The 47,680-nt window shown below is 38.6% G+C and carries 40 protein-coding genes and 3 pseudogenes; 18 read left to right on the top strand and 25 right to left on the bottom strand.

The window, feature by feature from the left end:
* The first annotated feature begins 216 nt into the window (after positions 1 to 216).
* The 7 genes from V757_RS22955 to V757_RS22930 all read left to right on the top strand — a co-directional run bounded on the left by V757_RS22955 (position 217) and on the right by V757_RS22930 (position 5,042).
* The gene (locus V757_RS22955; protein ID WP_023951567.1) at positions 217 to 864 is read left to right on the top strand and encodes a siderophore ferric iron reductase; all 648 of its coding nucleotides are present in this window, start codon (positions 217 to 219) and stop codon (positions 862 to 864) included.
* Complete coding sequence (locus V757_RS22950; RefSeq protein WP_023951565.1) at positions 851 to 1,639, top strand: ABC transporter ATP-binding protein; 789 nt, start codon at positions 851 to 853, stop codon at positions 1,637 to 1,639. The genes V757_RS22955 and V757_RS22950 overlap by 14 nt, the downstream gene beginning before the upstream one ends.
* 45 nt (positions 1,640 to 1,684) lie before the next feature.
* A complete protein-coding gene (locus tag V757_RS22945) occupies positions 1,685 to 1,957 on the top strand; it encodes a hypothetical protein (RefSeq protein WP_023951563.1) in 273 nt (90 codons plus the stop codon).
* A gap of 31 nt (positions 1,958 to 1,988) precedes the next feature.
* Positions 1,989 to 2,615 (top strand): helix-turn-helix domain-containing protein, encoded by a 627-nt coding sequence (locus V757_RS22940; protein WP_023951561.1) that lies wholly within the window; start codon positions 1,989 to 1,991, stop codon positions 2,613 to 2,615.
* Positions 2,616 to 2,678: 63 nt separating this feature from the next.
* On the top strand, positions 2,679 to 3,740 hold the full coding sequence (gene pdxA / locus V757_RS22935; RefSeq protein ID WP_031274681.1) for a 4-hydroxythreonine-4-phosphate dehydrogenase PdxA: 1,062 nt from the start codon (positions 2,679 to 2,681) through the stop codon (positions 3,738 to 3,740).
* 171 nt (positions 3,741 to 3,911) lie between these two features.
* Positions 3,912 to 4,040 (top strand): hypothetical protein, encoded by a 129-nt coding sequence (locus V757_RS29615; RefSeq protein WP_261796544.1) that lies wholly within the window; start codon positions 3,912 to 3,914, stop codon positions 4,038 to 4,040.
* Positions 4,041 to 4,190: 150 nt separating this feature from the next.
* Positions 4,191 to 5,042 carry a glycosyltransferase family 2 protein gene (locus tag V757_RS22930; RefSeq protein ID WP_023951555.1) on the top strand — a complete coding sequence of 284 codons (852 nt, stop codon included), beginning with the start codon at positions 4,191 to 4,193 and terminating at the stop codon, positions 5,040 to 5,042.
* A gap of 322 nt (positions 5,043 to 5,364) precedes the next feature.
* On the opposite strand, the gene V757_RS22925 is transcribed toward V757_RS22930, so the two are convergent.
* Positions 5,365 to 5,880, bottom strand: a complete 516-nt coding sequence (locus V757_RS22925; protein WP_023951553.1) for a hypothetical protein — start codon at positions 5,878 to 5,880, stop codon at positions 5,365 to 5,367.
* Between the two features lie 142 nt (positions 5,881 to 6,022).
* Here V757_RS22925 and ettA point away from each other — a divergent pair, with 142 nt between their 5' ends.
* Complete coding sequence (ettA, locus tag V757_RS22920) at positions 6,023 to 7,696, top strand: energy-dependent translational throttle protein EttA (RefSeq protein ID WP_023951552.1); 1,674 nt, start codon at positions 6,023 to 6,025, stop codon at positions 7,694 to 7,696.
* Between the two features lie 162 nt (positions 7,697 to 7,858).
* On the opposite strand, the gene V757_RS22915 is transcribed toward ettA, so the two are convergent.
* From V757_RS22915 to V757_RS22895, 5 genes are all read right to left on the bottom strand, one after another.
* Positions 7,859 to 8,065 carry a glycine zipper 2TM domain-containing protein gene (locus tag V757_RS22915; RefSeq protein WP_023951550.1) on the bottom strand — a complete coding sequence of 69 codons (207 nt, stop codon included), beginning with the start codon at positions 8,063 to 8,065 and terminating at the stop codon, positions 7,859 to 7,861.
* A gap of 146 nt (positions 8,066 to 8,211) precedes the next feature.
* The gene (locus V757_RS22910; protein ID WP_023951548.1) at positions 8,212 to 9,606 is read right to left on the bottom strand and encodes an efflux transporter outer membrane subunit; all 1,395 of its coding nucleotides are present in this window, start codon (positions 9,604 to 9,606) and stop codon (positions 8,212 to 8,214) included.
* A gap of 5 nt (positions 9,607 to 9,611) precedes the next feature.
* Positions 9,612 to 10,739: an ABC transporter permease gene (locus V757_RS22905; RefSeq protein WP_023951546.1), complete on the bottom strand. Its 1,128-nt coding sequence runs from the start codon at positions 10,737 to 10,739 to the stop codon at positions 9,612 to 9,614.
* On the bottom strand, positions 10,740 to 13,499 hold the full coding sequence (gene rbbA / locus V757_RS22900; protein WP_023951544.1) for a ribosome-associated ATPase/putative transporter RbbA: 2,760 nt from the start codon (positions 13,497 to 13,499) through the stop codon (positions 10,740 to 10,742).
* Positions 13,499 to 14,470, bottom strand: a complete 972-nt coding sequence (locus tag V757_RS22895) for an HlyD family secretion protein (protein WP_023951542.1) — start codon at positions 14,468 to 14,470, stop codon at positions 13,499 to 13,501. The genes rbbA and V757_RS22895 overlap by 1 nt, the downstream gene beginning before the upstream one ends.
* Positions 14,471 to 14,608: 138 nt before the next feature.
* Here V757_RS22895 and V757_RS0114385 point away from each other — a divergent pair, with 138 nt between their 5' ends.
* A complete protein-coding gene (locus tag V757_RS0114385) occupies positions 14,609 to 15,163 on the top strand; it encodes a TetR/AcrR family transcriptional regulator (protein WP_052019353.1) in 555 nt (184 codons plus the stop codon).
* A gap of 175 nt (positions 15,164 to 15,338) precedes the next feature.
* Here the strand turns inward: V757_RS0114385 and minE are convergent, their stop codons facing one another.
* From minE to V757_RS22850, 10 genes and pseudogenes are all read right to left on the bottom strand, one after another.
* Positions 15,339 to 15,617: a cell division topological specificity factor MinE gene (gene minE / locus V757_RS22890; protein ID WP_023951538.1), complete on the bottom strand. Its 279-nt coding sequence runs from the start codon at positions 15,615 to 15,617 to the stop codon at positions 15,339 to 15,341.
* Between the two features lie 6 nt (positions 15,618 to 15,623).
* Positions 15,624 to 16,437 (bottom strand): annotated as a pseudogene (minD, locus tag V757_RS22885) (septum site-determining protein MinD).
* 94 nt (positions 16,438 to 16,531) lie between these two features.
* Positions 16,532 to 17,296, bottom strand: coding sequence for a septum site-determining protein MinC (gene minC, locus V757_RS22880; RefSeq protein ID WP_023951535.1), 765 nt, complete (start codon positions 17,294 to 17,296; stop codon positions 16,532 to 16,534).
* A 1-nt stretch (position 17,297) separates the two neighbouring features.
* Positions 17,298 to 19,058 carry a glutamine--tRNA ligase/YqeY domain fusion protein gene (locus V757_RS22875; RefSeq protein WP_023951533.1) on the bottom strand — a complete coding sequence of 587 codons (1,761 nt, stop codon included), beginning with the start codon at positions 19,056 to 19,058 and terminating at the stop codon, positions 17,298 to 17,300.
* Between the two features lie 82 nt (positions 19,059 to 19,140).
* Complete coding sequence (locus tag V757_RS29330) at positions 19,141 to 20,058, bottom strand: ATP-binding protein (protein ID WP_245587013.1); 918 nt, start codon at positions 20,056 to 20,058, stop codon at positions 19,141 to 19,143.
* 22 nt (positions 20,059 to 20,080) lie between these two features.
* Complete coding sequence (locus V757_RS29325) at positions 20,081 to 20,551, bottom strand: hypothetical protein (RefSeq protein WP_245587012.1); 471 nt, start codon at positions 20,549 to 20,551, stop codon at positions 20,081 to 20,083.
* 126 nt (positions 20,552 to 20,677) lie between these two features.
* Complete coding sequence (locus tag V757_RS22865) at positions 20,678 to 21,388, bottom strand: response regulator (protein WP_023951531.1); 711 nt, start codon at positions 21,386 to 21,388, stop codon at positions 20,678 to 20,680.
* Positions 21,389 to 21,446: 58 nt separating this feature from the next.
* Positions 21,447 to 22,256, bottom strand: a complete 810-nt coding sequence (locus V757_RS22860) for a hypothetical protein (protein WP_023951529.1) — start codon at positions 22,254 to 22,256, stop codon at positions 21,447 to 21,449.
* Between the two features lie 51 nt (positions 22,257 to 22,307).
* Positions 22,308 to 23,000 (bottom strand): N-acetylmuramate alpha-1-phosphate uridylyltransferase MurU, encoded by a 693-nt coding sequence (gene murU, locus V757_RS22855; protein WP_031274675.1) that lies wholly within the window; start codon positions 22,998 to 23,000, stop codon positions 22,308 to 22,310.
* Entirely contained in the window at positions 23,000 to 24,040 is a 1,041-nt protein-coding gene (locus V757_RS22850) for an aminoglycoside phosphotransferase family protein (RefSeq protein WP_023951525.1), read from the bottom strand. The genes murU and V757_RS22850 overlap by 1 nt, the downstream gene beginning before the upstream one ends.
* Positions 24,041 to 24,180: 140 nt before the next feature.
* Between V757_RS22850 and V757_RS22845 the strand changes: the two genes are divergently transcribed.
* Genes V757_RS22845 through rsmA form a run of 3 tightly spaced genes read left to right on the top strand, consistent with a single transcriptional unit; the run spans position 24,181 to position 28,914 of the window.
* Complete coding sequence (locus V757_RS22845) at positions 24,181 to 26,640, top strand: LPS-assembly protein LptD (RefSeq protein ID WP_023951523.1); 2,460 nt, start codon at positions 24,181 to 24,183, stop codon at positions 26,638 to 26,640.
* 2 nt (positions 26,641 to 26,642) lie between these two features.
* A complete protein-coding gene (locus V757_RS22840) occupies positions 26,643 to 28,136 on the top strand; it encodes a peptidylprolyl isomerase (RefSeq protein ID WP_023951521.1) in 1,494 nt (497 codons plus the stop codon).
* Position 28,137: 1 nt separating this feature from the next.
* On the top strand, positions 28,138 to 28,914 hold the full coding sequence (rsmA, locus tag V757_RS22835) for a 16S rRNA (adenine(1518)-N(6)/adenine(1519)-N(6))-dimethyltransferase RsmA (protein WP_023951518.1): 777 nt from the start codon (positions 28,138 to 28,140) through the stop codon (positions 28,912 to 28,914).
* 139 nt (positions 28,915 to 29,053) lie between these two features.
* On the opposite strand, the gene V757_RS22830 is transcribed toward rsmA, so the two are convergent.
* The 9 genes from V757_RS22830 to fumC all read right to left on the bottom strand — a co-directional run bounded on the left by V757_RS22830 (position 29,054) and on the right by fumC (position 38,777).
* Positions 29,054 to 30,409 (bottom strand): GntP family permease, encoded by a 1,356-nt coding sequence (locus tag V757_RS22830; protein ID WP_023951515.1) that lies wholly within the window; start codon positions 30,407 to 30,409, stop codon positions 29,054 to 29,056.
* A gap of 116 nt (positions 30,410 to 30,525) precedes the next feature.
* Positions 30,526 to 31,665 (bottom strand): glycerate kinase, encoded by a 1,140-nt coding sequence (locus tag V757_RS22825; RefSeq protein ID WP_023951513.1) that lies wholly within the window; start codon positions 31,663 to 31,665, stop codon positions 30,526 to 30,528.
* A 65-nt stretch (positions 31,666 to 31,730) separates the two neighbouring features.
* Complete coding sequence (gene gloA, locus V757_RS22820) at positions 31,731 to 32,147, bottom strand: lactoylglutathione lyase (RefSeq protein ID WP_023951511.1); 417 nt, start codon at positions 32,145 to 32,147, stop codon at positions 31,731 to 31,733.
* A 70-nt stretch (positions 32,148 to 32,217) separates the two neighbouring features.
* A complete protein-coding gene (locus V757_RS27595) occupies positions 32,218 to 32,943 on the bottom strand; it encodes a M48 family metallopeptidase (RefSeq protein ID WP_023951509.1) in 726 nt (241 codons plus the stop codon).
* A gap of 34 nt (positions 32,944 to 32,977) precedes the next feature.
* Positions 32,978 to 33,712, bottom strand: coding sequence for a lysophospholipid acyltransferase family protein (locus V757_RS22810; RefSeq protein ID WP_023951506.1), 735 nt, complete (start codon positions 33,710 to 33,712; stop codon positions 32,978 to 32,980).
* Positions 33,709 to 34,251, bottom strand: a complete 543-nt coding sequence (gmhB, locus tag V757_RS22805; RefSeq protein ID WP_023951504.1) for a D-glycero-beta-D-manno-heptose 1,7-bisphosphate 7-phosphatase — start codon at positions 34,249 to 34,251, stop codon at positions 33,709 to 33,711. The genes V757_RS22810 and gmhB overlap by 4 nt, the downstream gene beginning before the upstream one ends.
* Positions 34,248 to 36,386 carry a glycine--tRNA ligase subunit beta gene (gene glyS / locus V757_RS22800; protein ID WP_023951502.1) on the bottom strand — a complete coding sequence of 713 codons (2,139 nt, stop codon included), beginning with the start codon at positions 36,384 to 36,386 and terminating at the stop codon, positions 34,248 to 34,250. Before glyS ends, gmhB begins: the two co-directional genes overlap by 4 nt.
* A gap of 2 nt (positions 36,387 to 36,388) precedes the next feature.
* Positions 36,389 to 37,288, bottom strand: coding sequence for a glycine--tRNA ligase subunit alpha (glyQ, locus tag V757_RS22795; RefSeq protein WP_023951500.1), 900 nt, complete (start codon positions 37,286 to 37,288; stop codon positions 36,389 to 36,391).
* A 100-nt stretch (positions 37,289 to 37,388) separates the two neighbouring features.
* Entirely contained in the window at positions 37,389 to 38,777 is a 1,389-nt protein-coding gene (gene fumC / locus V757_RS22790; protein ID WP_023951497.1) for a class II fumarate hydratase, read from the bottom strand.
* 162 nt (positions 38,778 to 38,939) lie between these two features.
* Between fumC and V757_RS22785 the strand changes: the two are divergent.
* The 6 genes and pseudogenes from V757_RS22785 to V757_RS22760 all read left to right on the top strand — a co-directional run.
* Positions 38,940 to 39,714 (top strand): annotated as a pseudogene (locus V757_RS22785) (crotonase/enoyl-CoA hydratase family protein).
* Positions 39,715 to 39,832: 118 nt separating this feature from the next.
* Positions 39,833 to 41,353, top strand: coding sequence for a fumarate hydratase (locus tag V757_RS22780; RefSeq protein WP_023951495.1), 1,521 nt, complete (start codon positions 39,833 to 39,835; stop codon positions 41,351 to 41,353).
* Positions 41,354 to 41,693: 340 nt separating this feature from the next.
* The gene (locus V757_RS22775) at positions 41,694 to 43,292 is read left to right on the top strand and encodes an ABC transporter substrate-binding protein (RefSeq protein WP_023951493.1); all 1,599 of its coding nucleotides are present in this window, start codon (positions 41,694 to 41,696) and stop codon (positions 43,290 to 43,292) included.
* A gap of 211 nt (positions 43,293 to 43,503) precedes the next feature.
* Entirely contained in the window at positions 43,504 to 45,102 is a 1,599-nt protein-coding gene (locus tag V757_RS22770; RefSeq protein WP_023951491.1) for an ABC transporter substrate-binding protein, read from the top strand.
* Positions 45,103 to 45,447: 345 nt separating this feature from the next.
* Positions 45,448 to 47,046: an ABC transporter substrate-binding protein gene (locus V757_RS22765; RefSeq protein ID WP_023951489.1), complete on the top strand. Its 1,599-nt coding sequence runs from the start codon at positions 45,448 to 45,450 to the stop codon at positions 47,044 to 47,046.
* Between the two features lie 231 nt (positions 47,047 to 47,277).
* Positions 47,278 to 47,680 (top strand): annotated as a pseudogene (locus V757_RS22760) (ABC transporter substrate-binding protein); the annotation flags it as partial.

Below are 47,680 nucleotides of genomic sequence, written 5' to 3'. Positions count from 1 at the left end.
GGGGTATTTATCTCTGTGTTTGTCTTATTAGTTGATGAAAATCATTAATGCAATAATTATTATTAGATAATAACATACCATGATTAGTCACGGATAGCTTCATGTACTTGACATATAGTAGAGGAGATATATCAATTAGCACCATTTTTACATGGTGAAGTTCAGGTGGACAAGCTTATATTACGCGAGTTTCTAAACAAGAAATGAATAAGCTAGTTGAAAAAAATTAATGAACTCTATCAAGCAATATCTAAACAACATCCTGAATCAGGTTCGATTCATTGGACCTGTCGAACGTGGAATTTATTAATTTGGCAAGCGATTTATGTTGTTGTTGGGGTTGCACAATCTGCAAGCATTGTTCCTAGCTTAGAAAACTTTGGTTTGCATATTAAAGAGTATGAAGTGAAAGGGTATAGCTTTTCTAATCAGCCTCTGTTTACAGCTGATCAGGATGAGGTAATTGCGTTTGCTGGAAAACAAATTCAACAATTTATTCATGTACTCTATGAAGCGTTTAATCAACAGTATGTGTTCAAAAGAAAGCTAGCAGATAAGTTATGTGCTGATTGTTTAAATGCAGCATTACATTATCATAATTCTTTAGTAACTAGATATCATCAAGAAGAGATAGAAACGTTAGCATATAAATGGTTAAGCGCATGTCAGTTGCCTATTCAAGCTAGCACAATAACATTGCCAGCATTGAATAAATTGACTCAATTGAGTTTTGGATTTAATAGGCAAACTTGCTGTCAGGAATTTAGAATTGAAAAAGGTATTTTATGTGATAATTGCCCAAAAAGAACAGTTACTCAAAGAATACAATGCATGATAGAGGGGGTAGAGTATGTTAAAAGCTAAGAAAATTACCCTGGCATACCAACAAAAAGAAATTTTTTCAAATTTAACTTTAGACATACCTAGTGAGAAAATAACAGTTTTGATTGGATCAAATGGTTGCGGTAAATCAACATTATTAAAAGCATTTGCGCGTCAATTATTACCTACTCACGGCGAAATCTTATTAGGGCAAAAAAATATTTATAAATCGTCACCAAAAGATATGGCTAAGGTTTTAGCGTTGTTATCCCAAAATCAAGCCATACTAGAAGGGCTGACAGTCAAACAATTAGTTAGATATGGTCGTTATCCATACCATCATTTATTTTCAAAATGGAGTCATCTTGATGAAGAGTGTGTCCAAAAAGCATTGCACTTGACAGGAAGTGATGTTTTTGTTGATCAACCCCTAGATTCATTATCTGGAGGACAACGACAAAGAGCATGGATTGCCATGACATTAGCACAAGATACACCTTATATATTTTTAGATGAACCTACTACCTATTTAGATTTACCTTATCAACTAGATATTTTGGAGTTATTACGTAAATTAAATAAAGAGGAAAAGAAAACAATTGTCATGGTATTGCATGATGTAAATTTAGCAGCACGGTTTGCCGATTATATGATAGCGATTAAAAATCATGCTATTGCGTATACAGGTACTCCTCAAGAAATAATGACAGAAGAGAAAATTTATGACCTATTTCAGTTGAAAAATAAGGTTATTCAAGACCCATACCATGGGATACCTATGTGTATTCCTTTGTCATTCCATGAGAATGCAGCGTAGAGGACGAATGTTAAGAGCAATATACTTGCTAAAAGGATAGGTAAAATGATGAAATCTACTTATTTTGATATACATCAAAAAGCAATGGCAAACGATACGTTCTTCGTAGAGACCCACTATTTTAATAACTATCAAGTCTATCATTTGAAAGAACAATATGGGAAAGGCTTCGTTGATAACTCTAATTTTAAGGATATTAATATTGTTCGTAGCGAATTAAGGCTAAATGAGAGTACTGATATTGAACGTAATTTGCCGCTTCATTATTTTGGTATTAATGTTTTTTTAAAGTGGTTCTCAAGAGGTTACATTTTCTGATTTTAATAAGACGTATGGAGTCACGTCTCCTATGGTTATGCTTCGACAAGGGAATTTAGGTAATGTAGGTATTAAGTTGCCAGCAAATGAAAATTTAATAATGTTATCTATAGATTTTGATAAAAGTTTGATTGATGACTTAGTTGGAAAAGAGTACGAAAGTCCCATTTTAGATTTTTTTCGACAAACCAATAACCGTGTAAAAATTCTTTCAGAATTGGAGAAGGATTTTTTACATCATGCGAATTACTTGTTTCATTTGCCTATTGCTCAGAATCGATTAGGTCTTATTCAGTTAGAGGGGGCTGTATTAAGCTTATTGGCTATTTTATTGCAACATAAACAAGATGCTAATGTGTGTCATAAAGAAAGAGCTATTAATGATGCTATTCATATTTTGACTCAGGAATATAGGCAAACGATTACGATAAGAAAACTATCACAGCGTGTAGGTTTGAATGAGTGTGATTTAAAGCGGTTATTTAAAATAAAAACAGGTGATAGCATTGCCAAATATGCACTTAAATGTCGTATGTTAAAAGCTTCAGAATTATTAGCATTAGATTGGACACCAAGCCAAGTTGCTGAGTATTTAGGATTTAAGAATACCTATTATTTCAAACAAACTTATACAAAACACTTTGCCTATAATCTATGATAGGCATAATAAGAGTAAGATAGCATATTGATTGTATTAGTGATTCCAGTTACAGCTTATCTTATGTCTACAACCTCTTTTCCTCTTTTCTTCCAATCAGCACCTATTGGTATTACGATGGGTGATGCTGCAGGTATTGGTCCTGAATTGATTGTTAAATTGTTTTATCAAGGGATAGATAGACCTTGTGTTGTGTATGGAGATGTGTTTAGTTTACAGCGTGCGGCTACATTTTGTGGCTTACCAACCCCAGAGATTATTGCCTGTGAAACACCTGAACAAGCTTTTCAACTATGGCAAGAAACACAAGCCACAGTCACTGCAGATAAGCAAAAGAAAGCTGATGCTTTGGTTCGTATCCCAGTGATTGATAGTGGGATACGGTTTGATGAGCGTTTGATATTGGGACAAACGAGTGCTGAAGCAGGGCATGGCAGCTATGTTTTTTTAACGACAGCGATAGAGCATGCCATGCAAGGTAAAATTAGCGCTATTGTCACAGCACCGTTGCATAAAGTCTCTTTAAAAATGGCAGGGTACGATTTTCCCGGTCATACGGAAATTCTTGCCCAACAAGCAGGGGTAGAGCATGTAGGCATGATGCTACTCAATGATGAGCTAAGAGTCATTTTAGTAACCATTCATATAGGCTTGGCTGAGGTGTCACGTCAAGTGACCGCAGAGCGTGAAGAAATTACGATTCGCTTAGCACAAAAAGCTTGTCAACAATTAGGACTATCGAATGGACGTATTGCCGTGGCTGGTCTTAATCCTCATGCAGGTGAAGAGGGACGCTTTGGTCACGAGGAAATCAACGTGATTACGCCTGTTATCCAAAAGCTACAGCAAGAGGGTATCAATGTCAGAGGTCCTTATCCCGGAGATACGATTTTTATGCGGGCTCGTCAGGGGGAGTTTGACATTGTCGTAGCGCAGTACCATGACCAAGGACTGATTCCAGTAAAGTATTTAGGCGTGGATACAGGTGTGAATGTGACGGTAGGCTTACCGTTTATTCGTACAAGTGTGGATCATGGCACAGCCTTTGATATTGCAGGGCAAGGCATTGCTGATGAAAGCTCGTTAAGAGAGGCTATAGCACTAGCAATAAAAATGGCGAACTAACTGGTCAATTACTTAATTGAACAGTTGATAAACTGTGCTACGATAGCGAATGGTTGAGATGAATATACTAAAAACAACAGATTTAGCATGAAAAATTAAAAAAACAACCCGATAACGTGAAAATTAGGCTAAACTAGTAAATTCACTCAAAATTGTTCTTCGGAGATCATGATGGCAGAAATCAAACGCAATCGTCGTAATACTCTAGAACGCCGTTGCTTAGGTAAAGCATTCAAACGTTTGTTTGTAGGCGCTCCAAAGGGTACTTTTAAAATGCTAGAAAAAGTTAAACGCGTATAATCAGTTTAACCTAGCCGATAACAGATAATTTATTATGCTGTTAGCAAAAATTTAAAGCCAAGATTCGTCATGATTCTTGGCTTTTATTTATGAGTCTAGCCATACACTAGACGCTATAAATTAAGAAATTTAGTTTTTTATGGATTGATGATGGCTGAGATAGTACAAACATCTGAATTGCCGATAACGGTGATGACACCGACCTATAATCGTGCATCAACATTACCGCGAGTCTATGAAAGTTTATTACAACAAACATTTACATCATTTGAATGGTTGATTGTGGACGATGGTTCTACAGATAATACGCGAGAACTTGTTCAGCAATGGATAGATGAGCAAAAGCTTACTATTCGCTATGTATGGCAGCCTAATCAACATAAAAAAACAGCCTTTAATCACGGTGTGCGAGAAGCTCATGGCGAGTTATTAGTTGCCTTAGATAGTGATGATACGATTGAGCCAGATGCCTTAGCGCATATGTGGAGTACGTGGCAGCAACTTGAAAATCGTGAGCAGTTTATTGGGATTACAGGCTTATGTGCTAAGCCTAATGGGGAGATTGTGGGTGATCCGTATCCTCGTGATGTGATGGCGATTCCAGCGATTGATATGTATTTTAAATATAAAGTCAGAGGTGAGAAATTCGGCTGTCTTAATACAGCGGTATTGAGAAAATATCCATTCCCTGAAGATATTGCTGGGTTTGTACCAGAGAGTTTGGTGTGGCGACGTATTGCCAGAGATGGGTATAAAACCTTATTTATTAATCAAGTGTATCGTACCTATTTTGATAGTCAGGATTCTTTGTCAAGAGAAGGGCATAGTGTAGGGGATAAGCATGCTTTGGGGTTGTTATGGCTTGCCAAAGATATGGTCAATGATTGCCTACCATGGTTTAAATATCAGCCCAAAGAGTTTATCAAAGCAGCGATTCGCTATAATCGTTTTAAACGTGTGTTAGCTAAACAAGGTCAGGCAGTACCGAGTGGGGACAATTAACAGACTGGAAAGCCAAACTCTTGGTGGCAATCACTGCACCGATAGCAAGGGTAATGTATAAATAATAATGTCATGGCACATTAATTTATAGTTAAACTAATGTTTTTTTATCCACTCATACCTTATATCCCGTCCTTTAGAACGGAGAGGATGCCAATGTAGTATATGCTAAAACGCCAATAATGCACAAAGGTACGGCGTTTTGAGCAAATTTGCATAGCATAGTTCAGATGTGGTTTAAGTAGCAGGTAAACTATGAAGGATGACAATCAACGGATTAAAAGAAGATTGTCAAAACTCAGCCCTTGATAAGAGCACAGGCTTAATGCCAGACTTTTCTGCCTAAATAAGTCCCTTTTTCAGGTGATGGAGTCTCTTCATCGATATCATCATCGTCAAAGTCACCATAGTCATCATTCATATCTTGAGCTTCCATCTCGGCAATGATGTCCGTATCATCTAAACCAAAGGGAAGTAACATGGACAAATCTTCGGACCAATCAACTTCATCCCCTTGATAATCAATGCGCGTAAAGCGTAACGGTGGTTCACCAATCTGAATGCCCCAGAGGAATTCGCACTGATATACACTACGATTAAAATCTTCTAAGAGTGCACTAGCACCAACCAAACGAGCAGCAGGACCACCCATTTGCATTAAAACGGCATCACTATCTACCTCTTTTCCTTGTTCTAGTGGTGTACCAAAGGCAATCCACTCATAGCCCTCTTCGGTCTGATCAATTTCGCCTAGCACAGGTTTCCCCATATAGGCACTAAGCGCATCAACAGTTTTGGCAAGTAATTCAAGTTCTTCAGGTGTAAAGGTTTGTTGCATAACAGTAGCGTTAGGTAAAGTCTATCACGTGACCATTATAGTCTTATCACTTGTTCAACAGCAAATAGGGGGGAACAAAGACAAAATAAAGAGCAATCTTTTACAATATTAAGATAGTTAATTAATTTTTTTATGGTGAGTTATGGCTCAATATGTTTTTACAATGAACCGCGTGGGAAAAATTGTTCCACCTAAGCGTCAGATTCTTCGTGATATTTCTTTATCATTTTTTCCCGGCGCTAAGATTGGTGTGCTCGGTTTAAATGGCTCAGGAAAATCAACACTACTAAAAATCATGGCAGGTGTGGATAAGGAAATTGAGGGTGAAGCAATCCCTATGCCTAATTTACATATCGGCTATTTACCTCAAGAACCACAGCTTAATCCAGAGCATACAGTACGTCAAGCGGTAGAGCAAGGATTAGGTGCTGTTTTTGCGGCTCGTCAACGCTTAGAGCAGGTGTATAACGAATATGCAGAGCCTGATGCGGATTTTGATAAATTAGCTGCAGAGCAAGCAGAATTAGAATCGATTATTGCCGCTGCTGCGTCTAGTGGCTCAGATGATATTGAACACCAAATGGAAATTGCCGCAGACGCCTTGCGTTTACCTCCTTGGGAGGCGGTGATTGGTAATCTATCAGGTGGTGAAAAACGTCGTGTGGCACTTTGTGCATTATTATTATCTAAGCCAGATATGTTGTTATTGGACGAGCCAACCAATCACTTAGACGCAGAGAGTGTGGATTGGCTAGAGCAGTTTTTACAAAAATTCCCAGGGACTGTGGTTGCTGTTACCCACGATCGTTATTTCTTGGATAATGCAGCAGAGTGGATTTTAGAGTTAGATCGTGGTCATGGCATTCCTTGGAAAGGCAATTATAGCTCTTGGTTAGAGCAAAAAGAGAAACGCTTGGAACAAGAGGAAAGTCAAGAATCAGCTCGCCAAAAAACAATTAAGAAAGAATTGGAATGGGTGCGTCAGAATCCTAAGGGTCGTCAGGCTAAATCTAAAGCACGTTTAGCACGCTTTGAAGAACTTTCTTCTTATGATTATCAAAAACGTAATGAAACGCAAGAAATCTTTATTCCTGTTGCCGATCGCTTAGGTAATGAGGTGATTGAGTTTAAAAATGTGAGCAAAGCATTTGGGGATCGTTTATTAATCGACGATTTAAGTTTTAAAGTGCCACCAGGGGCTATTGTAGGGATTATTGGTCCTAATGGTGCGGGTAAATCGACATTATTCCGAATGATTACTGGTAAAGAGCAGCCAGATTCAGGAGAGGTGATTATTGGTAAAACAGCCAATATTTCATTTGTGGATCAGTCACGTGATGGCATGGAAAATGAAAAAACAGTATTTGAATATATTGCTAATGGTGCAGACTTATTAACAGTAGGTAAATTTGAAATGCCTGCGCGAGCCTATCTAGGACGCTTTAACTTCAAAGGGTCTGATCAAAATAAACAAGTCGGTATGTTATCGGGTGGTGAACGCGGTCGTTTACATATGGCTAAAACGCTGATTAAAGGCGGTAATGTGCTGTTACTGGATGAACCGTCAAATGACCTAGATGTAGAAACCCTCCGTGCCTTAGAGGATGCCTTATTAGAGTTTGCAGGTAGTATTATGGTAATCAGCCATGATCGTTGGTTCCTTGATCGTATTGCTACGCATATTTTAGCGTTTGAGGGTGACTCACAAGTGGTATTCTTTGACGGTAACTATCAAGAATATGAAGTGGATAAAAAACGTCGTTTAGGTGAAGAGGGTGCTCAACCAAAACGTATTCGTTATAAAGCATTGAAATAACGTCTCAATGTTTGGAGAGTGTGCTGTTTTGAGAACTTTCTTGATGAATAACGTCTAGAGTCAGAAGAGAACACCTTTTTCCAATACAAAAAATAAATAGCCTAGTTAAGATGAACTAACTAGGCTATTTTTTATAGGGGAAAAATTTGAAAAGGTAGAAAATTATTTACCAACTTGGTTACCAATGACACCGCCCACTGCAGCGCCCCCAACAGTACCTAATGCACTTCCGCCAGAAAGTAGAGAGCCTGCAACAGCACCAATACCAGCACCACCGATGGTACTTTTATCGCGAGTGCTTAAATGACCACAAGCAGTCATACTAAGAGCTAATAGTGAAATTATTGTTAATTTGTTTAGAGCTTTCATTATATTCTCCTCATAGAAGCTAACTATGGACTCAGATTATCAGAGATTGACAGTAGTCGTCTACTCTTCGGTATTTCTATTTATTTCGGTTAATGACAGTTTTTCTATAACCCTATGGAATTAATAAGAGAAATTAGCTTATCTCGTTACCAACCTCCGCCTAACGCTTGATAGAGTCGAATCATATTTTCATGGCGTTGTAATTGCGCTTGATCTAATTGGTTCTGTACGTCTAATGTACCTAATTGGGCTGTTAGGACATTATCAAGTGTTTTGTGTCCATGTTGAAAGAGAGTGAAAGCGTCTTTTGCCTGTTTTTGTTGTAATGATGCTGATTTTTTCAAGAGTTGAATACGTGTTGAAAGTGCATCGTGCAAATGGTAACTACTTTCAACTTCTGCTAGTGCTTTTAACAATGTTTTATCATATTCAATAACACTGCTTTTTAGACGAGCATCAGCCGCATCAATATTGGCTTGTATGCGACCATTGGTAAAGATGGGTAGTTGTACGCCGGCACTGATAACACCGGCAAGTATATTTACCCCAGATAAATCACTATCAAATCCAATGCGTCCTCCTTGTCCAAGAAATTTAATATCAAAGCGAGGTAATAAGTCAGCCTTAGCACTTGCTACTTGTGCGGCTCTGGCTTTGATACCTAAGGCATGCGCGCGAACATCGGGACGACGTTCCATAACACTGCTTGGTAATTGTCCAGATGGTGCGGCAGGGGCATAGGTTAATACATTAGTATTGGGGTGTAGGGTGATGGCTTGGGGTGGTTTACCCAATAATACGGCAATTTGTCTCTGATAGTTTTCTGCTTGAGCTAGTAGGGCAGCTTGCTGAGAATGTAACACCGATATTTTAGTTTCCACTTCATCCACTTCATAACGAGTGACTTGTCCTGCTTGGAAACGTCCTTTCATGTATCGAAGTAGCTGCTCAAGAACATCGATATTTTTCTTTAATAAATCATGTTGTCGCCACAACGCATTGTAGTTGAAATAGGATTGTGCTATTTGGCTGACGACGGCAACTTGAGTAGCATAAATTTCCTCTTCTTTGCTAAGTGCCGCATAATTGGCGGCATCAGCATCACTTTGTTTTTTACCAAAGAAATCAGGTTCCCATGAGGCAGATAAACCACCCATAGCGTTATAACCTGTTGTATCTTGCTTTCCTATATAGGGTAAATCGACATTTGAGCCAAAGCCTCCTACGGAGCCACTAAGTCCTATAGAGGGTCCTTTATCTGCAGAGGCTAGTTGAGCAGTCGCACGTGCTTCGGCAAGGTGTGTACGTGCTAATTCGATATCAAGGTTATTTGCAATACCTTGCTGAACGAGGGAATTTAGTTGTGGGTCTTTCCATAAAGTCCACCATTGGCTTACATCAATAACGCCTTTTGCTTTTTGTCCATGTTCAAAGCTGTCTGGTAAAGTCACTTTTGAGGGAGGTATATTCACTGTTGTGGTACTACACGCTGTCAATATACTTAGTAGTAGGAGTGAAGTCGTTAAACGAAAGTGTTTCATTATGATTAACCTTGACGAGAAAGCATTGATTTAAACTGGACTAAAGCAATGCATAAAAAAAGAGAACCCATACCAAACATTTTGGCAAGAAATTCCCATGCTTGGCTAAACGTTGCATGCTTGAATAGAACTTCTTGTGCAAATGAACTAAGAATAGTTTGTGGAGAAAACTGGGTAATAGTTTGGAAAAATATAGGCATATTTTCAATAGGAGAGGTGGCACCCGATAACATATACATCACAATATAAATGGGTAGGCATAGCAAGCCAAACTGTGGCATGGTAGGTGCAATAATGGCTAATAGGATACCTAAAGAAGCCGTAGAGAATAAAAAGGTAAATACTCCTAATGCAAAGAGAGGAACAGAGGTGACGTCAATCGGTACTTGTAAATAACCACGGACAACCAGAAATAATGACATGATGGCAACCGTGATAATAATCACACTATTAGCCAAAATTTTTGAAATGGCAATTTCACTGGACACAACAGGCATTACTAGTAAGTGTTCAATAGTTCCACGCTCACGCTCACGAATAACAGCAGCTCCTGAAAGCAAGAGGGTGATTAATGATAAATTACCTACAACTTGCATTACTCCCATAAACCATTTGCTGGAGAAGTTTGGGTTGTAGAGGACTTGCATTGAGGTTGTAAATGGACTAGCTAAGGCACTATTGGTGTTTAGGTAATTATTGATTTCTCGGCTGAAAATCTCTTGAATATAAGATGATCCAATGGCGGCTTGTGTCATTGCTGTGGCATCAACTAATAATTGAATCTTAGGGTTAAATCCAGCTAATAAATCTGCTTGGAAATTCTCAGGGATATCTAATACAAAAGTATATTTGCCCACATCCATTCCTCTATCGACTTCGTTGGTTTGGATATCAACAGGAGGTTTAAAGTTAGGCTCTAATAAGCTGTCTTTTAATTGATGTGAAAGAGTTGATTGGTCATTATCTACAACAGCAATAGAAGCATTTTTTAATTCTGTTGATGCTGCATTGACAGCCATAATGATGCCTATCGTAAACATATAGACAATTAAACCTAGTAATACAGGATCTGTAAATAAGCTTTTGAATTCCTTAATCGTGAGAAAATAAACGTTTTTAATCCATCGCCACATTTATTTCTCCTGTTTCTTGAGTGATAACGTTGCTAAGCTGAGGTAAATAGAATAGAACAAGGCTAGCATAGCAAAGTTTTGTAGAAAATCAGTGAAACCTAATCCTTTGGTAAAAGCACCTAAGGTGATGCCTTGAAACCAGGTTGCGGGGAAAGAATGCCCAACCATGTAAAGCGCTTTGTCTAGGGCTGCTGTTGGGTAAATAAGACCTGCGAAGTTAAGGGTAGGAATAATCGTGACAATCGCTGTGCCAAAGATAGCAGCGATTTGGGTTTGTAGGAAGCTAGACATAAGCAAACCAAAACCTGTTGAGGCGCAGATGAGTAATAATGCTCCTAGACTTAAGCCAAGCATAGTTCCTTTTAGAGGAACATCAAATACAAGGATAACAATCGCCACCATACATAAAAAACTGATAAATGATAATCCAATATACGGTAATTGTTTACCAAGTAGAAATTGCAGTTTATTGGCAGGCGATCCATACAAATTCATAATAGAGCCGATTTCTTTCTCTCGCACAATACCTAATGCCGTCATCATTGCAGGAATAAGCGTCAGGGTGAGCATAATCAGCCCCGGTGCAATGGCAAATACACTACGAAAATTTTGGTTATAAATAAAACGCGTTTCAAGAGGTAGGTTTATGGTTAGCGGAATACCTAGTTTTCTTATAAATTCCATTGTATATTCACCAATGACTCCTTTAATAGAACCACTGAGGTTTTCAGCTAATAAAGGATAAGCACCATCTACATAGAAAGCGACTTCAGGCGATTCTTGTTTAAAGATTTTTTCACCAAACTTATCAGGTATTTCAATAATTAGTTTAACCGTACCATTTTGTAGGAGTTTTTGCCCTTCCTCAGGAGAATAGACTTGTCCCTGATCAATAAAATAAGCAGACCCTTGAAAGTGTTCAATGAGTTCACGGCTCTCACTGCTATTATCCCAATCCAAAACAGCAAATTTGGAAGGATTAAGATCGAATGAAATACTGGATGACATTGCCAATAACATAATAATGGGACCGCAGATGGCAAAAAATAACCGAATATTATCTCGTAACAATTCTTTGCCTTCACGTATAGCAAAAGCCCATACTAAACCAAACCATGCGCCGAAAGAATTGTTGGCGTGCGTATTTTCTACTGGGTTTTCTGTGGTGAATGCATTGTTATTTTCATTGTTATCACTTTCGGTACTGATTTCTGAGCGATTATCTTCGGCGTGTTCTAGATAGCGAATAAAGGCTTCTTCTAGGGTATGCGCTTGTTGATTTTGACGGAGTTCTTCAGGGGTGCCAATAGCCAATACACGTCCTGCATGCATAAAAGAAATACGGTCACATCGCTGTGCTTCATTCATAAAGTGAGTCGACACGAAAATAGTAATTCTATCTTCACGCGAAAGTTTGATTAGATATTCCCAGAAATTATCCCTTGCGGCTGGATCAACACCTGAGGTGGGTTCATCTAAAATCAAGACTTCAGGTTTGTGTAAACAGGCGGCGGCCAGCTGTAGACGTTGTTTAATCCCTAAAGGAAGAGATGAAGGTGTTTTATGTGCAAGTTCGGTTAAATCAAACTGTGCCATAATCGCTTGAATCGCCTGTTTTTTTTGAGGAACTTCGTAGAGTTTGGCGTGTAAATCTAGGTTTTGATAAACCGTTAGTTCTTCATATAAAGAAAAGGCTTGCGACATATAACCAACGCGTTTACGTGTCGAAATATCATTGGCATTTATTGGCTGCCCTAATAGGGTAGCGGTACCTTCAGTGGCATCTAACAGACCCGTTAGCATTTTCATGGTGGTTGATTTGCCGCAACCATTAGAGCCTAAAAAACCAAAAATTTCCCCTTTAGGAATTGTAAAACTAACGTTATCAACTGCTTTAAAATCACCAAATATTTTGCTCAGCCCTTTTGCCTCCATTGCTGGAGGTTCATTAGCTAACGGCTCAAAAGGAGGAATAGTTAAGCCATCCAGTGCCCCTCGTTTTTCTTCAGGTAATAGTTTGATATAGGCTTCTTCTAAGGATTTGCTTTGTGTATCACGAATAACCGATTGAGTGGACTGATTGGCAATGATATGACCATCATCCATAGCGATTAAATGTTCAAAATGTTCTGCTTCATCAATATAGGCTGTTGCTACAATGACGGTCATTGCGGGATTATCTTGACGCAAACTATCAACCAATTCCCAAAACTGACGACGCGATAAAGGGTCTACCCCTGTAGTGGGCTCATCTAGGATTAATAAATCAGGGTTATGCACTAACGCACAGCACAAGCTGAGTTTTTGTTTCATCCCGCCAGAGAGCTTGCCAGCAGGTCTAGCATTGAATTGCCATAAGCCTGTTGCTCTGAGTAAACGCTCAATATGCTGTTTACGATAGGCTTTATTTAAACCATATAATTTGGCATGAAAATCAATATTCTCATAAATAGACAGCGTGGGATATAAGTTTTTCCCCAAACCTTGAGGCATAAAAGCAACTTGATGTGCTAATGAATCACGTGATTTCTTTAAAGTAACATCTTGATTCAGAACTGTGATTGATCCAGCCTGAAGGATTTTGACTCCAGCAATAAGAGAGAGCAAGGTAGATTTACCCACACCATCAGGTCCAATTAAAGCGACGCTAGCTCCCTTAGGGATTGTTAGTGAAACAGCATTGAGAGCAGTAACTTTACCGTATTGATGGCTAACATTATCAATAGCAACGGCAAGAGAAGAATCAGTGATGGTCATCATTACTTATTAGGCAGTTTAATTGCTAAGCTTTCTGGCCATTGAGCATTGGCTTCGTACTTAACATATCCTATAGCAGTCATACCGCCTTTAAATAAACCAGGATATTGTGCAATGATATCTTCAGGAATCTTTAGTTTAACTTTGAACATTAGTTTGGCTCGTTCTTCCTGAGTTTCTACAGATTTTGGTGTAAATTGTGCCTGAGAGGCGATAAAGTCTATGGTAGCAGGGAATAATCCATCTATGCCTTCAATAAAAATGCGTGCTTCATCGCCTATTTTAATAGGGTTAGATTGGTAAGAGGGTAGAAAGACATTGAGATAGACATCGTGCGTATCTAAAATACTCATTACTTTACCACCAGCAGGAATTACATTGCCTAATTCGGCAATTTTATATTCAATACGTCCGCTAATAGGTGACTTAATAGCATAGTCTTTTTGCATATCTTTCACGCGATCAATTTGTGCATCGGCTTGCGAGATTGTTGCCTCTACTTCTTGTTGAGCTGCTTTTGTGGCATTGACTTTTGCCACCATAGCGGCGTAATTAGTTTGTTGGCGTGTTAATTCTGTACGTGAAATAAGATTATCTTTAAATAATTTTTGAGCGTTATTCAGTTCAATTTTCGCTAAGTTCAATTGCTGTTGTGCAGCGTCTTGTTCGGCTTTAACGCGTTGTAATGATTCTTGGGCTTGTTGCTTCTGAGCATTGGCTAATGCCACTTGTGTGTTGATTTGAGATCCTGATAATTTTGCAAGGACTTGATCTTTTTGAACATTGTCACCTTCATTGACCAAAATTTCTTCGATCCGACCAGGATATAGACTAGAAATATCAATACGGTTTAAATTTAAACGACCATTGACTTGTGCAATTCCTTCATAAGAGGTAGTTTGAAGCTTCTTGTTTTGCCAATAAGCAATACCTGCAATAGCAACAGCTATCAGAAGGAGTATTATCTTTTTCATAAAAATCCCTACATTTCATACTTTTAGCTTAATCTAATAGTGTATGAAATTCATTAATCGCTTACAATACTAAAAATCAATAAAACGTTGTTTACTAGTATATTTGTGATAAAAATGTTGTTTATTTTGGGTGAATTTATGGCTGAGCAGAAAATAGATAAACGTATAATCCGGACAAAAAGTTTAATCCATAATGCATTTTTAACATTACTTGCTGAGAAGGAGTATAAACATATCACCGTACAGGATATTTTAAATACTGCAGATATTAATCGGACAACATTTTATAAACATTATAAGAGTAAGCAGGGTTTAGCATCAGAATTGATGAATAACTTTAAAAAAGAGTTTTTGGTTCCTGTTTCTGTACAACGATTTAACTATAGTGCTCGAGAGTTTATCTATGGCGTTAGCCCTATGGTAAAGGTGTATAGACCATTAATTAAATTATTTTTAAAAATACAAACGCCAGAGATGAATTTTGTACAAGAATTACAGAAGATTGCTAAAACTCAATATATCGAACACGTAAGGTCAAAAACCGGAAAAACAGAGCAAGAGTTAGATTTCCAAGCACATATGTTTGCTACGCTAGCGGTAGAATTCTTGAGATATTGTTTATTGAATGATGTGGACATATCCTCTAAGCAACATGATGAGATGCTAGAAATGTTTAAGTACACTATGCTTTAAACAGTATGACATACTCTGTTTAATCTATTTTTAGCTTGATAGATTTTTTGTTTAGATTATAAATTATTGATTTTTTGAGTATAAACCTACACATCACAATCAAAAAAAGTTGTCAGTAATAAAAATCCCTGCTTTGGTTATGAAGCAGGGATTATGAGAAGCTATTACCCAAGAGTTATGGTTTAACTCGTGCGGCTTGCATCTCTTCAGGAGACATCTCAATTTTGACTTCAAGTACTTCTAATGAGTCCTGTTTGTCTAGATTGACTTTAATATCTTCAGGGTTGATTTTAATATACTTAGAAATGACTTCAATCAGTTCTCTTTGTAACTGAGGTAGAAAATCAGGAGCTGAGTCAACTTGACGATCACGCACAAGGATTAATTTGAGACGATCTTTGGCGACCTCATTACTCTTTTTCTTCTCACCTAGTAAGAAATTTAAGAAAGACATGCTTAATTAACCTCCAAATAGTTTTTTGAAGAATCCAGGTTTTACATATTCAGTAAAGCGTAAAGGAACTTCTTTGCCTAAGTAACGATCAACCAAGTCAGCATAAGCCTGTGCAACATCAGTCTCTTTCATGTGAATAGCAGGAACCCCCGTATTTGATGCTTGTAAAACATCTTGTGATTCTGGTGTTACCCCAATTAGATTGATATGTAAAATATCGTTGATATCGTTAATTGAAAGCATTTCACCGTCTTCTACGCGTTTTGGATTATAGCGAGTTACTACTAAGAAAGTTTTTACGGGTTCACCACCTTCTTGAGCCCGTTTTGTTTTCGCTTGTAAGATACCAAGAATTCGATCTGAGTCACGTACAGAAGATACTTCAGGATTTGTGACAACAAGAGCATCATCAGCAAAATGTAGAGCCATTAACGCCCCAGTTTCAATACCTGCAGGTGAGTCACAGACAATATACTCAAAGCCCATTTCTTTGAGTTCATTAATAACACGCTCTACGCCCTCAATGGTGAGTGCTTCTTTATCACGAGTTTGGGAAGCGGGTAGGATATAAAGATTTTCTAAATTTTTATCTTTAATTATGAGCTTGGTTGAGTGTAGCCTCTTTTTGAATGACATTGACAAAGTCATAAACAACACGACGCTCGCAACCCATAATCAAGTCTAGGTTACGTAAACCAACATCAAAGTCGATAACAACCGTTTTATGACCTCTCATGGCTAAGCCTGATGCAAAGCTAGCACTTGTCGTGGTTTTACCTACACCACCTTTTCCAGAAGTAACAACAATTACGCGTGACATGAAGTTTTCCTATTTATAAAAATATTACTGTTCAATCTTAAAGCAAAAATCACTTTTATAGGGTAAAAAAGTGATGATAGATGAAAACTAATTATTAAGATTTAATTAAATTAAAAGATAAAGTATCGTTTTGAAGACTAATCATTGTTGGTTTTTTATGGGTATCAGGTGCAATATCTCCATCAAATAGACGATAAATGCCAGCTATAGCCACTAATTGTGGATCAAGTGAAATGGTGAAAATTCTAGCACTTGTATCACCTTTAGCGCCAGCAATTGCTCTACCTAATAAGCTACCATAAATATGAATGTTGCCGTCAGCAATAACTTCGGCACCATGTCCTACATTACCGATAACGATTAAATCGCTATTAGCCGCATAAATACGTTCACCGGAACGTAACTGTCTATCAACAACCAAACTTGCTTGTGCGTCAGTATTTGTCGGTGTTGTCGATACAGGCTGGCTAACCTGTGGTTTATCTTGAGATGAGGGTGTTTGTTGAGCAGCAGGTTTGCTATCAACAACAACGGTCTTATCAGATTTTTGGTGATTACTTAATTCAATATGTGCAAATCCTTCAGCTAATACGGTAGGCAGAAGACGCTCATTGGCATAGATGCCAAGCACATTAAGCTTGTATTGCTCAAGTACATCCACAAGCTTACGCCAAGGGAGTGGTTGGACAATACCATAGGCATCAATGACCAAAGATTCACCTTCGAATAGGCTACCAGAGTCTTGCATTTTTTGATGAATAGTTTTGACAATACCACTAAAATCTGTGGTTTTTAAGACCAAACGAAGACTAGAAATATTGGTACTTTTAAATTCTAAAATATGTGATGTATCAGACATGTTATACCCATGTATCACGTAAAGTAACGCTACGATTAAGAATTGGTTTTTCAGGTGTTGAGTCAGGATCTACAATAAAGTAACCTAAACGCTCAAACTGCCATTGATTGCCAGGTGTCAGATCTAATCCAGGCTCTAACCAGGCACTCACTTGTTTTAGTGAATTGGGGTTGAGGTAGTCTAGGAAATTTTTGTTACCACTGTCTGGAGATGGGTCAGTGAAGAGTCTATCATAAAGATTAACTGTTGCTGAGGTTGCGTATTTTGTACTAACCCATGTGATATTGCCTTTTACTTTGACACTATCAGATCCTGGTGTCCCACTCTTCGTGTCTGGGATATATTCTACATGTACTTCCGTGACTTCGCCTTGGTCATTTTTGATGCAACCAGTACATTTCACTACATAGGCATATTTCAAACGTACCATATTGCCAGGGAATAGACGGAAATATTTCTTTTGAGGGACTTCCTGGAAGTCATCTCGTTCAATCCATAACTCACGAGTTAATGGGAACTCTCGTTTACCTAATTCAGGGTTGTGAGGATTAATAGTCGCAAAGCAAGCCTCTTCATGATTTTCGGGAAGATTGGTAATAACTAATTTAATTGGATCTAGAACAGCTACCGCACGTGGGGCGACAGGGTCAAGAACATCGCGTAGAGCTTGCTCTAATTCACTATAATCAATATTAGAGTCAGATTTTGAAACACCTAGACGTTCAATAAATAGACGTAGGGCCGTAGGTGTGTAACCTCGTCGTCTTAAACCTACTAAGGTTGGCATACGAGGGTCGTCCCAGCCGTTGACTAGTCCTTCGGTCACTAATTGTAGTAGCTTACGTTTACTTGTCACAATATGCTTAACTTTTAGACGGGAAAACTCATATTGTTTAGGTAAGGGCTGTTTTAATAAACCTAATTCAACTAATTTTTCTAGTAACCAATCATAGAATGGTCTTTGGTCTTCAAATTCAAGTGTACAGATACTGTGAGTAATCCCTTCTAATGCATCCTCAATCGGATGGGCGTAAGTGTACATTGGATAGATTGGCCATTTATTGCCAGTGCGGTGATGTTCAGCATGACGAATACGATAAATAACAGGATCACGTAAGTTAATATTAGGTGATTGCATATTAATCTTAGCGCGTAATGCCATGCTACCATTTGGATGTTTGCCTTCTCGCATCTCTTGGAATAGCTTTAAAGATTCCTCAATAGGACGATTACGATAGGGAGAATCAGTACCAGGCTCAGTCAATGTACCACGATTTTGACGCATCTCTTCTGGGCTTTGTTCGTCAATGTAGGCATCACCGCTTTTAATTAAAGCAATGGCAAACTCATACATATAGTCGAAATAATCACTGGCAAAATAAAGGTTGTTGTAATTCTTTTCTTCATTTTTCCAATCAAACCCTAACCATTTGACGCTATCTTTGATAGAGTCAACGTATTCTTGGTCTTCTTTTTCGGGATTGGTGTCATCAAAGCGTAAATGACAAACACCACCATAATCTCTAGCTAAACCAAAATTAATAATAATGCTTTTGGCATGACCAATATGCAAATAACCGTTAGGTTCGGGTGGAAAACGTGTACGAATGCGAGCAGAATCCTTCGGCCCTTGTTCTTGAATTTTAGCTGGGCCTGGAACGCCCGCCCAACGTTTGCCTTGAAAGCGCTCAGCACTTAAATCATTTTCAATAATAGTACGTAAAAAATTAGAAACGGGTGTTTCAGTATTATGACTTGTCATTCGATATATAAGAGAAAAATTGTGGGTAAATACACATAATATATGCGCTTATTATAATATATGTTGAGAGGTGCTTATTGACTTAATGCTTGTTTGCAGCGATTAAAGGGAGCTCAATCTCAACCAATAAGCCCCCGGAACTATGGCTACCTAATGTTAGTTTACCGTGATGAGCCTGGACAATGTTATCCACCAATGCAAGACCTAGACCGACACTTCCTGTTTTGGTACGAGCGGAGTCTAAACGAGAGAATGCTCTTAAGGCTTCTTCTCTTCGATCTGCAGGTATTCCATTACCGTGATCTGCAACTGAGATTTTAGCAAATTGATGATGCTTACTTAAGGAAATTTCCACTGGTGGTTTGCCGTGCTTAAGGGCATTGCTGATAAGGTTATCCAATAGTCTGCCTAATGCCAAGGTATCGCCTGAAATAAACACAGGGTGTTTAGTGTTACTTGTTAGCATAACGTCAGAACTAGCACTCCATGCATGTGCACGTTCATCAATCCAATTAGTAAGGTTGATCGGTTCAAAACGATAACGAGTAGGATCGGCTCCACGAACATAGGAAATAAATTGTTCAACAATGTTTTGCATTTCTTGTACATCGTTGCTCATTCCGCTCTGTAATACTTGATCATCACACATTTCAAGGCGTAACTTCATGCGTGCTAGCGGCCCTTTAAGGTCATGAGGTAAGCCTGCTAACAAGGTTTGTTGTACTGTTTTAGCTTGCTCCAGCGATGATAGCATGGCATTAAAACGTTCTCCCAAGATACGTGTTTCAGATGGGCCTGAAGGAGTCACTTTACGGAAGTCTCCTTTAGCCAAATAGTCAGTAGATTGGCTCAATAAATGCAAAGGTTTAGTAATGCGCCAAGCAAAGTAACCAGCAAATACTAATAATAGAGTGGTCATGGTTAACCAAGCCAAGAAGAAAATACCATTTTTATCAGGTTCTATATTTGCAACTGGGATAACTAACCATTCACGTATCACCGTATCATTAAATGGATTGTATTCAGGTAATAGTGATAGAAAGAGTAAGGGAGTCTTTTTTTCTTCTTATGAGACTGATACGTGTTCCATCATCTAGCTTTCTATTAATGCTACTAATGAGTTTTTGAATATCTTGTCTAAGAGCTGATTTAACAGGCGTTTCGGTGACTTTTTTATCAGAAAAACGCGAAAAAGTCGCAGGATTTAAGTGCCTATAGATATGTTCTTTTAAATGAGGAAAAATTTGATCTAACGCATGAGGAGGAGGGGGACGATTTGATGGTAAATCATCTAGGTCATCCTCTTCATCATCATCTCGACGGATGGAAAAAATAGGTCCCCCACTTTTTGGGGTTTCTATAGTTCTAAGCTGCCATTTACCTTCGGACGCATCGTGAATAAAGGCTGCTCGCATGTCTGGAGGGATATTGGTAATCGCATTGCGAATAATTTTAATCGTAGTCGTGATTTGTCCAGAGACAACATCCTCCATGACTTTTTCTTTTATGTAGTTCCCTGCATAAAAAACCGCACTCTGTACTAAGATAATAGTGCCAAACATCATTAACAAGATTTGAGCGCGGATACTTAAAAGAAAATTCTTAAGATTATTCATACCTTAGGCATTTGGTGAAAAACGGTATCCAATTCCCCATACTGTTTGAATCCATCTAGGATCTTTAGGATCATCTTCTAATGCACGGCGTAAACGCAAAATGGCAATATCAATAGCTCGATCATTGCGTTCGCCCTCATCATCATCACGTGCTAACGCTAATAGTTTTTCACGAGAAAGAGGTTTACTAGGGTTTTTAACAAATGCTTCTAGTAGGTTAATTTCCCCTCCCGTCAATTTGACTACGGTATCACCCTTAAGTAATTGACGTTTGGCGGGATCAAATGTAAACGGACCGAAATGAATAGGAACCTCTTTAACAAGACTAGAAGGACCTTTTTTGCGACGTAAAACGGTCTCAATACGTGCCAATAATTCACGAGGATCGAAAGGCTTACCGATATAGTCATCAGCGCCCGATTCAAGACCGATGATACGATCAGCGGTTTCGTCACGTCCTGTTAATAAAATAATAGGAATATCTTCATTGTGAGCACGTAGATTACGGCAAGCTTCAACACCGTCACCACTTGGTAACATACGATCAAGGACAATTAAGTCAGGCGTGAACTTGGTGATACGCTGGAAAAGATCATTACAGTCATCAACTAGCAAGGTATCATAGCCATGACGGTTAAGATACTGAGCTAGTAATTGGCGTAAGTCTGGGTCGTCATCAACGACCATAATTTTAGTCAGTGGTTTATTATTCATAGTGCTTCCATCATAACAAATAAAACCTATAAATTTAATAACAGGAAATCATCTGAAATTAATTTGCTGGAGCTGTTGTTGTCTCCGTTGTCGTAGTACCAGCTTCTGCTGGTCTCACCTCGAAAGTACGTGAACCTAATACTTTACGAGTTTGAGTATTAATTACTTTAACTTCAACAGCATTAGGTGTTAAGGTTTTTTTGGTAAGTTCTACTTTGCCTTGAAGTCGGACATATTCATTGGCAGTGATATTGATTGGTTGAATATGATCAAAACCTTTATTGCCATTTTTATAGCGACCCGTAGCTAGAACTTCTACACGAGCAGGAACGTTAGGAGAAGATAAATCTGATTTTGTGAGTATTAACTCATACGATAACTGTCCTATTTCTCCTTGGAAATTACCAATACGAATACCAATAGGATTGTTTGATGGGTCAGGGGGGAGGTTTTTAAGCACTTCCTCCATATTTACCCCTGAAGTGCCTTCTTTAATAGGGGTAATAGGATTTAAGCTGGGGTCATTGTTTACAGCCACGGCAGAATTTTCTGTTTGTGTTGTAGTTACTGGGCTTAGTTGTTTGATAGTATCGCGAGCCTGACTAAGTGCTTGTTGTGAGTCAGATAGTTGTTGCTGTAATGAACTTTTTTCTTGATTTAATTGACTGATCGTTGAGTTTAGGCGATTGGACTCCTCAATACTAAGACGAGGAGGTCCGTAATTGGTTTGTAAAAACCAAAAACCACCGCCACCGATGATGACACCCGCTAAAAAAGTTATTAACCATCGTGGCATACGGCGATTGCGGCGAGTATTACCGTAGACAGAAGGATTAAAAACCACTTGTTTATTTGAAGAACCAAACATATAAAACCTTTAAATTATTATTTTACCCTAGTAGAAACTATTCAGAAAGGACTATTTTAAAGTCCTTAATTCCTTATCTAATTGTGCCAATCGTTCTGGTGTGCCAACATCCGTCCATTTTCCTTTGTAATGTTGTCCAAAGACACTATTATTTGCCATGGCTTCTCTTAATAGAGGTGCTAATTTGGCTATTTTTCCTTTTTCGATATGCATAAATAGTGAGGGATGGTAGACGCCAATACCTGAAAATGTTAACTTTGGAACACCTTCGTCATAGACTTTACCAAAACTATTTATGTGAAAATCACCCTCAGGGTTGTGCATAGGATTATCTACCATCAACAACCAAGCTTTTTCTGGATGATTTTCGATATGTGTTACTTTTTCCATTGCCTCTAAAGGACTCCAATCACACCAAATATCGCCATTGATGACTAAAAAGGGTTGTGAGCCTAACAAAGGAAGGGCATTAGCAATACCTCCTGCTGTCTCTAATCCAGTCTCACCTTCAGCGGAATATTCAATATTGACATTAAATTGAGAGCCATCGCCCAGTATTTCTGGGAGTTTATAGCCCAACCAAGCATGGTTAATCACAATATCACTAATCCCAGCACTGGCAAGACGTTCGATATGCCAAACAATCAGTGGTTTCCCTCCGACTTCAAGCAAAGGTTTGGGTAGGGTATCTGTTAAAGGACGCATTCTTTCGCCTCGTCCAGCAGCGAGAATCATGGCTTGAATCAAAATGTGTACCCCACTTTTGCTTCTATATTGTCCAGCTTATCAAGTAAACGAACTAGAGGTTTGAAACTATTATAACGATTGGCGACTTGTCTAACATAAGTATTCATGCGAGGCATATGGTTTAAATAGTGTTTTTTATTATCGCGTAGAGCTAAACGAGCAAATACGCCTAGGATACGCAAATTACGCTGCAACCCCATAAATTCATAGTCAACATGAAAGTCAGCAAAATCAGCAGGTACAGGTAATTCCTGAGCTTTTGCCATTTCCCAGTAACGAATTGCCCAATCTAATTGTTGAGGTTCTTCCCAAGTTGTACGAGCATCCATCACAAGAGAAACAACGTCATATGAGATTGGACCTAACAACGCATCTTGAAAGTCAATAATACCAGGATTTGGACCGTGTAAATTTGGATCACATAGCATGAGATTTGGAGAGTGATAATCACGGTGGACAAACACTTTTGCTTGTTTGGTATTATGCTCTACTAATAGATTAAAAATACTCGCTAGTTGATTTTTTTCATCATCGGATAGTGTCATCTGATGGTAGTGATTGATATACCACTCAGGAAAAACAGTGAGTTCAGTCATGAGACGTTCTGCATCGTAAGCAGGTAAGTCACTGGCGTCAACCTTTTGCATAGTGACCATGGCGGCGATAGCATCGCGATAAATCGTTTGTAACTCTTTATCTTCAATAGGGGATTGTAAGCGTTGGTAGTAGGTTTGGTTACCTAAATCATTAAGAATAAGAAATCCATCAGTTAGATTTTGTTCTAAAATTTTTGGGCAATTAAGTCCGATAGCCGATAATTTGTTTGCAATTTGAATAAATGGTTTGCAATCCTCATGTACAGGCGGTGCATCCATAATAATCAGTGTGCCAGTGTCGGTATCTATACGGAAATAACGACGAAAACTAGCGTCACTTGAGGCAGGACGTAAGCTATCAATATGGAGATGATACTTTTCAGATAGAGTAGAAAGCCAGCTTTTTAGTAAATCTAGACGAGGGTCAATAAGGGTAGTCATAAAACTATTTTATAATGGCGTATAAATTGAATAAAATGATTAAATTAATTAATTGCTATTTTAGACGTGAAAATCCTTTTTGTCTTAGATAGAAAATAAAATTATGAGTTTTTAATAATTCTTTATTTGGAATTTGTGTTGTGCGAAAAAAATTGACCTTATCGTTTCTAATGTTTTTGCCTGTAGTGAGTTCATATGCTGAACAAGTAACTACATTTGGCATCGCAAATAATAATGGTCTGCGCTTGCAAGAAAGCTCGCGCCTACAACTAATCAAACAAGATAAAAATAATCAGACAACGTTTACGGATAGTGAAACGTTTAAAGTTACTAATAACAATAATAAAATTATTTTAACTGGAGGTGCTCAAGTACGTCGTCCAGATGCTATTTTAAAAGGGGAACGCATTACTTATGATCGATTGACAGGAGAGGTTGTTTCAGAAGGTAATGCGCGGTTGATTCGTGATGGGTCAAGAGTAGTGGGAGAAGGCTTAAAATATAATGTGGATAAAAAAACAGGTGAGATTAATTCTCCTGTTTATCGTATTTTAAGTGGTGGTGTAGGTGAAGCAAGATTTGCCGAAATTGTAGATGAAAATCACTTGAGAATGGATGATGCTATCTATTCTGGTTGTAGTTGCGATAATAAGTTATGGTATATCAAGTCACCAGAAGTTAATATCTACGATGATGAAAATGAAGGGATAGCAAAGGACGGTACGCTTTATATTAAAGGAGTGCCTGTATTTTGGTCGCCCCACTTAGAATTTACGATTAAAAAAGAGCGTAAAACAGGATGGTTATTTCCCACATTTTCTATGACATCAAGGTCTGGGTTCGGTTGGAACTTACCATTTTTCTGGAATATTGCGCCTAATTATGATGTAACACTCACGCCATCGTATTATAGTAAACGTGGTTTTATGCTAGGTGGGGAATTTCGTTATTTAAGACCATCATTTAGTGGGCAATTATCTGGAACGTATATGCCTTCTGATAGTAAATTACACCGAAACAGATGGTCAATTAATTGGACACATAGACAAAAATTAGGTGAATTTGCTGGATTAAATTTTGGTTTAACGGCAAATTATTCAGGCGTATCGGATAGTGATTATTATCGTGATTTTAGTGCTGTTGCAATTAATCGCGCTCAAGAAACATTTTTGGATAAGAATATTACCTTGTCTTTTGGTGGTTATAACTATTGGTCGGGCTATTTGAGTGTACAGAAATATCAATCATTGCACGATCTAACCGATCCAGATAATCCTATTTATTATTATCAGTACGAAAGAGTGCCAGAGCTTTCGTTGAAAGGTGAACGTTATGATTGGGGTGGATTTGATGTGACCACACAAGCTACTGTTACACGTTTTGTTCATCCAACACATGAGAAGTATTATCGTGCCTCTTGGAATCCTAACTATGATTTTGGAGGTCACTACAAAGCGGATGGAGTAAGGTATGTCTCTTATACGCAAGTGAGTTATCCTATTATTAGACCTGGTTGGTATATTACACCAAAGATTGGCCTACATGCTTCACATTACACGACAGATTGGTATACACAATATACCTATCCTAATGGTACTCCTTTTATTCGAAGCCAAGCAGGAACGCAGTACAAAAATCAATCTCGAGTCTTACCTATTATGTCTTTAGATACAGGAATGACATTTGAACGTAAAACGACGTTATTTGGTAAGCCTCGTACTCAAACACTAGAGCCACGCATCTATTATCTGTACATTCCTTATAGATATCAGTCAGATATTCCTATTTATGATACTAGTGTGAGTAACTTTAATTTTGGTACTGCTTTTAGTGAAAATAGATATGTGGGGGGGTGGGATCGTATTAATGATGCCAATCAAGTGACATTGGGATTGACCTCACGCTGGTTGGATGAAGACACAGGCAAGGAGCGCATGGCAATTCAAGTCGCACAGAAATTCTATTTTACGAAACCCCGAGTATTCTTGGGTGGGTATGATTATATTGATACACAGCGTGTTAGAGAACGATATGCGGAGAAGAGTCGCTCTGAGTTCTTAGCGAATATGTCAGTTGCACTCACAGACACATTGAATACCGAGGTAGGAGCTCAATTGGATACCTATGATAATCGTTTAGCTCAGACATATGCTTCATTGCGTTGGTTTCCTAAAAACTTTACTTCTTTATCATTGACTTATCGCTATCAACGAGAGCCTTATTTGATTGAGGGAACAGATCAACAGTATAGTTATCAACTTAATGGTAAGGAAAATATTAGTATTGCTGGTCAGTGGCCGGTTACGGATAAATATTATCTCGTAGGGAGGCATGATTATTCTCTTTACGAAAAACGTTCAACGCAATCTATCATTGGGTTAGAATATCACGATAAATGCTGTACAACAGCTAGGGTTGTTTTCCAGCGGTATGCTGTCTCTAAGACAAAATCAAATTCTGCAGTATTTTTACAAGTAGAATTAAATGGACTAGGTGGTATTGGCTCAGATCCATTGAGTGTCTTAAGAAATAGCATCCCAGGATATCAGAATGTTAAAACCCCTGAAACGGTTAAATCACCATTTGAAAGGTATGAATAAAAATGCAATTTAATAATACTTGGTTAAGAATTGCCTTAATGGCAATACCAGGTTTTTTTCTAAGCTCTCCAGAAGTTTTGGCTAAAAAAAACCATTCTACTAAACAGGTTCATAGCAATAAGCAAGGACAAGGTAATTTTGTTGATGGTATTGCTGCTATTGTAGATACAGATGTGATTACACAAAGAGAGTTAAATAATCGTATGACAGCGATGAGGGTGTCGGGTAATCAAGCAACGCCAGAGCAAGTACTATCATTATTGATAGATGAACATCTTATGAATGCTCATGCTGATCAAATGAATATTAAGATATCCAATCAGCAGCTTGAGCAAGGTCTGCAATCAATCGCAAAAGATAATAATTTGACTGTTGAGCAATTGAAGCAAGCAGCTAAGCAGCATGGTATCAATTGGGATGAGTACGTGGCTAACATAAAACAACAAATGAAAATGGAAGAGCTTCGTTCTCAGGTTGTGCGTGCACGTGTGAATGTGACAGAACGAGATGTTGATGCATTTTTAATTCAGCATCCAACAGGGCTATATGCTGATTATAAGAAACCTGTCGCCTATGAGCCGCGCTACGAAAAACGCCAAGTTGTTGAAAGAAGTTTTGATGCAAAAGCGATAGCTTTCCAACATATTTATATTCGAGTCCCTGACGGTTCAAGTGCTGAGGTTGTAGAGGCAGCACGTAAAAAAGCCAATGAAGCATTATCTAAGATTCGTGGTGGTCAAAGTTTTGCAAGTGTTGCTCGCCAATACTCAGACGCTCCAGAAGCATCGCAAGGTGGTAATCTAGGTATTCGGATGAATGAGGATTGGCCGGCTTTGTTTATGAGTGTATCTAAAAAAGTGAGGGATGGTAGTACGACAGGAGTGTTTAAAGCACCGAATGGTTTTCATATCCTGAAAGTATTAGAACGACGTGGCGTAATTAATGAAACACGCCGTGTAGTGAGTGTTCGTTTACCTGATCCACCACAACCTCAATTAACACCAAGAGAACAAGCCGCTAAACAGGCAGGTCCTGTTAATGTGACAGAGTCTAATGTGCGTCATATTTTAGTACGTATTACGCCTGTGTTTTCTGATGCTCAAGCCAAAGCTCGTATTGATGAGATTGCCGCTAAACTTAATGCTGGCGAGCCTTTTGCAGATGTTGCTCTGAAATATTCTCAAGATTCTTCTGCATCACTTGGAGGGGATATTGGTTGGATTTCACCAGGACAAGCAGACCCAGCGTTTGAGCAAGCCGTGGCAAATTTACAGCCAGGACAAATTAGTGCACCAGTTCGTAGTCAGTTTGGTTGGCATATTATTGAAGTATTAGATCGCCGCACTGAGGATAAACAAGCCAGTATTCGTCGAGACTTGGCACATGAAACATTGTATCAAGAACAAGCAGAAAATGTGCTGAGGGATTGGGTGCAACAACTTAGATCACAAGCATATATCGATAATCGCTTAACGGGTGAAAAAACGACTCGCTAATATGGCACATATTGCACGTAAACGATTTGGTCAGCATTTTTTGACTGACCAAAGTATTCCTGACAATATTATCCGTTCACTTAATTTGAGTGAGGATGATACTGTTGTGGAAATTGGTCCAGGGCTTTCAGCGTTAACATTACCATTGCTTGAGAAATTAAACCATCTCACTGTTATTGAAATCGATAGGGATTTGGCTTTTCGATTACGTAATACGTATAGTCCCAAGAAATTAACCGTGATTGAGGCAGATGCGTTAACGGTGGATTTTAATCAGTTCGAGCAAGGGGTTCGTATTGTGGGTAATTTACCTTACAATATTTCTAGTCCTTTATTGTTTCATTTAATGGGAGCTGCTGATAAGGTTAGAGATCAACATTTTATGCTACAAAAAGAAGTGATTGATCGTATGGTAGCAGAACCAGGTAGTGCAGATTATGGACGACTGTCTGTGATGTTACAGACACGCTATAAAATGTACTCATTATTTGACGTGCCTCCTGAATGTTTCGATCCACCTCCGAAAGTAATGTCATCTGTAGTCAGAATGATTCCACTTAGTGAGGATAGGCCTATCGCCAAAGACGAGAAATTATTTGCTCAATTAGTTAGTCAGGCATTTGCCCAACGACGTAAAATGCTAAGAGGAAGTCTAAAGGCATGGCAAATTGATTGGACTGGTTTAGGTATCCCAGAGACTGCAAGGGCAGAAGAGTTAAGCGTATTAGACTTTATTCGTATCGCTGATTTTTGTGTGGATCATAAATTGGAACACTAGAATCTCTAGGTTACATTAATAGCTAGGATAGTTAATAAAAAAGCAACGAAATTTCGTTGCTTTTTTATCATGTATAACTCAAAGGTTATAAGCTTACAGCATGGCTAACAAATACGAGTAAGTTCATAATTGGTCTAGTCTAGAGTAATACTAGACTTAATAGCCATACCGTAATAATACCGGCAATACCTTGAACAAGGGTTGCTAGCGTTTGAGCTTGATAAGCTGTGGCTACTTTCATACGACTAAACTGACTAACTACCCAGAAGAAGCTATCGTTAGCATGTGAGACAGTCATTGCGCCAGCACCAATAGCCATTACTGTGAGAACACGACCCATTTCAGAATCAAGTCCTAATTGACCTAACATAGGTGCAACTAAGGCAGAGGTGGTAACTAGGGCTACTGTAGTAGATCCTTGAGCTGTTTTTAGTGCTGCAGCTACGATAAATGGCATAAAAATACCAATGCCTAATGCGGATAAGGTTTCGCCTAAATAAGCACCTAAAGGGGTTGCTTTTAAAATGGCACCAAAAGCACCACCAGCGCCCGTAATTAATAAAATCGGTGCAGCATGAATAATCCCTTCAGTCACCACTTTATTAAATTCATCAGCTTTTGAGCTACTTTTTAATAAGAAGAATGAAGAAATTAAGCCTGCGATGAGGGCTACTACAGGTTGACCTAAGAATGCTAATATTTGTGCAAGAATACCTGTTCCTAGTGGTTTGCTTGGGAAGGCAACGATAGAGCCTAAACAAATTAATAAGATAGGTAAAAGAATTGGTGTGAATGCTTTGCTAGCACTGGGTAATTCACCATAACTTTGGCGTAATTCAGCTGTTTTTTCTAATTGTTCTGCTTGAATTTCGGGGAGTAGTTCGATGTCTTTGTTCATAAAACGATTAGCCCACCATAACCCTGCTAGAGCAGTGACTAATGCTACGACTAAACCAACGATAATAACTAAGCCCAAATTGTTTTCCAAGCCAAGATTACCTGCTGCTGCAATTGGGCCTGGTGTGGGAGGAACAAATGTATGAGAAGCATAAAGACCAGTCGCTAAAGCAACACTCATTGCCACTAAAGATACTTTCATTTGTTTGGCTAATGCTTCTTTAAGTGAGTTTAAAATGACAAAGCCAGAGTCGCAAAATACTGGGATAGAGACCAGATAACCAATAATCGAGATGGTTAATGTTGGGAAACGTTTCCCCATAATTTTAATGACTGTTTCTGCCAAGGTAATAGCTGCACCAGTGCGTTCAAGAATAACACCTATAATGGTACCAATAGCAATAACAATACCAATACTCCCCAATAAACCACCAAAGCCTGTAGTAATAAGCTTGACGATTTCCTTAGTTGGAACACCATAAGCAAAGCCCGCAATAAAAGCGGCTGCTAGTAAGGCAAGAAAAGGGTGTAGTTTAAGTTTTGTCGTGGCAAGCACAATAAAGGCAATCAATGCCACCAGAATAAGAATTAAAACCATAAAAGTCTTTCCTTTGGTAAATAAAAAAATAGTTTGAATACTGTAATAATAAAATTAGTGCAAATCAATAGGTAAGAGTAATAATTGTAGTTATCCTCAACCCTGTTAGTTAATGCTTAAACTTGTCTACCTATTGACCAAAGTCTCATTAAATCATTCGCTTTCTGAGTGAGTAATGTTGAACAGTTATGCATGGATTCTTGAAGGGTCATAGGACCACTACTGATACTAAATGCGGCACTTAAACCATGAGTATAAAGGTCTTGATAATTACCTCGAACGGCTCCCCCTAGAGCGATTAGGGGCTTATGATAACGTTTGCTAAGATTAGCAATCCCTGCAATAGTCTTGCCTTGCAGAGTTTGTTCATCAATACAACCTTCTCCAGTAATGACTAAATCAGCCTCTTTGATATGGTGTTCAAGATTGGAGTATTCTGCAATAACCTCAATACCTGGTTTAAAGGTGGCATTTAGGAAGCTTAGTGCAGCAAAACCGAGTCCGCCAGCAGCACCTGCTCCAGCATATTCTCGACAATCAATGTGCAATGTATGATGCACTAGTTGAGCATAATTATTTAAACGTTCATCTAGTTCAAGGACTTGCTCTGGCGATGCGCCTTTTTGTGGGCCAAAAATATGAGAAGCACCGTTTTTTCCACATAAAGGATTACGTACATCAGAGGCGAGAACTACATTTACCGTTTTTAAACGTTCATCTAGTTCAGATATATCAATGCGACTAATATTGTGTATATTGTTCGGGCAACAGGCCTGGATAAGCTGATTATGTTCATCGTAAAATTTAACACCAAGGGCATTTAACATACCAATACCAGCATCGTTAGTGGCGGATCCACCTAGCCCTAAAATGAGTTTCTTAATAGGATAGTTTAGAACATCTTTAATTAATAACCCTACGCCATATGTTGACGATGTATAGATATTACGTTTGTCTTTATTGATTTGCTCTAAACCTGCTGCTGATGCCATCTCAACCACTGCCGTATCGCCGTCGATGAGAGCCCATTCGGCAATGATATTTTCTCCTAAAGCATTGCATACGCTCACTGATTTGAGCTCACTATTTGTGCATTCAGCAATGGCTTTTACTGTTCCTTCTCCCCCATCCGCCATGGGAATACAAAAGACTTCGGCATCAGGTTGAGCCATTAAAATACCTTTTTTGATAGCTGTAGCGGCATCAACAGCAGAAAGGCTTTCTTTAAAAGAATCAGGAGCAACAACAATAATCATAATCGTCTTAATCGCTATCGTTTTGTTTATATTTAAATAATTATATGATTGACTGCTGGGTAAATTTAGTCGTGTAAACCTTTACCAGTAGCGTTCATGTCTTTTCTTTCAATAAATTCAATTTTATAACCATCGGGATCTTGCACAAAAGCAATCACAGTAGATCCTCCTTTAACAGGACCAGCTTCACGAGTTACCGTGCCGCCTGCTTTTTTGACTGCTTCACAAGCTGCGTAGGCATCAGGTACGCCAATAGCGATATGACCATAAGCCGTTCCTAAATCATAACTATCAACACCATAGTTGTAAGTGAGTTCAAGCTCTGCTTGCTCTGGATTGGCCGCATAGCCTAAAAAAGCAAGGTCATATTTATATTCAGGATTTGAAGAGGTGCGTAGAACTTTCATACCTAGTACACGAGTATAAAAATCAATAGAGCGTTCTAAATTACCCACACGAAGCATAGTATGTAAAAATTGCATAGTCATTCCTTAATCGTCTTGTTGTTTAATCTTTACTTGTTTATCAATAATGAAGTTATAGTAAATGATATTACTCTAAAAAGAATAATGATTGTTGTTTAAGTGCTTTTTTATGTATCTCATAATCAGGCATTATTCTGCCGACTTCTTGCCAAAACGCTTTGCTGTGATTCATATGTTTTAGATGTGCTAGCTCATGAGCAATCACATAATCAATCTGTTTCGTTGGGAGGTGGATGAGTCGCCAATTAAGCCCAATAACCTTTTTGCTATTACATTGCCCCCAACTTCTCATGGCATAACTTAAGCGTAAGCGTGAATACTCTAATTGAAGAGGGGTAGATAAGGCAGTTAAACGTTTAGAAAACCAAGATAAGGCTTGTATTTGCAGCCATTGTTGGCAAGCAATCTTAATAGGGATATCAGATGAGTGAATATCAATTAATAAAATATCGTTGTCTTGAGGGGCTAATACATCACCTAAAAAAATAGGGGAGGTATTACTGAAATGGGGTTTGAGTAGAATAGTTTTACCTAGGTATTGAATGGTATTGTTAATTTGCCAGTGATTAATTTTTTCAGGGCGAATGCTTTCATAATAAGCTTTTTTGTTGGCAATCCATTCACTGAGTGAGCGTAACATAGTTTCAATATTACTTAATGGCTCACTTAACGTTGCTCGTACAATAATGCCATTATGTCCTACGCTTATACTAAGTTTTTGCCATCTACGACGTTTGATAACATACTCAAAGTCACCATGTTTGGTACTGATGCGAAAACGTGATTGTTGCATTAAATCTAATGGCTCAATAAGAAAGAAAATTAAATCAAATAGTAGAGGAGGTGTAGACTTCTGGATTTAGTACTCGCATTTCAGTCTCAATCCACTGTTCCACTTGTTTATTTAATTGGTCAGCTGTTAGTCCTTTTGAATTAATTGCTGGACCAAAGGAGATCGTAATGAGACCAGGTCGTTTAATAAATGCATTTCTAGGCCAACACATTCCCGCATTTAAGGCAATAGGAATCACATCAGCGCTAAGATGAGTGGCTAATCGAGAGCCTCCTGTTTTATAACGTCCTTGTTGTCCAACAGGTATACGAGTTCCTTCAGGGAACATAATAATATTACGACCCTCTTTGAAACGTTGCGATCCGATGCTCATAACTTGTTGCATAGCATCTCGTCGTGCAGACCTATCAATGGCAATTTGTTGTACACTCGCTAATCCCCAACCAAAAAAAGGAATATAGTTTAGTTCTTTTTTGTGAACATATGTACTGGTGCGCTTTAAAAATATAGGGAGAGCAATCGTTTCCCATGCCGATTGGTGTTTAGCTAAATAAACGGCTGGATAATCTGGGATATTCTCTGTGCCTTTCAGTTGATAACGTATCCCACAAATAACTTTGGCTCCCCAAATAATGCTTTTGTTCCATAGGGTAATAATTTTCCAACGCCAGTGGAAAGGGAAAAGAAAAAGTAAACCTGATAATGTACCAAAGATAATTGTTAGGATTGTTAGATAAATTGAAAATACGAGTGAACGTAAAAAAATCATGAATTTTCCCCGATTAATTCAGTGGCAAGCGTGAATAAGTCTTTACTTATTTTGGTGTGTTCGGGTAAGCCACCATTTGCTAGGGTTTTTTCACCATTACCTGTTAATACTAGGTGAGGAGTAAATCCTGCGGCTGCTGATGCCTGTAAGTCACGTAAAGAATCACCTACAGCGATAATACCATTCGATTCAATGTTATAGCGACGTTTAATCTCATTAAACATCCCTGGTAATGGTTTACGACAGGTGCAATTTTCATCTGGTGCATGAGGGCAAATAAAAAAAGCATCAATCGCAGCACCTAAGGGCTTCAGGAGATTTTGGAGTTTTTTGTGCATAGCATGTAAAGCGTGAATATCAAATAATCCACGCCCCAAGCCTGATTGATTGGTGGCGACAATAATTTTATATTTAGCATGATATAAGTTTGCTATCGCCTCAATGCTACCCGGCAGAGGAATCCATTCCTCTGCCGTTTTCACGAACTCAGCGCTTTCATGGTTAATTACGCCATCTCGATCAAGTATGATGAACTTCATTGTGCTAACTTAGATAAATCGGCAACAAGATTCATGGTTTTATGTAGCCTATTGAGTAGAGCTAAACGGTTTTGACGAATAGCAGGATCATCAGCCATCACCATCACATCATTAAAGAAAGCATCCACTGCCGCTTTGGTCGCTGCTACGCTTTGTAGTGCTTGAGTGAACTCGGCTTTTTCAAAATGTTGAAGAGCAATAGGCTCAACCTTATTAATACTCTCGTTTAAGGCAATTTCTGCAGGGTCAGTGAGTAAACTAGTGTTAACTGTACCAATATCGCCTTCCACTTTTTTAAGTAGATTACCAATACGCTTATTCGCAGCAGCTAAAGATTCTGCTTCTGGGAGGCTAGTGAAATGTCCAACAGCATCTACTCGGGCGAGTACTTCATCCAATTCAGGGTTAAGTGCTAGTACAGCATCAACTACAGAACGATTATATTGTCCTTGTAACTGATTGCGTAGGCGTTCGTAAATAAATTGTTGTACTTCGCTTGCTGTGTTACTTGAAATAGTAATACCGTTTTGTGCAAATAAGCTTTGAGCATAATTTAATAAATCACTCAATGTTAATTTATCGGTATGGGAGAAGTAGTTAGCTTTATTAAGAGCATCAAAAGCACTAATAATACCTAATGCTGCTCGTCGTAGTGCATAAGGGTCACGTTCGCCAGTTGGTAAAAGACCAATACCCCAAATACCCACTAAAGTTTCAATACGCTCAGCAATAAAAAGAACTACACTTGTTAAATTGTTTGAAGTAATAGTATGGTCAAATTTTACTAAGTATTGATCAGCAATGGCTTGAGCTACATCAGCAGGTTCATTGTCACCTTGTGCATAGTAAGAACCAATCACACCTTGTAACTCAGGAAACTCACCAACCATATTAGAGGTCAAGTCAGCTTTAGCTAGATAAGCAGCACGATCCGCATGCTCTACATTAGCATTCAGTTTTTGGGCAATGTATTTAGCGAGTAATTGAACGCGTTCTACACGAGCTAATTGTGTGCCTAGTTTATTATGATAAACAATTGTTCCTAATTGTGGGACACGAGAGGCTAAAGATTGTTTTCTATCGGTATTAAAGAAGAACTCGGCATCAGCCAAGCGAGGTCTAACCACGCGTTCGTTACCCTCAATAATATTATGAGGGTCTTGCACTTGCATATTGCTAACAATTAAAAATTGATGGCTTAATTTACCAGTTGTTTTATCAAATAGAGGGAAATATTTTTGGTTAAGTCTCATGGTGAGAATTAAACATTCTTGCGGTACAGATAAGAATTTTTCCTCAAATTTACCAACATAAATAGTTGGGTGTTCAACTAATGAAGTTACTTCTTCTAACAGGTCATTAACGGCAGGATCATCGCCAATAGTTAGGTTTAACTCCTCTGCCTTGCTGTTTAGTGCTGCTTTGATTGTTTCAAGACGCTCGTCATAAGAGGCAATCACAAAACCTTCTTGTTTTAATTGCTCATCATAGCTTTGAGCTGAAGTAAGTTTAAAGCTCGTTTTGCCCATGAAACGATGTCCATGGGTGGTGTTATCAGCTGTTAAACCAAGTGCATGAACAGGGATAACATCGTTGCCATATAAAGCGACTAAGGCGTGAGCAGGACGAACAAATTTAACCGTTGTCTTGCCATCTGCTAGTTGATAACGCATCACTTTAGGAATAGGTAATGAGTCAATGGCATTAGTCAAAATATCTTGTAATTGAGTGTGTAATTGAGCACCTGGTGCTGTACCTTTGGCAATTAAATAGTCTTGTTTTCCATCAGATTCCTGGCTTAAGTCTTTGACCGAAAGAGATTGCCAACCTTTACTTGCTAATTTTTTAATTAACGCAGGCGTGGCTTCGCCATTAGCATCTAATCCCACTTTAACAGGCATTAATTTTTCAGCAAAATCCTGATCAGGAGCTTGTTCAATCACATTATCAACACAAACGGCTAAGCGACGAGGTGTAGCAAAGCTTTTGAATTGACTAGAAGCGTTATCTCCAGCAATAAGGTGAGCTTTGAGTAAACCATTTACTATGGACTCAGCAAATGCTTGCCCAAGATTGCGTAAGGCTTTAGGAGGTAATTCCTCTGTAATTAATTCGATTAATAAAGGTTTCGTCATGATTATTTATTCTCCTTTAACATAGGGAAACCTAATTTTTCACGTGAATCGTAATAACACTGCGCAACAGCACGTGATAAGTTACGAATACGTCCGATATAGGTTGCTCGTTCTGTTACGCTAATAGCATTGCGTGCATCGAGCAAGTTAAAGGTATGTGCTGCTTTTAAGACTTGTTCATAAGCAGGTAAGGCTAATGGATTTTCAAGTTCCATCAGTTTCTTAGCCTGTGCTTCATAGTCATTGAAATGAGCAAAAAGAACATCAATATCTGCATATTCAAAGTTATAGGTTGATTGCTCAACTTCATTTTGATGGAAAACATCACGATAATAAATTTTGTCACCGTTGGGGCGAACTGTCCATACAAGGTCATACACGCTTTCTACATTTTGTAGATACATGGCAATACGTTCTAGACCATAAGTGATTTCACCTGTTGTTGCCGGACAGTCTAATCCTCCGACCTGTTGGAAATAAGTAAACTGAGTCACTTCCATGCCATTTAGCCAGACTTCCCAGCCAAGTCCCCACGCACCTAGTGTTGGATTTTCCCAGTCATCTTCGACAAAACGAATATCATGCTCAGCAGGGTCAATGCCCAACGCTTTAAGTGAGCCAATATACAAATCTAGAATTTCTGGTGGAGCAGGTTTAAGAACGACTTGAAATTGATAATAGTGTTGTAGTCGATTTGGGTTTTCACCGTAGCGACCATCTTTAGGACGGCGCGATGGCTGAACATAAGCAGCAAACCAAGGCTCTGGACCTATTGCTCTCAGAAAAGTTGCTGTATGCGAAGTACCCGCACCAACTTCCATATCATAAGGTTGAAGAAGCGCACAACCGTGCTCGCCCCAGTAGTTCTGTAAAGTTAAGATGATTTGTTGGAATGTAAGCATGAAATTAACTCAGGCTAAAAAATGACAGATATAAACGTCTAATTCTATCATAGGTCTAGCCTGAGAAATGCTTAATAATCAATGACTAGAAACAATTCAACTATTTCGGTGCTATCATATCCTCTGGTTTGACAAGTTCATCAAATTCTTCACCACTTAAGAGATTGAGAGCAATGGCTGTTTCTTTTAGGGAGCTATTGTTTTTAAAGGCAGTTTTGGCTACTTTGGCTGCATTCTCATAACCAATTTTACGGTTAAGAGCGGTAACTAGCATCAACGAGTGGTGTAGAAAGTAATCAATTTTCTCTTTGACTGGTTCAATACCTACCGCACAATTACGATCAAAACTTAAGCAAGCATCTCCCAGTAAACGAATAGATTGAAGTAAGTTATAGCCAATAACAGGCATATATACATTAAGTTCAAAATTACCAGATGCACCTGCCATAGTAATGGTGGTGTCATTACCGATAACTTGGCAGCAAACCATTGTCATTGCTTCACATTGAGTCGGATTAACTTTGCCAGGCATGATTGAAGATCCAGGTTCATTCTCAGGAATACGCAACTCTCCTAAGCCACAGCGAGGACCACTGGCTAACCAGCGAATGTCATTAGCAATTTTATTGAGACTCGCAGCAATTGTTTTTAATGCACCAGAAGTATAGACGCAAGCATCTCGAGCCGCTAACGCTTCAAATTTGTTTGGTGCTGTCACAAAAGGCAATTGACTTAATTGACTGAGTTCTTGAGCAACATCGTGAGCATAGTCAGGGTGACTATTCAAACCAGTTCCTACTGCTGTACCGCCTAGAGGTAGTTCGTATAAACCTGTTAAGGCATCTTGTAAGCGTTGAAGTCCATGATCCAATTGACTGACATAACCAGAAAACTCTTGACCTAGAGTTAGTGGTGTTGCGTCTTGCAAATGGGTACGACCAATTTTTACAATGGATGAAAACTCCTCGGCTTTTTGATGTAAGGTATTTCTCAGTTGTGTTAGTGCAGGGATAAGTTGTCGATTGATTTCAAGAGCGCAAGCAACATGGATAGCTGTAGGAAAAGAATCATTTGTTGATTGAGCATGGTTTACATGATCATTGGGATGAATAGGATGATAGGCAGCTAAGCCTGTACCTGCTAATTCATTGGCACGATTAGCTAATACCTCATTCATATTCATATTAGACTGAGTACCTGAACCTGTTTGCCATACAACCAGTGGAAATTGATGATTAAACTTATTAGCAAGAACATCTTCAGCTGCTTGTACAATTAATGTGGCTTGTTCTTGTTTAATACGTCCTAGGCGTGCATTGGTAATAGCCGCTGCTTTTTTTACTAATGCCATGGCGTGAATAAGAGGGATAGGAAGTGTTTCGCCACCAATCTTAAAATTTTCTCGGCTACGTTGTGTCTGCGCTCCCCAATAAGCATCAGCGGGAACTGCGACGTCTCCCATCGTATCGTGTTCAATTCTAGTGTTCATTTTTGCTCCTAATTGGTAATGATAATTGTTTTTATTTTATGTAAATTAAAAAAATTTTGCCAATAAAAAAGAAATACAGGGTTAATACGATTTTTTAAGATTTGGAAAAGACTATACAATACAAGACAGACTTAGAAAATATATAGTGCTTAAGGAAGTATGATGACAGCTGAATCTTTAGTTTTATCTGAAAAAATTGGGAAGGTGTTAGTAATTACAATTAACCGACCTGATTCACGCAATGCTTTAACATATGACACCTCATTTGCTTTGGCAGATGCGATAGATCAATTAGATAATGATCCTGAATTGTCTTTGGCTATTTTAAGTAGGACAAGGAGAGCATTTTTGTGCAGGCATGGATTTAAAAGAGTTTGCAAGAACTCAACGGCGTGCTGTTGTACCTGGACGAGGTTTAGGTGGTTTATGCGAAGCGTTACCTAAAAAACCATTGATTGCAGCGGTAGAAGGTTATGCGTTAGCGGGTGGTTTTGAATTAGTACTTGCTTGTGATTTGATTGTGGCATCAAATACGGCTAAGTTTGGTTTACCTGAAGCAAAAAGAGGGCTAGTACCAGGTTCTGGGGGGATGTTACGCTTACCTCAACGAGTGCCATACCATGTAGCGATGGAGTTGCTATTAACAGGCGATATGTTAACGGCAGAGCGTGCACATCAGTTAGGATTAGTTAATGAGCTAGTTGAACCAGGTCGGGCATTAGATGCCGCGTTAGCATTGGCACAACGTATTGCTGCCAACGGTCCTTTATCGCTCAAAGTGATTAAGCAAGTAGTGATAGAGTCACAAGGCTGGACACCAGAAACCATGTTCGCCTTGCAACAGCCTCGCATGGCACATATCTTCTCCTCTGCGGATGCTAAAGAGGGGGCTACAGCATTCGCTGAAAAACGTGCACCAGTATGGAAAGGCGAATAGTTTTTAATAATAATTCTCAATTACAATAAACTCAGCAATGGCTTGAGAGGCTTAGGATTCCCAATAATTACAGTATGATTAAACTAATTTTATCTAACTGGATTTATTGGGAGTTTTTATGACTACAGTCATTAAAGAGGCTGATTTAGTGCAATCAATTGCAGATGCTGTTCAGTTTATCAGCTACTATCATCCACAAGACTATATTCAACATCTGGCTCGTGCTTATGAACGTGAAGAGAGTCCTGCTGCTAAGGACGCTATCGCACAAATTTTAACTAATTCGCGTATGTGTGCAGAGGGACATCGTCCGATTTGTCAAGATACAGGTATTGTTAATGTATTTTTGAAAATTGGGATGGATGTTAAATTAGATATCAAAGGTACTTTGCAAGAAGCATGTGATGAGGGGGTGCGTCGTGGTTATCTAAATCCTGATAATAAATTACGTGCTTCTGTGCTATCGGATCCGATTTTTGAACGCAAAAATACACGTGATAATACGCCTTGTATTGTGTCGGTAGAGCTTGTTCCTGGTAATACAGTTGATGTGCAAGTCGCTGCTAAAGGCGGTGGTTCTGAAAACAAAACAAAATTCGCCATGCTAAATCCAAGCGATAGTATTGTAGATTGGGTATTAAAAACAGTGCCTTTAATGGGAGCGGGTTGGTGTCCTCCAGGCATGTTAGGTATCGGTATTGGTGGTACAGCTGAAAAAGCAATGTTGATGGCAAAACAGGCTTTAATGGATGATATCGATATGTATGAGTTGTTGGCGAGAGGACCACAAAATAAACTCGAAGAACTACGAATTGAGCTTTATGAAAAAGTGAATGCGCTTGGTATTGGCGCTCAAGGTTTGGGGGGGTTAACAACCGTACTAGATGTAAAAATTAATACATTCCCAACTCATGCTGCTTCTAAACCTATTGCGATGATTCCTAACTGTGCAGCAACTCGCCATGTGCACTTTGTCTTAGACGGTAGTGGTGTGGCTGATTTACCAGTTCCGTCTCTTGATTTATGGCCAAATGTTCATTGGGCACCCGATTACAATAAATCTAAACAAGTGAATTTAGATACCTTGACTAAGGAAGAAGTAGCGAGCTGGAAACCAGGTCAAACCCTATTATTATCAGGCAAAATGCTAACTGGTCGTGATGCGGCACATAAGCGTATTCAAGATATGCTAGCTAAAGGCGAAAAACTTCCTGTCGATTTTACCAATCGTGTTATTTATTATGTTGGTCCAGTGGATCCTGTGCGTGATGAAGTAGTGGGCCCAGCAGGTCCAACAACAGCAACACGTATGGATAAATTTACAGATATGATGTTGGAAAAAACAGGTTTGATTGCGATGATTGGTAAAGCAGAGCGTGGCCCTGCCGCCATTGAGTCTATTCAAAAACATAAATCTGCCTATTTAATGGCGGTAGGTGGTTCAGCTTACTTGGTGTCTAAAGCTATTCGTTCCGCTAAGGTAGTTGGTTTTGAAGATCTTGGTATGGAGGCCATTTATGAATTTGAGGTGAAAGATATGCCTGTCACAGTAGCTGTGGATTCAACAGGAACCTCTGTTCATACAACAGGTCCTAAAGAGTGGAAAGTCAAAATTGGTAAATTACCAGTGACAGACTAATCATTTTTTTCTGTTTGATGATAACCCTAAGATGATGTGTAAGCATTGTTTTAGGGTTTTTTGTTGTTATTAGCAGTGAAATTGATTAGGCAGAATAGACGTTCAAACTATATTTAAGGTACTTCAGTGGTGACCAAAATCATAGTTGTTTAATTTTTTAGCCTATTATTTTTTAGTAGGTATGATGTACCTATTGATAGTGATAAGTTCGTTTTTTGTATGAGTCATAGGCTCCAAAATTGAACAAAATAATTTTTAAACAAGGGAAATTACTAGTTTTTAAGTATCAATAGATGTTTTATAACTATTGAATAATTTAGTCATCAAAAGGAAGTAACGTATGAAAGGTATCAGACAAAAGGTTTTATGTGGTGCTTTATTGAGTGTATTTGCTTGTACGGCTAATGCAGCAGGAACCTTGGTCTTTTGTTCAGAGGGTAGTCCAGCAGGATTCGATTCAGCACAATACACTGCCGCGACAGATTTTGATGCGAGTGCTAGACCTGTTTATAACGCCTTGTTAATGTTTCCACGAGGTGAGACCAAGGTAGCACCTGCGTTGGCAGAAAGTTTTGATGTGTCTGATGATGGTTTGGTGTATACATTCTACCTACGCAAAGGGGTGAAATGGCATACGACTAAATACTTTACACCAACACGTGAATTTAATGCGGATGATGTAGTGTTTACCTTTGATCGTTTAGGTAACAAAGAAAATGCTTTTAATAAAGCCTATTCTGTGGAATTTCCATACTACACAGATATGGGTCTAGACAAGAATATTAAGTCGGTTGAAAAGGTAGATGATTACACAGTCAAAATCACATTAAACAAAAATGATGCATCTTTTACGCAAACCCTAGCGATGCCTTTTAGCTCAATTTACTCCAAAGAGTATGCCGATAAATTATTAGCTGACGGTAAAGCGGAAATGATTAATCAGCAACCAGTAGGAACTGGTCCATTTATTTTTGAGCGTTATCAAAAAGATGCCTCTATTCGTTATAAGGCGAATAAAGAATATTGGAATGTGGATGATAAACCTTTGGTGGATAATCTGATTTTTGCGGTTACGAAAGATGCGTCTGTTCGTTATCAAAAATTAAAAGCAGGTGAGTGTCATATCATGTCTTACCCATTGCCTGCTGATGTTGAGAGTATGAAAAAAGATACTAAACTTAAAGTGCTTTCACAAGCAGGCTTTAATGTTGGGTTTCTTTATTACAATACCGAAAAAGAGCCACTTAAAACAGCAGATGTACGTGTGGCTTTAGATATGGCGATGAATAAAGATGCCATTATTAAAGCAGTTTATGGCGGTCAAGGTGAATCAACGCCAAATCCTATGCCACCAACCCAGTGGTCATTTAATAAAGACATTAAATCTCGAGAAACTGACATTGCTAAAGCCAAAGAGTTATTAGCCAAAGCAGGTTATCCAGATGGGTTCGATCTCACTTTATGGTCTTTACCCGTACAACGTCCCTATAACCCAAATGGTCGTTTAATGGCAGAGATGCTACAAGCCGACTGGGCGAAGATTGGTGTAAAAGTAAATATCACCACTTATGAATGGGGTGAATATTTAAAACGTGCCAAAGCAGGAGATCATCAAGTCGTGATGGCAGGATGGATTGGCGATAATGGAGATCCCGACAATTGGTTGGGTAATGTATTTGGCTGTGAGGCAATTGGTGGCGTTAATTATTCACGTTTCTGCTATGAACCATTTCAGAAAATATTAACTGAAGCTCGTCAAATCAATGATGTCGCTCAACGGACTAAATTGTATGAGCAAGCACAAGTTATTTTCCATGAGCAAATGCCAGCTTCACCAATAGGAACCTCTATCGTCAGTGTGCCTATGAGCAGTAATGTAGAAGGGTTCAAAATTAGTCCATTTGGTGCCTTTGAATTTACAGGCGTAAGTATCAAATAATTATTCGATGATTTAGACAATCAATTCTAAATATTTTAAGAGTGAAATATTTTTGTTTCAATCTTTTTTATCAATAATTTAGAGGAGTGGCGTAATTCATTGTCAAAATTACTAATATCAATAGATGAAGGGGGATTGCTAGTTATTTATTAGGTATATATGTTTTTATAAGTAGCACTTGATTATTAATTTGAAGTAAAGGAATATATTGATGAAAAAACGGTTTAACACTATTTTAAATGTAGCATTACTTAGTATATGTACAAGCTCAGTTTATGCAGCAGGCACACTAGTTTATTGTTCAGAGGGAAGTCCTGCTGGTTTTGATTCTGCTCAATATGTATCAGCTACCGACTTTGATGTGAGTGCAATTAATGTATATAACCCATTACTTCAATTTCCTCGAGGTGAAACTAAGGTAGCGCCTGCATTAGCTGAGAGCTTTGATGTGTCTGATGATGGTTTAGTCTATACGTTCCATTTACGCAAGGGTGTAAAATGGCATACGACCAAATACTTTACACCAACACGAGAGTTCAATGCGGATGATGTATTGTTTACTTTTGATCGTTTAGCCAATAAAGATAATCCATTAAATAAAGCTTACCCAGTAGAGTTTCCACTCTTTAAGGGAATGGGATTAGATAAAAATATTAAGTCTGTGGAAAAAATTGATGACTATACAGTGAAAATGACATTAAGCAAGAATGATGCGTCATTTGCTCAGAGTCTAGCGATGCCTTTTGGCTCAATTTATTCTAAAGAATATGCGGATAAATTAGTGGCTGACGGTAAGGCGGAAATGATTAATCAGCAACCAGTAGGAACAGGACCATTTATTTTTGACCGTTATCAAAAAGACGTATTGATTCGGTATAAGGCAAACAAAGCGTATTGGGATAAAGACGATATGCCGCAGGTGGATAACTTAATTTTCGCGATTACGAAAGATGCTGCTGTGCGTTATCAAAAATTAAAAGCGGGTGAATGCAATATTATGTCTTATCCATTGCCAGCTGATGTGGAAAGCATGAAAAATGATGCAAATATTAAAGTACTTTCCCAACCAGGTTTTAATGTAGGCTTTGTCCACTATAACACTGAAAAAGAACCATTTAGCAAGCCGGAAGTAAGAGTGGCACTAGATATGGCGATTAATCGTCAGGCGATTTTAAAAGCAGTTTATGGAGGGCAGGGGGAGCTAGCACCTAATCCTATGCCTCCATCGCAATGGGCTTATAACAAAGATATCAAGGTACGTGATATGGATGTTGAAAAAGCCAAAGAATTATTAGCCAAGGCGGGTTATCCTAATGGGTTTGAGGCAACCTTATGGGCTTTACCTGTACAGCGTCCGTATAATCCAAATGGTCGCTTAATGGCGGAGATGATACAGGCGGATTGGGCTAAAGTTGGAGTGAAAGTGAATATCACCACGTATGAATGGGGTGAATATTTGAAGCGCGCTAGAGATGGTGAGCACGAAGTGATGATGTCTGGTTGGACGGGGCAAAATGGTGATCCCGATAACTGGTTAAATGGTCTCTTTGGTTGTGAGGGCGTGGGTGGAAATAATAACTCTCGTTTTTGCTATGAACCATATCAAAAAATCATTATTCAGGCACGTGAACTTAGAGATGCTAATGAGCGTACAAAACTCTATGAACAAGCACAAGTCATTTGGCATGAGCAAATGCCAGCGTCTCCTATAGGTACTTCTATTGTGAATGTGCCAATGGGTAAAAATGTAGATGGTTTCAAAATCAGTCCATTTGGCGCATTTAAATTTACTGGTGTTAGTGTTAAGTAATTAATGTTATTTGTTTAATTTTTAACTTTTAATAGAGAGTGGGAGTAATTATTGCACCCACTCTTTTCTTTTATGTTTAAAAATATCGCTTAGTGGTATAGCAATGGTGATTAATAATTGTTGGTTATCGCTTAGAGTTAGTGTTTAGCATCATTAGCGGTTTTTTAACTATGTAAGCATAGCTCCTCTTGAACAATTCTCTTTAATGTTATGCATAAAATGCTTTTATTCTGTGCAAATTACTTTTATCGTGCATAGAAAACAAGGGAAATCACTAGTTGCTCATGAGGCATAATTGTTTTATAACTGTAAGATATATTAACAATTATTAAAAGGAAACGATTTATGAAAAAAGTAGCACAAAAAGTTTTAGGGGCAGCGCTACTGACTGCATTTGCTAGTTCTGCTTATGCAGCAGGTACATTAGTTTACTGTTCGGAAGGTAGCCCTGCAGGTTTTGATTCTTCTCAATTTACAGCTGGTACAGACTTTAATGCGAGCGCGAGAAACGTATATAGCAGCCTTTTACAGTTTCCACGTGGTGAAACCAAAGCAGCGCCAGCATTAGCAGAAAGTTTTGATGTGTCGGATGATGGTTTGGTATATACATTCCACCTACGCAAAGGGGTGAAATGGCATACGACTAAATACTTTACACCAACACGTGAATTTAATGCGGATGATGTGGTATATACCTTTGATCGTCTAGGCAATAAGGATAACGCCTTTAATAAAGCGTATCCAGTGGAGTTTCCATATTATACGGATATGGGTCTAGACAAGAATATTAAATCTGTGGAAAAGGTGGATGATTACACAGTCAAAATCACATTAAACAAAAATGACGCCTCATTTACGCAAACCTTAGCGATGCCTATCGGTATTATTTATTCCAAAGAGTATGCGGATAAATTATTAGCTGACGGTAAAGCAGAAATGATTAATCAGCAACCCGTAGGGACAGGACCATTTATTTTTGAACGCTATCAAAAAGACGCCTCAATTCGTTATAAAGCGAATAAAGAATATTGGAATAAAGATGATATGCCACAGGTGGACAACTTAATTTTTGCGATTACAAAAGATGCGTCTGTTCGTTATCAAAAATTAAAAGCAGGTGAGTGTCATATCATGTCTTACCCATTGCCGGCCGATGTTGAAAATATGAAAAAAGACGCTAAGTTAAAAGTACTCTCACAGCCTGGCTTTAATGTCGGCTTTGTTTACTATAATACTGAAAAAGAGCCATTTAATAAGGCGGATGTGCGCGTAGCGTTAGATATGGCAATGAATAAACCAGCTATCTTAAAAGCGGTTTATGGCGGACAAGGTGAGCTCAATCCTAATCCAATGGCGCCAACCCAATGGTCATTCAATAAAGAGATTAAGGTTCGTGAAACCAATGTTGAAAAAGCCAAAGAGTTATTAGCTAAAGCGGGCTATCCTAATGGTTTTGAAGCAACCTTATGGTCTTTACCGGTACAACGCCCTTATAACCCAAATGGTCGTTTAATGGCAGAGATGCTACAAGCCGGCTGGGCGAAGATTGGTGTCAAAGTAAATATCACCACGTATGAATGGGGTGAGTATTTAAAACGAGCTAAAGCAGGTGAACATCAAATTGCTATGGTGGGTTGGACAGGTGATAATGGTGACCCAGATAACTGGTTAGGCAACTTATTTAGTTGTTCAGCTGTGGGAGGCAGTAATTATTCCCGCTTCTGTTATGAGCCTTTTGAAAAAGTAATCACTGAAGCTCGTCAAATTAATGATGTGGCTCAACGAACTAAATTGTATGAACAAGCACAAGTTATTTTCCATGAGCAAATGCCTGGTTCGCCAATGGGGACGTCAATTGTGAATGTGCCTACGACTAAAAATGTAGAGGGTTTCAAAATTAGTCCATTTGGTGCATTTGAATTTACAGGCGTAAGCGTCAAATAATTTTTAAAGCTAAAAATGTAAAAGGAGCGGAGCAAATCTTGCGCTGCTCCTTTTTGTTCAACATGTAGACCAAGGTTGAGTAAAAAGCTTGGTGGTAGTGCAAGAGTGCACTATGGTGAGGTGGTTTTTTGTCTTTATGGATAAGGGCAAGGGAAATTACTAGTTGTTTAGAGAAAATGATTGTTTTATAACTAATCAGCTTGTTAAAAAACCATCAAAAGGATGTGATTTATGAAGAAAGTGGCTCAAAAAGTTCTATATGGAGCATTATTTAGTGCTTTTGCCTGTTCTGCTCAAGCAGCGGGTACATTAGTCTATTGTTCTGAAGGTAGTCCAGCAGGCTTTGATTCTGCTCAATACAATACAGGAACAGACTTTGATGCGAGTGCCAGAAGTGTGTATAACACCTTGTTGTTATTCCCACGTGGTGAAACCAAAGCAGCGCCAGGGTTAGCAGAAAGTTTTGATGTGTCTGATGATGGTTTGGTGTATACATTCCACCTACGCAAAGGGGTGAAATGGCATACGACTAAATACTTTACACCAACACGTGAATTTAATGCCGATGACGTGGTATATACGTTTGATCGCCTAGGCAAACAAAGAAAACGCCTTTAATAAAGCGTATCCAGTG

The organism is Pelistega indica, from assembly GCF_000506865.1.
GTDB lineage: Bacteria > Pseudomonadota > Gammaproteobacteria > Burkholderiales > Burkholderiaceae_B > Taylorella > Taylorella indica.
The sequence above is the reverse complement of the archived record's forward strand: the minus strand, read 5'-3'. Positions and strand labels throughout refer to the sequence as shown.

What these genes read in the sequence shown, in the direction of transcription:
- V757_RS22950 (WP_023951565.1), top strand. Translation starts at nt 851, where the DNA reads ATGTTAAAAGCTAAGAAAATTACCCTGGCATACCAACAAAAAGAAATT.
- V757_RS22945 (WP_023951563.1), top strand. Translation starts at nt 1,685, where the DNA reads ATGATGAAATCTACTTATTTTGATATACATCAAAAAGCAATGGCAAAC.
- V757_RS22940 (WP_023951561.1), top strand. Translation starts at nt 1,989, where the DNA reads ATGGTTATGCTTCGACAAGGGAATTTAGGTAATGTAGGTATTAAGTTG.
- pdxA (WP_031274681.1), top strand. Translation starts at nt 2,679, where the DNA reads ATGTCTACAACCTCTTTTCCTCTTTTCTTCCAATCAGCACCTATTGGT.
- V757_RS29615 (WP_261796544.1), top strand. Translation starts at nt 3,912, where the DNA reads ATGGCAGAAATCAAACGCAATCGTCGTAATACTCTAGAACGCCGTTGC.
- V757_RS22930 (WP_023951555.1), top strand. Translation starts at nt 4,191, where the DNA reads ATGGCTGAGATAGTACAAACATCTGAATTGCCGATAACGGTGATGACA.
- V757_RS22925 (WP_023951553.1), bottom strand. Translation starts at nt 5,880, where the DNA reads ATGCAACAAACCTTTACACCTGAAGAACTTGAATTACTTGCCAAAACT.
- ettA (WP_023951552.1), top strand. Translation starts at nt 6,023, where the DNA reads ATGGCTCAATATGTTTTTACAATGAACCGCGTGGGAAAAATTGTTCCA.
- V757_RS22915 (WP_023951550.1), bottom strand. Translation starts at nt 8,065, where the DNA reads ATGAAAGCTCTAAACAAATTAACAATAATTTCACTATTAGCTCTTAGT.
- V757_RS22910 (WP_023951548.1), bottom strand. Translation starts at nt 9,606, where the DNA reads ATGAAACACTTTCGTTTAACGACTTCACTCCTACTACTAAGTATATTG.
- V757_RS22905 (WP_023951546.1), bottom strand. Translation starts at nt 10,739, where the DNA reads ATGTGGCGATGGATTAAAAACGTTTATTTTCTCACGATTAAGGAATTC.
- rbbA (WP_023951544.1), bottom strand. Translation starts at nt 13,499, where the DNA reads ATGATGACCATCACTGATTCTTCTCTTGCCGTTGCTATTGATAATGTT.
- V757_RS22895 (WP_023951542.1), bottom strand. Translation starts at nt 14,470, where the DNA reads ATGAAAAAGATAATACTCCTTCTGATAGCTGTTGCTATTGCAGGTATT.
- V757_RS0114385 (WP_052019353.1), top strand. Translation starts at nt 14,609, where the DNA reads ATGGCTGAGCAGAAAATAGATAAACGTATAATCCGGACAAAAAGTTTA.
- minE (WP_023951538.1), bottom strand. Translation starts at nt 15,617, where the DNA reads ATGTCTTTCTTAAATTTCTTACTAGGTGAGAAGAAAAAGAGTAATGAG.
- minC (WP_023951535.1), bottom strand. Translation starts at nt 17,296, where the DNA reads ATGTCTGATACATCACATATTTTAGAATTTAAAAGTACCAATATTTCT.
- V757_RS22875 (WP_023951533.1), bottom strand. Translation starts at nt 19,058, where the DNA reads ATGACAAGTCATAATACTGAAACACCCGTTTCTAATTTTTTACGTACT.
- V757_RS29325 (WP_245587012.1), bottom strand. Translation starts at nt 20,551, where the DNA reads ATGGAGGATGTTGTCTCTGGACAAATCACGACTACGATTAAAATTATT.
- V757_RS22865 (WP_023951531.1), bottom strand. Translation starts at nt 21,388, where the DNA reads ATGAATAATAAACCACTGACTAAAATTATGGTCGTTGATGACGACCCA.
- V757_RS22860 (WP_023951529.1), bottom strand. Translation starts at nt 22,256, where the DNA reads ATGTTTGGTTCTTCAAATAAACAAGTGGTTTTTAATCCTTCTGTCTAC.
- V757_RS22850 (WP_023951525.1), bottom strand. Translation starts at nt 24,040, where the DNA reads ATGACTACCCTTATTGACCCTCGTCTAGATTTACTAAAAAGCTGGCTT.
- V757_RS22840 (WP_023951521.1), top strand. Translation starts at nt 26,643, where the DNA reads ATGCAATTTAATAATACTTGGTTAAGAATTGCCTTAATGGCAATACCA.
- rsmA (WP_023951518.1), top strand. Translation starts at nt 28,138, where the DNA reads ATGGCACATATTGCACGTAAACGATTTGGTCAGCATTTTTTGACTGAC.
- V757_RS22830 (WP_023951515.1), bottom strand. Translation starts at nt 30,409, where the DNA reads ATGGTTTTAATTCTTATTCTGGTGGCATTGATTGCCTTTATTGTGCTT.
- V757_RS22825 (WP_023951513.1), bottom strand. Translation starts at nt 31,665, where the DNA reads ATGATTATTGTTGTTGCTCCTGATTCTTTTAAAGAAAGCCTTTCTGCT.
- gloA (WP_023951511.1), bottom strand. Translation starts at nt 32,147, where the DNA reads ATGCAATTTTTACATACTATGCTTCGTGTGGGTAATTTAGAACGCTCT.
- V757_RS27595 (WP_023951509.1), bottom strand. Translation starts at nt 32,943, where the DNA reads ATGCAACAATCACGTTTTCGCATCAGTACCAAACATGGTGACTTTGAG.
- V757_RS22810 (WP_023951506.1), bottom strand. Translation starts at nt 33,712, where the DNA reads ATGATTTTTTTACGTTCACTCGTATTTTCAATTTATCTAACAATCCTA.
- gmhB (WP_023951504.1), bottom strand. Translation starts at nt 34,251, where the DNA reads ATGAAGTTCATCATACTTGATCGAGATGGCGTAATTAACCATGAAAGC.
- glyS (WP_023951502.1), bottom strand. Translation starts at nt 36,386, where the DNA reads ATGACGAAACCTTTATTAATCGAATTAATTACAGAGGAATTACCTCCT.
- glyQ (WP_023951500.1), bottom strand. Translation starts at nt 37,288, where the DNA reads ATGCTTACATTCCAACAAATCATCTTAACTTTACAGAACTACTGGGGC.
- fumC (WP_023951497.1), bottom strand. Translation starts at nt 38,777, where the DNA reads ATGAACACTAGAATTGAACACGATACGATGGGAGACGTCGCAGTTCCC.
- V757_RS22780 (WP_023951495.1), top strand. Translation starts at nt 39,833, where the DNA reads ATGACTACAGTCATTAAAGAGGCTGATTTAGTGCAATCAATTGCAGAT.
- V757_RS22775 (WP_023951493.1), top strand. Translation starts at nt 41,694, where the DNA reads ATGAAAGGTATCAGACAAAAGGTTTTATGTGGTGCTTTATTGAGTGTA.
- V757_RS22770 (WP_023951491.1), top strand. Translation starts at nt 43,504, where the DNA reads ATGAAAAAACGGTTTAACACTATTTTAAATGTAGCATTACTTAGTATA.
- V757_RS22765 (WP_023951489.1), top strand. Translation starts at nt 45,448, where the DNA reads ATGAAAAAAGTAGCACAAAAAGTTTTAGGGGCAGCGCTACTGACTGCA.